Here is a 46871-nt window from a genome sequence, read left to right as displayed (position 1 = left end):
AAAACAACCAAGGGGTCGGCGTCCTGGAAAAATTCTGGAACATGATTGGGAGTCAATACCAAAATGGATCGATCTTTGGGATCAATCAACCAGCCCAACTGACAGCCATGTTTTAGACAATGCACGATGTTCGCCATGACGCGATTGTAGCTTTGCTCTGGCGATAAGATCTCGATCACCCAATCGGGTGCAATCAATACGTCATCAGTTGGTTCGCCATTGGGATCAAATACAATCCTTGCCCACTGCAAAACAGTAATATCTGGAACTAGCGATCGCCCACCAAATGTACATCGGAGTTCAGGAAACGCATAGGCAATTTTCTCGGGTTTGCTGGCAGCGTTGATGGTGGTAAAAAGTTCGCTTTGTAGCAGAGAGTGCTTGTTCTTGGGCATGGGCTTCTGAATGATTTTGCCATCAACAAATTCACTGGCAGGCTTGGTTTCTGACAGTTTCAGGAATTCATCAAGGGTCAGGGGTCGGTTGGGCGTCTGAACCATTACTGTTCCTGCTATCGTGCCAACAACAAATGGAGCATACTCCAATTTTACGAGATGAATCGGATGCGATCGCCCCAGTCATTCACAAATCAACTCGAATATGCTAGGTCAACACAAACTGAGTTAGTGCGATCGCGGATCTTGTAGGGTGCGTTGTGACAAGCAAACGCACCATCACTCCCATCGCCCATCCAGCCTAAACTCAACTGGGCATTCACCCCAATTTGGCAGATAAATTCCTTCAGTAATCAATCGATGCACACTTGAAAACTGCCATTCTGTTGGCACTTGGCACAATTGATGATGCACTGGATTGTAGTGAATATAATCACAATGTTGAGCAAAATCTGTTTCGTCTCGAATCAAATGTTCCCAAAATCGACGCTGCCACAGATTGCGCTCCTTCCGCTTCCTGCGAGAATCTGAAACGTTCACATCAAGTCCTAACTGAGTTCCATAATGCCTCGTGACATACGTTTTAATCAGGCGCAGACGAGTGGATAAATCGCTGTCGTTTTCAGGTAAAGTCCAAAGACAGTGGAAATGATCGGGTAACAGCACAAAAGCATCAATCGCAAAAGGACGAGTCTCTCTAACCTGCTTGATAGCTGTCCGTAGCGCATGACGACCAATCTCACGACACAGCCAAGGCTGGCGCTGATAGGTGACTTGGGTGATGAAGTAGGTGCCGCCTGCAATTCCAGGTCTGCGATAATCGGGCATGAGAGAATACAGGTCAAGGATTAATGTTAGGATGCCCAACAAAAAGGTGCGTTTGCTGTTCAGCAACGCACCCTACAAGATCGGCGATCGCACTGTGATCGCTTACTTCAATCATGAGCATGGTGCGTTCCCAGAAATCTATGAGTGGAGTAGCAAGAGTTGCATTCAGGAACGCACCCTACAAGATGGACGATCGCACTAAACAAATTGATATAAAGTCTTGAAGAATGAAGGAATGTGATACTGAGCAGTGTTAAGTTGCTCAGAGTAAAATCTCCCTATTGCTAATAAAAGTTGATCTCTAAAAGCGGAGGTTGATCGTGTCCAATCACTACTTGGCTCAATCCGATGCCAATGATTCTTTGCCTTTCTTATAGCTAGAAGATTAAAAACTAACTCATTCTTTTTTGCTCTGTCTTGCGTTGTTTGAAAGGCTGTTTTCCAGCTATATTCCAATTTAGCTATTTCTGTTAGATCTAACTCAGAGCAATGACTAATACGAATACATGCTTCGTCAAAGTTATTCTGTAAGTCAGGGTCACTTGTGATTTCACTAGCTATAGCAAGATAAATATCTTCTAAGGAAAGCGCTGTTCCACTATAAGTCACCTGAATGGGAGATTGATCAAAGATAGGTTGCAGTCCAGGTACAAGAAAATAGGCTTCTTTGTGAACTAAACCTGTAACCCATATTCGATGATTTGGTGCATTTGCTTCATTGACTTTCGTTGCACAATACAAGTCATGAAAAATTACTTCTGTATCTGAAAATGGGTAGCTAGTATCAATCTTTTGAGTCTGAAGATCTAAATCTACGAGTGCAAAAAGTTTATTGGGATCAAGATAAGAGTTAGCACCTGTGTTATGTAGCTCAAGTAGAGTAAAGTATGTATTCAAAACATCATTACGATCTCCACAATTGAAGAACTGTGGAAGAAACTGCTTCCACCACGCTGGGATAGATGCACGGTAAAAATTGGAGTCAGGCATACTTTCCATTTGCTTATATGTTTGTGGTGATGGTCTACCTTGCAAGGATAGAATATTACCTTCACATAGCACTACAATCTTATTGAGAATCCTACGAGAATTAAGAATTGCTTCGCAGTGCTGTTGTATTTGTTCAGGATCAAGGCTCATACTACTTACTCTGCCTGCCCTATAAGTCGCGGCTCTAATTCTTTAACATGAACTGGTGTAACTGCTTGGCAAAGCTCATAAGAGTGAGTTGCAAGGATATATTGATTTGTGGGTGCCCATCGTATTAAATCTGACACAATTTTGTATTGCCAGTCTGGGTGTAAGGCAATTTCAATTTCATCCATTAGTACAATTGAATCTTGTATATTCTGATGCATCAACCACATATAAATACTTAACCTCTTCAACTCACCATGACTCAGATCTTCTGGGTAAAGCTCTACTGCCTCATCATCTTCTCCTACCTTGAAGGTAACTCCTGAGAGGTCAGCCCTAAGGTTTAACTGTTTATTAGAAAGCATGGAGTTTAAGCCATTTAACAGAGCTTTGTAGTGATTACCATATTCACCTTTTTCAATAGCTTCTTCAAAATCCTTATCTCGAGCAGCCTTGAAGGAGTCAATTAGTAGATCTACTGCTAAGAAATCGTATGCGAAAAGTCCGGGAAGCTGATCTTTAGCTCGCTGAATATGAGAGTAGTAAGTTTCAGATGTATATGTGCTTTTCTGATTCTTAAATAAAAGTTTTCTAGCCTCTCTGCTAAGAAAAAGGAATACTTGCGTTGAAGGAGCAGCCAGAAAAACTTTATCTGAGAGACTATCTAGCAATAATTTAGCTTCTTTTGTATCTAAATCTTGAACACGACAAATTAAAGCAGCATTCTCATCTTCATCAAGATTTGATGAAGAATTAACTATGTGTATAAGGCTATTTTTTTCTAAAATTTTTAAAATTTCACCTGAGATATTTAACCAATAGCTCCGTTCAGCACGAAGCTCTGAATAGGTTTCTTCTAATACTTTTAGCTTCTTTCCAATTTCTTGTCCTACTTGTGACAGTCGAAGTTGTAGTTCCTCGGATGATTTAACTGATTGCAATATTTCAGATCTTCTAAGCCGTCTCCAGAACTCGTCAACTCTCGCTGTTTTTTCTCGAGGATTTTCAGTAGATGCTATAACTCTTAGTTCATCCAAAGTTTCTTTCAATGAAGAGATCTCTCTTGCTTTTCTTAAAGATTTCTCTTCAATATCTTTAAGCTTTGAAAACGCAGAAAATTTTAGATCACTAGAACTTAAACTATCCACAGTATTACCTGTACCTACACCATTTTGGTCTAAGAGATTATGAATATAGAAATCATTACAAACGAAAAAATTAAATTGTAAAGTTTTATCTTTGTATAAAATATCAATTACTGCTAAGGGTCTTGAATAGGAGTTTTCAGCAATATTAAATCCTTTAATCATGCTTTTTAGAAAAGGTAATCTATCTGCTTTAGTAGAACAATGTAGCAGGATGAAAATTAGTTGTAAAAGAGTGCTTTTCCCACCCCCATTCTGACTACCAAGTGGAAACACTTGGGGCGTAAAGTCTTTTTCAAACTCAATGTCAACATCTTTTAAAACACGAAAGCTAGGAACTTGAACTCTAAGCAACTGCATACAAAGCCCTGTCTTTTTATTAGTAAGGGTAAGGAGTGTTATACTTCTCACCTGACCTTCAACTCATTAATCTTAACTTAGATGCTGATTTGGCACCTATAGACACAGCAAGCTATCAAGCCTGTAGCTCCCATTAAAGGCTACTTATCGAATGAGATACATGGATTACTCCTCCTTGAATTCATTCATTTCGAATTTAAAGCATTGGCATTTCTCACTAAGAAAGCATCTAACTACATCAGGAGTTCCCTCCGGAACCTTAACTGTAATACGTATTGTAACTTGCTGAGCAGGTCAAGTATTTGACAACTTCGTTGGCGAATGCCACTTCAGTGGGCGGTTGCTTCACAGTTCCCAAAGGGGTAAACGCTCTCGATGGCAATATGACCCATTTGCCGGCACGATTGTGGGCGATCGTGTCTATGGGCGAGGGGTGGCTGACTCGAAAGCAGCGATCGCCCCTTCTTCCTCCGCTTCTTCTTCTGTTTCCACCGGGAAGGGTTGTTGATAGAGGATGTATTTCGATTTAATTGCAAAATCAGAATTCACCCAAACCAGAGCCACCTGGAAAACAGCACCATTCCGCAAGGTGACAATCGAGAAGTTTCGCAGACAGTCGTCTTCGGTGTGGACGATGCGAGGGACTCTAGCCGCATTGAGGTAAATGATTCCTTCAGGGCTGACACAGAGGCTTTTGCGTAAGCGGGTTTGGGTGTGGCGCAGGTGGTGGTGCATATGCCCAAAGGTAACCAGGGGAATGGTTTTACCCAGAGTTTGGGCTTGAGCGCAAATACCCTCATGCTGATCGCCAGTGAATTTGGCAGTATGTCTTTCCTGCCAATCGCCTATCTCAAGATCCCCGTAGTGGGGTCACGCGACGACATCACCTGCACGAAACAGGCATTCAACGGGCAGTCCGGGATGCGGTGAAGCTGGCAAGGATTGAGAAACGAGTGACTTGCCACACCTTTCGCCACGCATCTTTTGCAAAATGGCTATGATATTCGCACGGTGCAGGAATTGTTAGGACACAAGGATGTCAAAACAACCATGATCTACGCTCACGTTTTGAATTGAGGGGGACGCGGGGTGCTAAGTCTTTTGGATCGGTAAGGAAACAGATGGAGCAGTTAGCATCACGCTTTTGCCTCCAAAATTCGTTGACTCACTCATTCACGAAGCACGACGCAATCTAGTCTACCTGATTCGGCTCCAATCGATTTTGTGCGCCGGGGTCGGGGCTGAGGGAAAGCAATGGGGCGATCGCCTTAATTTTATGCGAGAGAGTTAGAACAGCGATCGCGTTCTAATCGCGAAGCGCTATGGTTCAGACCAGAGATGCTAAAACTCGCAGATGTCTGGGGGTTGCAACGGACAGATGGGGGCTGTAATCGGGTTCTCCCACGCCTTCAGAGTTGAAAGGTCGGACAGGGTTGCCAGCGATCTCAGATCATGTATTTGGTTGTGGCTGAGATCGAGTGATTGTAAACGACTTAATCGAGCCAGGGGACTGGGGTCGATGATTTGGTTGTTGCTCAGGTTCAGTTCGGTTAAGGCAATCAGAGCACTTAGAGGACTGATATCAACCAGTTGATTGAAGGAGAGATCGAGTTTGAGTAATTGGCTGAGGGGGATGAGCGATCGCAGATCGGTAATTTGATTTTCGTTGAGAAAGAGTTCATTGAGTGCCCTCAGGGATGCTAGGGGGCTAATGTCTTGAATCTGATTGCTGACCAATACGAGTTTGGTCAAGTTTGCGAGGGAGGATAACGGGTTAATATCTTGAATCTGGTTAAATGCCAGAGACAACTGGGACAGTGCAGTTAGCGGCGCTAATGGTTGTACATCCCGAATTTGGTTGTCTACCACACTCAAACTGTTCAGGTTAGTCAGACCTGAGAGGGGATGCAGATCTTGCACCTGATTGGATGACAACGTTAGTTCATTCAGGGTGCTGAGGGTCGCTAAGGGGCGAATGTCCTGAATTTGGTTGTTGCTGAGATCCAGGGTTTTGAGGTGGGTCAGTCTGGATAGTGGGCTGATATCTTGTAACTCATTGCCACTGAGATAGAGATCGGTCACCTGGGTCAGTTGGGGAAGCCGATTCAGATCGCGCAGTTGCGTCAGGCTGAGATGGAGTTGGTGTAATTGACTGAGCGATCCTAAAGGGGCAAAATCAGCGATTTTATTACCGTCTAGCGCTAGGCTCTCCAGTTGGCTCAGGTTGGATAGGGGGCTGAGATCTTCGATCCAGTTTCTTCCCAGATTCAGTTCTACCAGGTTGTTCAGAGCTGATAAGGGCGCTAGGTCCTCAATTTCATTGCCGTCGAGATCGAGTTTTCTTAGCTGGGGCAGCGATCGCAATGGGCTGAGGTCAGATAGTGCCGCATACCCTTGAACATACAACCAATCGGTATAGGCGACATTCCGAATTAATAGATCGGTCAGGTTAGTTAGCGATCGCAGCGGACTGAGATCGGATACGTAGTTTTGGTTGAGTGATAGCACTTGCAACCGCGTCAGAGATGCTAATGGACTCAGGTCAACAATCGCATTTTCATCCAGGTTTAATGCCGTCAGAGCCGTTAAGCTTGATAGCGGCGCTAAGTCGGAGATGCCATTGTGACTCAGATTTAAGGCAAATACTTGCGATAGCGTCGATAGCGGTGTCAGGTCTGCAATATGGTTATTGCTGAGATCCAGTGCCCATAGACTTGTCAGCGATCGCAAGGCTTGCCCATTTTGGATCTGATTATGATCTAAACTTAGCGTTTCTAATTGAGTCGTTGAGAGCGTAGGTAAGGTCTGAATCTGGTTGTCACTTAAAACTAATTCGCGCAGATGAGGTAACGTTGCTAAAGGCGTAATATCGGTGAGTTGATTGTGATCGAGATACAGTACGGCTAACTGTTCCAGCGATGCCAGTGCCCCAATATCAGTGATAGTATTCTCGCTGAGATATAGACTGGTCGTTTGTTTTAGCGTTGCCAGGGGACGTAAATCTGTGACCCCACTATGCCGCAAATCCAGTAACCCCAGATCGTTGAGAAAGACCTCGGCTCGGTTGCAGTCTGTTGTAGGCATCAAGTCTAATAAAACTTGAATCGTCTGTTGGGTTTCAGGCGCAAGTGTCTGTCGATTCGCGCACCATTCGACAAAGGTTGCATACGGTTGAGTCGGAGGTGGCGATGCTGGCATCGCGTATCGGTGGATGCCAACGCTAAACCAAACGGTCAAAATTGCGAGAATAAAATAGCGTACTATACGGCGATCGCTCTGTGGTGTACGGCGATCGCTCAATAATCGATAGTTCAAATGATCGAGACGATCCCTCAGTCTCATTAGACTAATACGAACATACTTCATAAAAAAATCGAACCAGAAAGTTTTAATTTCCCCATTTCTGCCCCTGCATCAATCAGAATAAGAAGTAGCGTACCGAACCCCTCCCTTTCTCCCATGACTGCCACCTCCGACTTGAAGGAGTCTTCTGAGTCTGAGCGAGAATCTCAGACAAAGTCCGCATTACCCATCACTCAAATGTTTAACCGTTTGCAGCCTAAGCCTGAAACGGCAGTGTTGCTTATGGCAGTACTGGTGGGCACTGGGGCAGGAGCGGGTGTCGTTATTCTAAGATTCCTAATTTTATTCGCTCATCAGTTGACCTGGGGGGAAATTTCCAGTTTTCTGTCGATCTGGGGTCACTGGACACTGGCACTGATCCCCGTTTTGGGTGGGATCATCGTGGGGCTGATGCGGTGGCGCATTCAAGATTTTGGTCCGGGGCTTTCGGCATTGATGGAACGGGTAGAAAGTGGGCAAGAACTGATGCCGCTGAAGCCTGTTGCCAAAATGGTCGCAGCTGCAATTTCTTTGGGCAGTGGCGCATCACTGGGACCGGAGGGTCCGAGTGTGGAAATTGGGGCAAATTTTAGTTTGTTGTTAGGGCAGGTGCTCAAGGTTTCGCAGGCAAGGCTGCGATTGTTGCTGGGTGCTGGAGCTGCCGCCGGTTTGGCAGCTGGCTTTAATGCTCCTATTGCCGGGGTGTTCTTTGCCCTCGAAGTGGTTTTGGGTACGACTTTTGCCACCTCTGCGGTGAGTGTGGTGTTGTTGTCGGCAGTGGTCGCTGCCTGGATTTCGCAAATTGGTTTAGGGGCTGCGCCTGCTTTTTCGCTACCAGCTTACGAAGTGCGGAGTTTACTAGAACTTCCTTTGTATGTGGGTTTGGGTTTATTAGCCAGTCTGGTGTCTGTTTTTTATAAAGGGTTGATTGGGTTTTCGCAGCAATGCTTTCAGGGACAAATTGCTGGGTTTCGCTGGCTGAAGACGATTCCTCAAATGTTTCATCCCGTCATTGGAGGAATTTGTGTCGGGTTGATTGCCCTCACCTATCCGCAAATTCTGGGTGTAGGTTATGAAACGGTGGAGTCAATCTTGCAAGATGTGCAATTTCCTTTGCACTTGGTACTGGCGTTACTGTTAGTCAAGTTGGCAATGACGGCAATTAGTTTGGGGAGTGGGTTTGTTGGTGGGGTGTTTGCTCCTGCCCTATTTTTAGGTGCATCGTTGGGGTCTGCCTATGGCAAAGTATTGGCGATCGCCTTTCCTATCTTGCATCCTTATATGGCATCGCCACCGGCTTACGCAATGGTGGGGATGGCAGCGGTTTTAGCAGGCAGTGTCCGGGCACCATTGACCTCGATTTTGTTGTTGTTTGAATTGACCCAAGACTATCGCATCGTTTTGCCGTTAATGGCGGCTGTGGGGTTGAGCATCTGGCTGGTAGAACGGTTGCAGCCTACTCTGAAGCTTGATTCTGATGGTGAACAGCAAGACCCTGTGGTTAAACCGACGTTGGGTCAGGGGATGCCTGCGTTAACGGTGATGGATGCGATCAATGCATCTCCGCTGGTGTTATCGGGAGAGATGCCGTTGATGATGGCGGGTCAGACGTTGATCGAACAGCGCAAACATTGTGCGTTGGTGATGGATGATCAAGAGTTTTTAGGTATTTTGACGTTGCAAGATGTCAATCGCTCGATTATGCGCGTGGAGCCGGGTGAAACGCTGGAAAAGCTGTTACATCAACCGATCCGGCAAGTGTGCACAACGGATGTTTTGTATGCCTATACCGATGAAGGGTTGGCAGAAGCGATCGCCCGCATGGGAACCCGTGGGTTACACCAGCTTCCGGTGGTCAAGCGGGAGGAACCCCATGAAATTATTGGATTATTGAGTCCTGATGAAGCTGAGCTAGCCTACAGCATCATTCGCACTAAAGATTTGCTCAACGAACATCTCAAAACCTATCAATTGCAGCATCTAGATGAGGTTGAATCGGCTAGTACACCCAGTTAAACGGGGACGGCTAGCTAATCTCGGTATCTACGTCATAGCGTCGGCTGATGGCGAGAAGGGCGATCGCTGCCAAAATTTGCAGGTAAAGCGGGGACATGGCAAAGCCGCCAATGGTGCAAGCACTCCCGACAATTAAAGCTACCAGGCTAAAGACTTCATCGACCTTAGTATTTCGTGCCATCCGAAAGGGAAAATATAAGCAGCCAATACCTGCGATCAGCAAGATTAAATATAACGGAATCACTAACGTAATAGCGTGCAAGATAACGTAAACTGGGCCAGCTAATAATGCAGCTATAAAACAATAATAAAGAGGAGGCATGAACAGATCTCCATTGCATTAGGCGATAGATTCTCTTTCAGCTGATCGAAGCTCTAATTAAGCAATACCCTTTTTTTTGCAAGGTTTCATTGTGCGTTAGTAGGATCAGTCCGATTTAAAACAGCTCCATATCGGTGACGGGTGAGGATTGAGCTGGTGAGGATCGCAATGCTTCTGCAATGCCTTTGATCGAACTGGCTAAGGGAACGGCAACAAGGACACCCAGAAAGCCGCCAATTTTTGCACCCATGAGCAAGGACACTAAGATCCAGACGGGATTTAAACCTGTAAATCCGCCAATCAGTTGAGGGGCAACAATACTTTCAATAATTTGATCAATTACGGTTGCTGCCACTAATACTTTGGAACCCAGCCACAAACTCTGAAGTGCCATGAGTAAGCTGATGACGCAGATACTAAAGCCTGCGCCAAAGGGAATAAGCGTCATGACGCCGATCGCTAAACCAAATAACAAGCCGAAGGGTACTTGCAGGAGTAAAAATGCAATCGTCATACTCGAACCCATCAGCAATGCCAGTGTTGCTTGTCCGGCGAAGTAATTGTGAAAATTTTGTCGCAGGGCGCGACGAATTTTTTTCCCAGAGTTAGACGGAAACCAGCGAAAGATACCTGCCCAAAGGCGATCGCCGTGCAACAAAATATAGAACGTCAAAACAAACGTGAGAACGAGTTCGAACACTCGTCCAATTGCCCCAAATAAGAAAGTAAAAATTTCTCCGCTGAGGGCTTGCAGTTGGCTAGAAAATTGCTCTTCTAGCTGCATGATCAGACGACTCAGATCGATGGGAAATTTACGAACCTTTGCCCAATCTTGAATGATCTGTAATTGCTGACTGCTGGAGGTGATCCAGTTCGGCATTTCCTGAGCCAGGTCATTCACCTGAACCAGAAGTGCAGGGATGAGTGTGACTCCAACAATAATCAATGTGGTCAGCGTCATCAACAGCACTAAAAGGATAGCCTGGGTGCGTTTTAACTTGAGACGGCGTAAGCCTTGCACGGGATAATCCAACACAAACGCTAACAACAGGGCTGTAACAAAGACGTTGATCAGTGGCTGGAAGTATTGAAAAACCTGGAGCAAAACCCAGGCGTTTAAAACAATCAATGGTAGCGCAAGTCCCCAGTTGACCCAAGGCGGGAGTCGATTCATTCGTATCATTCGCGACGTGCTGGAAAGGATAGTGAGCAGTAGTGCCTGCTGTGATTGTAGTGTAGGCAAGCTCAGGTCGTTTTTGCCAGACCATCTGTATGAACGATTTTTATGCCTTAAATTAAGACTCACAAGTCTTGCGACGGGTCTTAAAAAAGAACGGCAAGACTCGGTACGATACTTGGTCTTTCGAATTTAGTCTTATATTGAGTCTTTCAATTACACTTTTGAGTCCTAAATAAAATACATGAGTCTCGATTTAAGACATAAATTCAATACTGGCTTAGAATCACAAATTAATTAAAACCCGGAAGTTTATTTTTGAAAGCGCGGCTCCGCTGCGCTTTCAAAAATAAATCTTCGGTTTTATTAAATCTACGATTCTTAGGAGATTTCTGAAAAAGATGTCACCTCCTGTAGGGACAAAGCATTTGTTAAATCGTCTTTGGTAAATAGCGAACATCATGGTTCGAATGCTTCACCCTTTGTGCATGACAAAATGATTGAAAATATTATTCTGCTGTAGGATGGGTTAGCGCTAGCGTAACCCATCGATAGTGTTGACATTGGGTTTGACTTCGTTCAATACAAACCTACATCAGACCTTTTACTCATCAATTAGCTCAGGAATGGGAATTAAATAACTCCGGTGATGTGTTGTACGGGCGAACGGCCGTTCGCCCCTCCAAACGACTCAATATTCGATCTTATTTAATCCACGATCCTCAGAGGCTTGCCAGGGGAATCTAGTCTGCCTTTAACCTTGCGTCATTGAATTAGACGGATGACGTGTCTAAAATAAGACTCATAAATCTCTTTTGAGTCCTAAATAAATCATGCGAGTCTTAATTTGAGACAAAAACCAACGTTTGAAATTTTAGGCTCTCATCTGAGTCTTGAGATTCTCGTTCTGAGTCTCGAATCGAAATTATGAGTCTTAATGCAAGACAAGAATTAGCCAACTTATTTCTACTGGCTTTGAACTATGGGTTTTGAATTGTTGAGAGAGCAGCGCTCCAAGTAGCTCTCACGCACCTCACACTTCACGCCATCGAGAATTGCTATAGATCTTGGAGAGAAGTGGATTAATCTATTTTCGTCTCAAAATGAGTCTTTCAAGTATCGATACTGGTCTTAAAAAACATATCCTAGTCTTATTAAGAGATTTAATTGAGGTGGAATCGACAGCGATCGCTATTCCCTTAATACTGCCAATCGCTGAGGGCTAATTAGGTTAATTCATTAGTATAGATGAACTACATTTTCCATCGGTTTAAAGAGGGAAATAGATGGAAGAATTAAGAGGAATAGCGATCGCACTTCTCGATTTCTTGCTAAATCGGTTCAAATTTGGGGCAGTTAGCAACTCAAAAATCCGCTCAAATTTAGTCCAAATTTAGTCCATAGAATTTTTGATAGGTCTGAAGTGCTTTTTAAGCAAGCTTTTTAGAGGATTGAGTGGTTGTGTTTTAAGCAACTAATCAAGCCCAGATTGTTCCAGTAAATTTAGTTGCGATCGCTGAGTCTCATCAACCACCACTAGCCATGCTGCTACCGACACAGTTCGACTGGAAACTGAATCTCAATGGCAGTCTGACCGTCCTCTAGTAAGTTGCGGCTCGACATCTGGCAATGCTTTTCCAAAAATAAAGGGTTCAAATACACGTCCCGGTTCACTCCCCTCACCTGATAGTGATTGTGTCCGATCCATTTCAATAACGCATTAAACGCCCGCTCAATCGTGTCGTATCCACCAGAGTGAACCACACACGCTATCTGTTCTGCCCCCGCTAAGGTATACGTTTTAACCCTCCCGCTAGGGGTTGATAACGGTTGACTAATCAGTGCGATCGCTTCTGCATCGACATCTTGCACCTTATATTCAGCATCATGCCAAAGCGTTTGGGGAAACCCAACCATCTCCACATTCTGGCGTTTGAGTTCGTCCCACAACTCATAGTGCAGGGACTTAAACTGATGACACGTTGAAATTACATCCCGGATAGCTGCAACCGTTTGCACCTCTACAGGTTTCAAAATCACGTCATAATTTTGCATTGCATTATCCTGCTCAATCTGGTGCAGTCGGGCTTCCACCCGCACTAATCGAGCTTGCTCGACGGCAACCAGTTGCTGTAATTCAGCCTGTTTCAACCGCAACATCCCCCGAATTTGATCCGGTGGAATGTGTTCATCCAGCAACTCGCTAACTTGCTCCAGCGAAAACCCTAAATCTTTGAGAGCAACAATCCGATTGAGCTGCGCTAACTGATCTGCTTCGTAATAGCGATACCCCGTTAACGCATCAACCTGTGCAGGTTTAAGTAACCCCATTTCGTCATAAAGCCGCAGCGTTCGCACAGAAACTCGGCTCAGTCTAGAAAAATCACCAATCTTAAACATCGTCAGCTACTCATGCAGGGGGCGCTGGTCAATCCATGCCAAAATTTCTACCTCAGACTCACGCGTGGCAGAGCGACCTGTAGTCGGATTATAGGCGTGCCACCAGGTATTGCCCAAAGAGTCAGAGGTTTGCCAGATTTTTAGTTCGTCGCGGCATTGAAATAGCAACAGCAACGGTGTCCAGATCCGGTTATAAATCATGGCGATCGCCCTCTCTAAAACGGTGTCGATCTCATTAACCACCCTGACGTAACGAGAGAGTCAAGCCACAGTTCAAATTGCAAAGCTTTAAGTTTTGCAGCCAAATTTACTATTCGTAAGTTAATTTGACTACTGTCGGGAATGCTTATAGCTAAATCCTCATTCCCTGACCCATTTTGGGAGGCAAACGGTGAGATACGAAATTCGATATAAACCCGCATTCGCAACCATTTTTGTAACGCTCAATCCAGGCGATCGCATTACCGCAGAAGCCGGAGCCATGGCAAGTATGGATGCAGCACTGTCCATGCAAGCCGAGCTATCGGGCGGTTTAATCCCGGCGTTGCTCAAACGTTTTTTCGGTGGCGAATCGTTATTTGTCAACGTGTTTAGCAATTCAACCAATCAACCTTTACAAGTCGTCTTAACCCAATCGACTATTGGCGATATCGATGCGATCGAGCTAAATGGCAACGAAATTTGTTTTCAACCGGGTGCTTTTATCGCCTGCACTCCCGGCGTCAACTTAGGAGTGCAATGGGCAGGGTTCTCTAGCTGGTTATCGGGCGAAGGACTATTCAAACTCAAACTGGGCGGCAAAGGCTTAGTGTTCTTTGGGGGGTATGGCGGACTCGTGCAGCGCCGCGTGGATGGAGAATACATCGTCGATTCCGGTCACCTGGTTGCCTACGAACCCAGCATCCAAATGAATCTCAAACTGGCAGGTGGCTTAGTCGGCTCCGTCACATCCGGCGAAGGCATAGTCAATCGCCTCTCTGGGAAAGGTCGCATTTACTTACAATCCCGCAGCATCGATGGCTTAGTTCGCTTCATTCGTCCCAAGCTTTGAACAGCCATTGTGATAACCACGACTCCCTCCTCCCCATTCCTATTCATCACCCCTAACTGACCATGAAAGTCGATATCTTAAACCAACCCGATAGTGCGATCGCCAAGATCGACATGGCACCCCAAGAGGAATTAGTTGCCGAAGCCGGAGCCATGATCGCCATGAGCGGACACATGCAAGCCGACACCACCCTGCGTAAAGGCAAAGGAGGTGGAATTTTAGGTGGCTTAAAACGTGTTCTTGCTGGAGAATCTTTGTTCCTCAGCACCTTCCGATCGGGCAGCAGCCCTGCCGAAATTTATCTAGCTCCGTCCCTGATGGGCGATATTCTTCCCTACCAAATGGCTGGGGTTGAGTTAGTTATCCAATCCACGGGCTATCTTGCCAGCACTCCCGCCGTCAATCTAGATTTGGGATTTCAGGGCTTCAAGTCTATCTTTTCGGGAGAATCAATCTTTTGGCTCACCGCCAGTGGCACCGGCCTTGTCTTACTCAGTGCCTTTGGCGGAATTTACGAGATCCCGGTTGACGGAGAATATGTCGTCGATACCGGAAATATCGTTGCCTTCGAACGCACCCTTGACTTTTCTATTACCAAAGCAAACTCCAGCTGGATAGGTGCGTTGCTGGGCGGTGAAGGCTTAGTCTGTCGATTCCGAGGCAAAGGTCGCTTATTCTGTCAAACCCACAATCCCGGCGCATTTGGACGAATTGTTGGCAGCAAACTCCCACCGAAATAAGCATGGGAATCAGTTTTGAGTGTTTAAGTTTAAGTTTTGAATCAATCAGTTTTGATGGAGAAACCCATGTCCTCCGAGATCGCATTTAATATTGACCATGCACCCGCTTATGCCTCTTTGTACCTCCAACTGCAAGCCAACCAGACGGTATTAGTAGAATCAGGTTCAATGGCTGCCATGGATCCCTGGATTAAGATGAAATCCAAGGTGCAGGGTGGCTTGATGAAAGGGTTGGGACGCATGTTTGGTGGCGAATCATTATTTCTCAGCGAATTCACAGCTGAAGGTAAACCCGGTCAGCTGATGCTGTCGCCCGGTGTTCCGGGTGATATTCAGCACTATTATCTCAACGGCAATAGTCTCATGGTGCAGTCATCTGGGTTTGTGGCGTCTAGCCCCAGTGTGACGATGGACAGCAAATTCCAGGGGTTTAAAGGCTTCTTTAGTGGCGAATCCTTATTTCTGTTGAAAATGACGGGCACTGGCGATCTGTGGTTTAGCTCCTATGGTGCCGTCATAGAAATTCCTGTGTCCGGAGAGTATGTAGTTGATACCGGGTATATTGTTGCCTTTGAAGACACCCTCAACTATAAGGTAGAGATGTTAGGAGGGTTGTCGTTCAAGGGCTTAAGGACAGGCGTATTTGGCGGTGAAGGTCTGGTTTGCCGCTTTAGTGGCACCGGAAAGCTGTGGGTACAGTCACGGCAACTTTATCCATTTATCAGCTTTGTGAATGCCTTCCGCCCTGTTAAAAGTAACTAATGCTGTCACTTCTATAGCAGTCTCAACGATATTGTGAGAGGCGCATCCCGAAGGGATGCGCCTCTCACAGTGTCTGTAATCTATCCATCCGCGAAGCCTATGGCAACAAACGGGTGTGCAGGGGTGAAACCCCTGCACAACTTTTTTTGTGAGTTCAAGAATCGCTACTTTACGTTGCAATACAACTACCGCATTTACGGTCAGGACATTTTATTAAGGTTATTAAACCCGATCGCAATTACGATCAACGGAATGACAAGGGCTAGAGGAGCCCATAATCCTTTTGCTAAAAGAACAATTTGGCTCAGCGTTGCAAGCCCCGTATAAGCATAGACACCCCATTTCTTCATCAACCACATTCCGCTAAAAGATACTAAACCACCCAAACTTGCAAGAGCCAGAAAGGGAGGATACCAGGCACCAATTGAAGCGGCAACCGGCGATAAAATTAGCAGAAATGAGGGAATCAAACCCAGGAAACCAAGAACGCAAATAACAGTAATCGCGACAGGTCTAGAATGTGTTTCAACCATAATTAGGAGTATTCCTGATGATCTATACTTCGATGGCTTAAGCACCTGGCATTGCTAAAGTTTGGTATAAGTTTGCAGGTGCGACTGTAGATTTCACCTGTCAATTTATCCTCAAAACCGTCAACGCCCAGAAAAACAATGATGTCCGATAGTCAACTTGCAACTCGATACCAAGCTCTTCAAGTTATTCGGTTCACCAATGAACGGTGCCGCATCCGTTAGTCTACATATCCAGGCAATACAATGCTGCTGACGCAATTTACGGGCATTGCATCAAAACGATAATATTACTGCTTCGGCTATTACTCACGTCGGTTATTAGTTGCCTTGACAGCGATCGCACATCCCATGCACCGTTACCTCATAGCTTTCCCCTAAAAGACCGGAGCGCAAATTTTTCAGGTCAATACATTGGAACGCTTCCCAGGCAATATCTTCAATCGCACCACAACAGCGACAACGAAAGTGATGATGCAAACCAACGTTAGCGTCATACCGGGAAACCCCTTCTTCTAACAAGACTTCCCGCACCAGTTCGACATCACGGAGTGCTTGCAGGGCTGTATAAACAGTTGCCTGTGAAGATGCAGGAGCTTCGCGGTTCAGATCAAACAAAATTTGTTCGGCGGTTGGATGATCTGTGCGAGACAACAAGTTAGCGTAGACCGCAAATCGCTGGGGCGTTACCCGCAAACCCTTTGCCTTTAAAACTTGAACGATGGCATCTGCTTGTTGTTGCATACGATCAACACAGGTTAGAAGAATCCTTCTTGAATCATAACACTTCCCGTTTAGAAAAAACATAAGGATAAGAATGTATAAATTATTTAAGTATTTATGACTATTGATTTATTCCTAAATCAGAATTATTCTGATTTACATAGCAATGAACACAGTCTACTCATACAGAGGTAAAGATGGCAGTTATCGATCGTGTACCCGATGTTGTTTTCAAGACCCGCGTCCGTGATGAATCTGTCCCTGGTCCTAATCCCTATCGTTGGCAAGATCGGACAACGCAAGAAATTTTTGCTGGCAAGCGAGTGATCTTGTTCTCTTTGCCGGGTGCGTTCACCCCGACCTGTTCATCCAACCACTTACCCCGCTATGAAGAGTTGTATGACGAGTTCAAGTCTTTAGGCATCGATGACATCATCTGCCTGTCCGTGAACGATGCGTTTGTGATGTTCCAGTGGGGCAAACAGCAGGGCGTCAAAAATATTTCCCTGTTACCCGACGGCAATGGCGAGTTCACTCGCAAGATGGGAATGTTAGTCGATAAGTCTAACCTGGGTTTCGGGATGCGTTCTTGGCGCTATTCCATGCTGGTAGATGACGGCAAGATCGAAAAAATCTTCATAGAATCCGATTTTGGCGATAACTGCCCCGTTGATCCCTTTGAAGTATCCGATGCAGATACGATGATGGCTTACCTCAAAGGAACGGCATCTGAAGGTGTGTCTGAACCTCGGTTAGCGTTTGTTGGATAGACACGATGCTTCAGCGCGTTAGCAGAGCTAACGCCTGATCCAATCGTTGTAATTTTAGTAGACTTTATCAAACCCGTTGCGTAGTGCAAATACTCTGCACCACGCAACGGTTTCCTAACCTAAAAATGTTATTGCAGATAAAGTCTACGTCTCTCCCACAATGAATGGAATCGAGGCTGCAACAAAACCAATGTTTTGTTGCAGCCTCGATTCCATCCACGCACCCCACTACGCATGCCACTTCTCCGGAGAAAGTGATGAAATACGAGTTTGATTTATTTGTAATCGGCGCAGGTTCCGGCGGTATTGCAACAGCTCGACGAGCCGCTGCCCATGGAGCCAAAGTTGGTATTGCCGAAAGCGATCGCCTGGGAGGAACGTGCGTTAATCGGGGATGCGTACCCAAAAAACTCATGGTGTATGCCTCTCGTTTTCCATCGTTGTTTGAAGACGCTCAGGGTTACGGATGGAGTGCGGTCAACAGTACACTCGACTGGACGGTAATGATTGGTCATGTCAACGCGGAAGTCACGCGATTGAATGGCATTTATCAACGCATGTTAGATACATCCAATGTGCAAATTTTTCGGGGGCAAGCGCAACTACTAGATGCCCATACGATCGCCATTGGTAACGCAAAAGTAACGGCAGACAAAGTTTTAATTGCAGTCGGTGGTACGCCCGTTCGACCCAATATCCCAGGGATCGAACACGCGTTAGTATCCGACGATTTATTTCAACTGAAAACGCAACCCAAACGAGTTGTCTTACTGGGCGGAGGCTACATCGCTTCAGAATTCGCCTGCTTACTCCATGGTCTGGGCACAGACGTAGTTCAAATCATTCGCCAGGACAAGATTTTGCGCGGATTTGATGAGGATTTAAGGACTGAGATTCAAGCCGCGATGATTCGCCATGGCATTCACATCGTTCCCCATACCAGTGACCTCAAGATCGCCAAAACCGATGCTGGTGTCTCGGTAACAGTGACCCATGATGCGGAAGAAACTTTCTTTGCCGATGTCGTTAGTTTGGCAGCACTCGGACGTAAACCCAATACAGAAAATATTGGGTTAGAAAATACGCGGGTTGACTTGAACCAGGGTGCCGTTCAGGTGGATCGCTATAGTCAAACAGCGGAAGAAAATATCTATGCCGTGGGAGATTGCACCGACACCATTCAACTTACCCCTGTTGCCATCAACGAAGGTCGGGCGTTGGCAGATACCTTGTTTGGCGGACAATCTCGCACCATGAGTTACGACAATATCCCAACCGCCATTTTTACGACGCCCGAAGCTGCAACAGTTGGATTGACAGAAGCAGAAGCGATCGCCCAATATGGCAGCGATCGCATCAAAATTTACCGCAGCCGATTTCGTCCGATGTATTACACCCTGGCAGGTAAAGACGAAAAGACGTTGATGAAGTTAGTGGTCGATCAAGAAACCGATAAAGTGCTAGGCGCACACATGGTCGGCGATACTGCCGCAGAAATTATTCAAGGCGTGGCGATCGCACTGAAAATGGGAGCCACCAAAGCCAACTTTGATGCAACCGTTGGGATTCATCCCAGTGCTGCCGAAGAATTTGTCACCATGCGCTGATATCGCCCTATATCACTTCGTGCCTGGATGGATTGCAGATAATGAGAGAGAGCCGCGAAGGGCGCGGCTCTCTCTCATCAATTTGTAGTACGTTGCGCAGTGAGAATTGCGATAAACCGCTGGCTAAATTTCGGCACGGATCGTAAACGAATAATCTCCCCCCAATTCCAATTGGTAATCAGACCGCTCCAAAAATCGCTCCAATGGATCTTTGATCAGAGCCCGTCCCAAAGACGGCTCGACGGATAACATACCCTGCTGAAATCGCCACTGAAACCGCCATTCATATGAATTTGCCCGAACTTCACCTTCAATTTTGCCTTGTTTCCAAGACTGATGAGTAATCCGCACATGGGCTGTGGTTTCAGGTAAATGCTTAGAACTCACAGTTAATTCCTAAGTCTCTCTGCTGATGGGCAAGCAAAACAAATACCAATTGGGCATTCAACCCAGCGCCTAGTGATTTGCTCTCGATTAAAGTCAGATTATTTTTTTGAAAGCCTAGCTGAGCTAGGCTTTCAAAAAATGATAGTAGTATTCAAGTAATGATTTTTGGTGGCGCGGGCAACGCCCGCGCCACCAAAAATCATTACTTTTTTAATCTGACCTGAATCCAAATACATAACATGACATGGGCAAACACGTACAAAGATAGAACACATCATAGACCTAGAGACTAAAGTCTAAGCGTACCAAACTAAACAGTTTGAGTTAAATTCGCCGAGATTGGTTCGCCAGCGTCGCTTCAGGTTCATATACCCACAACACCAAGCCTTTGGCAACTCTAGTCAAAATCACCTGATTACCTTTCTCCTCAAGGCGTTTTGCCCCTCGTTGAGCGGTTTCTAAAGTTGCGAAAAATTTGACATAGGCGTACAGCTTGCCTTCGTGGAGGATTGCCCCAACAGGTTCGGGCACATCAGGCAAAATAACATGGCATCGTTTGACCAGCTTTTGCAAAAAGATCGGGGTTGGTTCCGTAGAACTTTGGGCTAACGGAGTAGAGTCAGACATATTGGGCACAAGGGATCTCCTGGAAATAGCGTTGGGGTAGACTCAAGCGACAAACCGATAGAAAAACTGACAATTTTAGCTTCAGTAGTGGGTGATGGTTTAAGGAAGTAAGCAATTTTTTCGAGAACTTCCGGTAAGAGTCTTTCAAAAAATTACCAATACCGTTGAAACACAACCCAATAATCTGCAATAAAACCTATTTATAAAAAAACGCGGGTCATTCAATCAAGGCAAAGGGAAGGGGTGCCCTTAATCTCTACTATGTAGCCTAATTTTAAGGAATTAGGTATCAAGGCTCATTTTTAGGAGAAGACGGGGCAATTTTACTGTTGTCTTTAGTGTGAATCTATCTAAACGTCTACTCAGTAGCCAAGGGTTAAAATACAGACGTTCGGTGCAGATCAATTTTTGTCGTCAGGTTTAAGCCGAAAATCTCAGTAATTTCCCTATCTGCCTGCTAAAAGAATATCCCCTTAGGATCACAGATTACTGAACCTGTCCTTCGGTGAGAGAGAGTGGTGGCGGAGCGACCACTCTCTCTCCGCTTTTCAATTGCTTGAGCCATAGTTTTTTGGTATTTTTTGGTGTGCGCCGCACGGCGCACACCAAAAAACCAAACCATATCTGAGCGCGAAGCACTGTAAACAGAATTGGGTTCAATTAAATCCCCGATCCGTAACTACACACTTTGATTGTTATAAAGACTCATCGCTTTTGGCAAACCTTGCTTAAGACTGAGATTAATGGCATCTCCGACCAATTGCAGTACTTTTGCTAATACTTCAGCCTCACTCTTGGCAAATTTACCTAAGACATGGGCAACCGTATCTCTATCAGGATGCTGATCGGTTTTCGGATTGCCAATGCCAATCCGAAGGCGTGGAAAATTTTGCGTCCCTAAGTGGGCGATCGCCGATTTCATGCCATTGTGCCCTCCAGCAGACCCCGAAAGACGCATACGAATTTTTCCAAACGGCAAATCCATATCGTCATAAATGATCAAAACCGATTCAGGCGGTAACTTATACCAATCAATTACCGCTCGTATCGACTGACCGGACAGGTTCATATAGGTCAATGGTTTCAACAATCGGATCTTTTCCCCGTGGGGCGCATTACCTTCACCAAAAACACCCTGGAACTTTCGTTGGTCTGCCAAAGAAATATGCCAAACCCGAGCCAGCTGATCAACGGCAGCAAAGCCAACGTTATGCCGCGTTTGATCATATTTGCTACCTGGATTTCCTAACCCCACAATCAATTGGGGAATCACTAAATCAGACGTATTTTGCACGATCTCAGACTGGTCGTGGGGAACAAGAGCCGCTTATAAAGCTTGCAGGGCAAAAACAATGAACAGGTTAGATCGATAAGACCACTAGCGTCGGAGATGAGAGCAATGCTCTCATCTCCGACATGATTTCATCCCAACACATTAGCTAGCCGCTTTTTCCTCTTCATGGACAATTTCGCCCGTGAGAATCTCTTCGGATGACGCATTGGCTTCAGTCGTTGAACTTTCTGCGGCTGTCCGGGCGATCGCCTCAGACGCATTCAAGGCTCTTGGAGGTGATGTTTCAAGCTTTGCTTCCATCGGAGCCTTAACCACTTTTTCAAGTTGCTCCGCTTCTCGCTTAAATTCATTCTCAAATTCTTTCGAAGCTTGCTGAAAGCCCCGAATTGCCTTACCCAGACTTTTTCCAATTTCTGGAAGTTTCTTCGGACCAAAAATTAGTAAAGCCAGAATCATAATCAAAGCCATTTCAGGCAATCCGATTCCGAAAATATTCACGCAACTCCCTCCTGCAAACGCTTTGGAGACGCAATTCTCAAAGAGTATATTCTCGCAAAATTAACCGTCTCTATCATCATGATGCCTTAACCATGACATTCTATAGCGGTTGCACCACGGAGAACTGACTCAAAGCCATAAAAATCGCCAAGAAAAAACCCCGGACGACCGGGGCAACTTCATTTAAGCTTTCACAGACAAGAGCATTAACCACCAAAACTGCCCCAGTCAAGCTGGAAGCTGTCCAGGATGAGTGAGGAGTTGTAGATTTGCAAAATGATCAACAAAAAGACAAGAAACAATCCCATGAAGACAGCCATCAGGGGCGTAGTGCCCCAACCAGGAGCAACTTTACCGTATTCGGAATTGAGCGGTTTTAAGATATCTCCCAGCCGAGTCCGTTGTGCCATGAGTAACCTACAATCAATCCATATATTTTAACTTTCCGTAATATTATAGAAGAACAGCTCTCATATTTGATCACGCTTATGGATTCCGCAACAGTTCTTATCATTTCGGTCGGGGTATTTCTCGTTGCTCTGACTGGACTTTCCATTTACACAGCATTTGGTCCTCCCTCGAAGGAACTTGCTGACCCCTACGAAGATCATGAAGATTAAGGGTACGGCGGCACTCTAGGTTAAGGGCACCGCACATCCGTTACAATAGCCGGACTTCAGGAATAATACGGCTAACTCAGAGTTCTGTTCTTACATACTAAGAGCAGACGTTTCACGACGAGTAAAAATGCAGAGAATCTTTTTGAGGGTGCAACAGTAGAACTGTTACACCCTCAAAAACAGTAACCTGTTACCCCTGTAGGGAGAAGCATTCGTTCGATAGTCGTTGGTAAATGGCGAAAATCATGGTTCGAATGCTTCGCCCCTACGACGTGCTGGAATGACCTTTTCTAGAAATCGCCTTAGCGCCGGTGTCAGGTTAGTACGATACATAAGTTAACGAGAGCAGCGGTGATGCCGTATCGTCACCCCAAGGTTGCTAAACTAACCTCGTACCTGGGGAGATTTTCACTATGCCTCAGCCCATTTTGTATATTGCTATCACCAATCATGGGTTTGGTCATGCAACCCGAACCGCGTCGATTGTGGCAGACCTGCAACGCGCCTTTCCTGAGTTGCTCGTGATTATGGCAACGACAGCGCCTCGATGGTTGCTAGAGTCTTACATCCAAAAAGATTTTATCCATCGTCCCCGATCGTTTGATGTGGGGGTTTTGCAACGCGATAGTCTGAATATGGACAAGCCTGGAACGCTGGAAAAGCTTCAGCATATTCGTACTCAGGCACATTCAATTATCGCGAGTGAAGTTTCGTTTATCCAACAGAACCGAGTAGGGTTGGTGCTAGCAGACATTCCCCCCCTGACCGCAAAAATAGCGCGTGCCGCTAAGGTTCCCTGCTGGATGATGAGCAATTTTGGCTGGGATTTTATCTATCGCGCCTGGGGCGATGAGTTTATCGGCATCTCAGATTGGATTGCAGACTGTTTTGGAGAGTGCGATCGCCTTTTCCGATTGCCCTTCCATGAACCAATGAGTTCGTTTCCGGTGATTGAAGATATTGGCTTAGTGGGCGGTTCCCCACGCTATCCCAGTGACGAGATCCGATCGCTATTTGGCATTACAACGCCACCCGAAAAGACCATCTTGCTAACTTTCGGCGGATTGGGATTAGCTAAAATTCCCTACGAAAATCTTCAGCGCTTTCCAGACTGGCAATTTATTAGCTTCGACCAGGATGCACCGAAGCTGCCCAATTTGCTAGTGGTGACAGAGCAAAAGTATCGTCCCGTTGACGTCATGCCGCTTTGCAGTCGGGTGGTTTCAAAACCGGGCTATGGCACGTTTGCCGAAGCCTGCCGCCTCAATATTCCGATTTTTTCGATTACCCGCGAAGATTTTGCGGAAGCAGAAATTTTATTAGAAGGATTACAAGACTATGCCCAGCATCAGATTGTCAGCCATACTGACTTTTTTGAGGGAGATTGGGACTTTTTGCGATCGCCCATGAACCCACCCCGTCAGAGCGAACCCCTAGCATTGGATGGCAATCAAACCATTGTCCAGGCGATCATCGACCACTTCCAGTCCTAGTATTACAAACACTAAATTTTGCAACATAGGGGGTTTGGGGGCTGCGCCCCCAAACCCCCTCTAGAACTTTTAAGTTGGTGTACTAGCACGGCTTCATTCTGATCTTCAGCGATTTGTTTAATGTACGGGGTGGGCGTTGCCCACCCCGTACACTAAATGCTTTTAGAGGCGCGACGGCTTCAGAGCTGATTTATAAACAAAGATTTCGATCCCCCTCAATCCCCCTTAAAAAGGGGGACTTGGGTATCTGAACAGATTCCCCCCTTTTGAAGGGGGGTAAGGGGGGATCAAGCGATATTCCTCATTTCAACGCTTAAGCTTTACTTTACAAATTAGCTCTCACCGTCGCCCCCTCTAAAAAATTGCCAAATTAAACTCTGACCCCCGCACGGCTGACGGTATGAAGTGCCTCGACCAGGCTACGCACTGCCGCAATCATGGCAATTTCATCGTTCAGCTTGTTGATCGCAGAACCCACACCGATCCCCGATGCGCCAGCAGCGATCGCCATTGCCGCTGTCACATTCGACAACCCAGATGCACACAATACCGGCACCGGCACGGCACGAGAGATTTCATAGGCAGCTGCCAGAGTCGGTGCTGCTTTTTCAATCAAACCCAATGTCCCTGCATGGACAGGTTCACTGCTGGTGCCACCTTCCGTCTGAATTAAATCTGCCCCGGCTTTAACCAAATCTTCTGCCAGTGCCACCTGTTGATCCAGCGGCAAAATATGCGGCACGGTAACAGAAAGAGTAATAGATGGCAGGAGCGATCGCGTTTGACGGGTCAACTCCAATACTTCTGCCGCCTCAAACCGACGACCCTGGGCATAAAACGCATCGAAATTACCAATCTCAATCAAGTCAGCCCCAGCCTCAACGGCGCTAACAAATCGCTCAGGTTCCACTGCCGAAACACAGATAGGCAAGTGCGTCAGCTGCCGTGCCAACCGAACTAAATCAGGATCAGCAGCAATATCGACAAAGCTTGCACCACCGAGATCCGCCGCTTTTACAGTAGCCGCAACCCGATTAGCGTCAAAATTTGTAATGCCGCTGATAACTTTCAGCGCTGTTCCATGTTTCAAAGCAGCTTGTAGCGTTGCATCGATAGTCATAAGTGTGATCTCATTCAGCACGTTGTAATACACAATTCTGCCACTCTCTGCCGTGGGAGACTAGAGGGAAGGGAGGAATGGAGAGAAGCAAGAGAACATTTGAGCATGACCCCACGACGAATCCCCCCATCGTTGCCACCTAGACAAACCATGATGAAAGTGACAGTCAAATTGTTTGCGGCGTATCAAGAAGCCTATGGGGTATCGGAGTTAAGTCTGGAATTACCCGCTGGCGCGTCGGTTGCAGAAGTCCGCGATCGCCTGATTTCTGAGCATCCTGAGTTAGCGCGTTGGCGTGACCTGACTCGATTTGGAGTCAACCTGCAATTTGTCGAGCCAGATACCGTCCTGAACGAAGGCGATGAAGTCGTACTGATTCCCCCCGTCAGCGGTGGTTAAGGCAAAGCCCAAAGACTTGAGCGCGCGATGGCTCCGCCATCGCGCGCTCAAATTAATGAATTGGTGATCCTAGAATCTACTCGCAACATTACCTCTTCAGATAGGCTTTTGAGCGATCGCATTGCCACAAAAATTAACCTGAACCTCCGCTGACCAGAGAGATCAGCCGAAACCTAATCAAATCAATTACTCGGTCAATCCCGACAAAATTTATCGGGTATATTTGACTGGGTGTTTGATGCCGTGTTACTATCAATTTCCATTGGGTGGGGAACGTTTCACAAGCCTTGCCCTAACTGAATCATCAACGATTGCTGTTTGAGCAGGCTATTAAAACTTGTTAAGTTGGGAGCGAATTCATCCATGACCCAGGCACTACAAACCGCTGGTACTTTATCCACTGCTGCTACCTTTACCGGACTGAAATGTAAGGAATGTGGTGCAGAATACGAAGCTAAAGCAACTCATGTATGCGAATTTTGCTTTGGTCCCCTCGAAGTCGTCTACGACTACAGTGCGCTAGCACGAACCGTTACCCGCGAGAGCATCCAGGCTGGTCCCAACTCCATCTGGCGGTATCGTCCCTTCCTTCCCGTTACAACCGACAACCCGATTGATGTTGGCACGGGCATGACCCCTCTGGTAAAGGCAAATCGCCTCGCCCGTCGTCTGGGGATCAAAAATCTTTACATCAAAAACGATGCCGTGAATATGCCCACCCTCAGCTTCAAGGATCGGGTGGTTTCCGTTGCCCTCACCCGTGCGCGTGAGTTAGGGTTTACCACTGTTTCTTGCGCCAGTACGGGGAACCTGGCAAACTCAACGGCGGCGATCGCTGCCCATGCAGGGTTAGATTGTTGCGTCTTCATCCCAGCCGATCTAGAAGCGGGTAAAGTGTTAGGCACCTTGATCTACGCACCCACCGTCATGGCAGTCCATGGCAACTACGACCAGGTCAACCGTCTGTGCTCAGAAGTCGCCAACAGCCACGGTTGGGGGTTCGTCAACATTAACCTGCGTCCTTACTACTCCGAAGGTTCCAAGACGCTGGGCTATGAAGTGGTTGAGCAACTCGGCTGGCAATTGCCCGATCATGTGGTTGCACCCCTGGCATCGGGTTCGCTGTTCACGAAGATCTACAAAGGCTTCCAGGAATTTATTAAAGTCGGTCTGATCGACGAAAAAGCCGTCCGCTTTAGTGGCGCTCAGGCAGAAGGGTGCTCCCCAATTGCTCAAGCGTTCCGCGAAGGACGTGACTTCATCAATCCGGTGAAACCCAACACAATTGCCAAATCCATTGCGATCGGCAATCCGGCAGATGGCGTCTACGCCGTTGACATTGCCCGTAAGACCAACGGCAATATTGAATCGGTCAACGATGCAGAAATTATCGACGGCATCAAACTGCTGGCAGAAACTGAAGGGATCTTCACGGAAACCGCAGGCGGCACCACGATCGCCACTCTGAAAAAACTGGTTGAAGCTGGCAAAATCAATCCTGACGAAACAACCGTTGCCTACATCACCGGCAATGGCTTGAAGACTCAAGAAGCAGTACAAGGCTATATTGGCGAACCCTTTACCATCGAACCCAAGCTCGATAGCTTTGAGCGGGCTTTGGAACGGGCGCAAACCCTCGATCGCCTGGAATGGCAACAGGTGTTGGTTTAAAAACCACCCCCATCTCCGGGTTAGGTAATATTTTTTGGAAAGGCGCGCGGCGCGCGCCTTTCCAAAAAACCAATCCCAGCACTAGACCATCACCCCTTTGTTTTTACTATTTACTTTCAATTCCTTATGGCTGTTAAAGTTCTGATTCCCACACCTCTGCAAAAGTTCACCAACGAACAAGCCACAATTGAATGCGATGGCAGTTCCATTGCTGAGTTGCTCGATGCCCTCGAAAATAGCTGTCCGGGAATTAAAGCCCGTCTGTGCGATGATCAGGGCGAATTGCGCCGCTTCATCAATTTCTATGTCAACAGTGAAGACATTCGCTTCCTGGAAGGCAAGAACACAACCCTGAATGCGGGTGATGAAGTCAGCATTGTACCTGCGGTTGCAGGGGGTTGATTCTCAGCTTGCGCTTGATCGGCTCTCGTACAACACCTCATACGTCACGCCATTGAGAATTCTCTAAACGCGATCGCCAGTATCTATCCAGAAGATAGGTGCTGGCGATCGCGTTTGAGTGTAACTGTGACTACTGCCTGAATTATTAATACTGGCTAAAGTATTGACCGTCCTTCATTCCGCAGATGCAGATGGGCAAGCGAGTAGTTTTAGGGATGCTGACTCCTTCTTCCAATACAGTATTAGAACCTGTCACCAGTGCGATGTTAGCGGGTTTACCAGAAGCGTCTGCCCATTTTGGTCGGTTTCGAGTCACGGAGATTTCTCTCAGTCAGTCCGCGTTAGCACAATTCGATCTATCTCCCCTGCTGTATGCGGCTGAGTTGTTAGCCGATGCCCAGGTAGATGTAATTGCCTGGAATGGTACATCGGCAGGGTGGCTGGGGTTTGAAGCCGATCTGCAATTATGTGAGGCAATCACTCAAGCCACCGGAATTCCTGCCACGACCTCGGTATTGGCGCTATTGGAAGTATTGCGCGATCGCCAAATTAAGGAACTTGGGTTAGTCACCCCTTATCTGGCGGACGTTCAAGACCGGATTGTGGCAAATTTTGCAGACGCAGGCATTCATTGCATTGCCGAGAAACACCTCAACCTCTCCGTCAATGCTGCCTTCTCTAACGTATCCGCAGACGCGATCGCCTCGATGGTGCATCAAGTCTCAGCCAGCCGACCGGACGCCATCACCACCTTTTGCACCAACCTGCGAGCAGCACCGCTCGTCAATGCATTAGAACAACAGATTGGCATCCCCATCTATGACACCATTGCCGTTGTCCTGTGGAAGTCGTTGATGATGACAGGGGTTAACCCTGCTCGCATCCAGGGTTGGGGTAGCTTATTTGCCACCCCCTATCTGATGGTGACGTAGAGCCGATCCGGGGAATGGATGGTTCGTGCCCTGCGGGCACGAACCATCCATTCCCCGAACCACGTTTTGGATAGGTTCTATAGCACTGTTCGGGTTGCAGAAACGGTGTTGTGGGGCGCAGAGCGCCCCACAACACCGTTTCTATAACTTGCAAATATCAATCCGTCTGTGGCACATACAGCATCTCCATCACACTGGGACGAAAGCCACACCGCTGAAATAGCGCCTGTGCTGCCTCGTTAACCACTACCGTATCCAGCCGAATCTGCTGAATTCCCAATTGCATAAACTGTGCGATCGCCATTTCTACCAATTGCTGGGCAATTCCTTGATGGCGGTAATCCGGTTCTACCCACAGGTCATGAATAAAGCCGTATTGTTTCAGGCGATAGATCGGGATTTCATCCTCTATTGTGGCAACCAAAAATCCGGCTAATTGGGTTTCGGCTGGCAGCAATCTCTCAGGCGATACCTCAGGGGATATCCCAGGCGATGCCTCAGCGACCAGAAAGATGGCTTGTGGCTGTTGCGTTAAGCGGGTCAGCCATCGGCGATAGCGCTCAGCCGGATTGGGCAAAAATCCATATTTGTCAGCGTCCCAGGTTTCATGCAACGCACAGATCTGCGCCACCATGGGCAAGACCTGAGGCACATCATCAGGTTGGGCAGGGCGGATACGCATAGGCGGGTAGGGCGATCGCTATTTTAGAGGAGTCACTGTTTTATCAAGGATCACACGTTAAATAAAACCCAGAAATTCATTTTTGGAAGCGCGGTGTTGCCGCGCTTCCAAAAATAAAATCTTTAGTTTTATTAAATCCACAATCCCAAGCTAGCCCCAGATGCGGCTGCATCTGCCCCAACAAACCTGCTAGATTGACAGAGCACGTGTGTTGAGGGTTGGGTCTAGATCTATGATCCTGAAGCAAAAGTCTATCTTGATTTTGATTTCGGGGGCTGTCGCAGGTCTCACCTTAGGAGGAGTCAGCGCATATTGGTGGCTCAATTCTCAACGCCCCTTACCCCCAGAATTGCCCGTTGGAGCTGATCTGATTCCGCAGGAAACCATTATGACGGTTTCTGTTGCGACGGATGAACGGCAATGGCAACGGCTGAAGCAATTTGGTACACCTGCTAGCCAGGAGATGTGGGAGAAACAGCTGGCAGAATGGCGCGATCGCCTATTGGATAGTGAGAACCTCGACTATCAACAAGACATTCAACCCTGGGTTGGTCAAGAAATTACGATCGCCTTTTTGTCCTCTACCCCTGCAAATGCACAGTCTGACGAGACGGTTCGCCCGCTCAGAGACGATCAGTCTGTCGTCATTTTGCTGCCGATCAGCAATCCCGCCCAGGCTCAGGCTGTTTTAGCTCGACTGAACCCATCAGGAACACCAGCCCCATCTCGGAATTACAAAGGGGTACCCATTAGTCAGTTGCCAGGGGTAACAGATACCCCCCAATTTTCGACGGTATTGAACAACCAAACTGTTGCCGTATCGAAAGATGAACAGGCGATCGAACGGGTGATTGATACCTTTAAGGGAGAATCGTCCGTTGCCGATACCGCAGGCTATCGTCGAGCCTTCGAGCAAATTTCTGTATCACAGCCCTTCATCCGGCTATATGTCAATGCCCCGCAAGCCAGGGAATTAGCAACTGCTAACTCGATTCAATCCGTTCCCCTGCGAGGCTTAACGCCCCTACAACACAATCAGGGCATTGCCATGACCGCAACGTTAGATGGCTCAGGTTTGCGTATTCGTGGGGTGAACTGGTTGCCCAGTAACAGTCCACAACGGTATGCCGTGACCAATAACGCCCGACAGATGCCACAACTGCTACCCGCCAATACGGCATTGATGATGTCTGGGGGCAGCTTAAAACAGGTCTGGCAATCCTATAGCCAAACATCTACGGCTGAACCAGATCAATTAGCCAATCCCAACATTTTACAACAAGCCATTCGCACCACCACCGGGTTAGACCCAGAACAAGACCTGATCCCCTGGATGGACGGAGAGTTTGCCATCGCCGCGATCGCCGCTCTGGAACCTGCAACCGATCCAGAAAAATCCGCTTCGGGGTTAGTGATGATGATTGAAACGAGCGATCGCACTGCTGCCGAAGCTGCCTTCAAAAAACTAGACCAGGTGATGCAATCGCGCTATGGCTTTAAAGTGAGCGAAGCCAACGTCAACGATCAAGCGGTCACCCGTTGGGATTCCCGGTTTGGTTCCGTGCATGTCACCCGAGGTTGGCTAGAGCGAGATGTCGCTTTTCTAGTCCTGGGTTCGACCGTGACCGAGAGCTTTTTACCCAAACCCGAAACCCCTCTGGCGGATGTTGAACTGTATCAATCAACTACGGCTTCCTCGCTGAGTTCTAATAACGGGCACTTTTTTATCGATCTCGATCGCCTGTTTAAGCCAGAAAGCCAGTTGCCCCTGCCCAACATACCGGGTAAAGCCGATGAGTTTTTATCAGCCATTCGAGCGATCGGCGTCACCGCTACGATTCAAGGGGAACGCAGCACTCGTTACGACATTAATGTGTTGCTCCGCAAGCTAGAGCGACCCGATAACACCCCACCCTCACCTCAAGAGATTTTGCCCCCCGAATCATTTCCGACACCGCCCCCCGACAATGCCCCTGCAACCTCTCCCTGAGAATCATTGTGAAAGCGCCCACCCTTCAGGTGGGCGCTTTCACAGCTGATGTACAGCCATTTTCAATTGATTAAGCCACAGATTTTTTGTTGTGTGCCGCGCTCCGCGCGGCACACAACAAAAAAATCTAACCATATTCAAGCGCGAAGCGCTGTAAGGTCGCTACCTACAACAAGCATGGTATTAAACAACAGATCCCTAACTATCCGGTTCAAGACTCGGTAGGATAAGAGTGGCATCGATCATCGTTAGCCTCAAGATTTTAAGTGTGATTGGCTGGACACGTTAACACAGTCAACCTGTTTAGCCAACCACACTCAAACATGACATCCTGCCAATTGCTATATAATTCTGCTCGACTCGCTGTTAGGGGGAACACTGCATGGATCTAGTTACTTTACAGAACTGGTTAGATAACGCTTCATTTGCTGTTCTGTTTCTCACCATGCTGATTTATTGGTCAGGGGCAGCCTTTCCGGGCATTCCCTATCTCCCTGCCTTAGGTAGCGCGGGTATGGCGATCGCCAATCTGGGTATTGCTACCTTACTGGGTGCGCGATGGATCGAAGCCGGATATTTCCCTCTCAGTAATTTGTATGAGTCTCTGTTCTTTATCGCCTGGGGCATCACCACCATGCACCTAGTGGCAGAAAGAATGAGCCGCAGCAACTGGGTCGGGATAGTCACCGCACCTGTCGCCATGGCAATTAGCGCCTTTGCCACCCTGTCATTGCCCGCCCAAATGCAACATGCAGAACCGCTCGTTCCGGCACTCAAGTCCAATTGGTTGATGATGCATGTCAGCGTCATGTTGCTCAGCTACGCCGCCTTGATGGTCGGTGCCTTACTGGCGATCGCCTTTTTAGTTGCCACCTGGGGCAAGCCAGTCGAATTACACGGCAGTTCCGTAGGCACCGGAGCCTATCGCAGCGATCGCTACCAACTGCGTCGGGCAGAAACCTTAGCCGCTAATGAATTAGCCGCCGGTGAGCTGGAAATGGCAGAAGCGGCGATCGCGGCGGCTAAAACCGGCAGTAACACTGCTGTCCTCAATCCCGTGGCGGCTCGTCCTGCCCAGAAAACTACTCCAACCCTATCGCCCCAACGTCTCAACCTAGCAGACACCCTCGATAACATTAGTTACCGCATGATTGGTCTGGGCTTTCCCTTGCTGACGATTGGCATCATTGCCGGAGCCGTCTGGGCAAACGAAGCCTGGGGATCTTACTGGAGCTGGGATCCCAAAGAAACCTGGGCATTGATTACCTGGCTGGTGTTTGCTGCCTACCTGCACGCTCGTATCACCCGTGGCTGGCAAGGTCGCCGTCCCGCAATTCTGGCAGCATCAGGGTTTGTTGTCGTTTGGATTTGCTATCTAGGCGTTAACCTGTTAGGAAAAGGGTTACATAGTTACGGCTGGTTTTTCTAAGCACAATGTCCTCCGGTCGTGCCCCTTCTCAAATGTTTTGCACGAACATCAAACGCTGAGCAATACGCATGGATCAAGAATTTGGGCTGTTGAATGATAACGAAGTTCTCCACATCATCAGAGGTCGGATCTTGATGTCAAATCCGACCTTTCGTGTGAGCGAATTTCTAGATACCCTGGCGCAATTGATCAGCGAACAGGAAGAAGAATGGACTGAAGATAGCGAAGGTTGGTTTAACGAGGGTTTGCCATGCGAAGCGCTGCGTCTGGGCAACCAGGGCTGGCAACGAGGTAAAGTGCGCATCCGCCTGGAATTTTGTCCCGATCCACCCCCCAAACTGCTCAAAGAAAGCCCCCGCAGCCGTGAAGAAATTCGCCCCCGCGAAGACCCTCGATTTCGCGAAGAGATTCGCCCCCGCGAAGATACCCGTCGTCGCCCCAACCGTGAAGATATCTATTCACGGGAAGAACCCTACAGCCGGGGAGGCAGTGACGTTTACCCAGCCGATGAAATGACCGATTACTAGTGTTGCAAACACGAAATTTTGCAACATGGGGGTTTGGGGGCTGCGCCCCCAAGAGGGGGTAGAACCCCCTCCACCCCCTCTAAAACTTTTAAGTTGGTGTACTAGATTTATATTTGGCAGCGCAGCGTCGCTGCGCTGGCAACCATAAATCTTCGACATGAAGTATTAAAAAGCGGCGCAGAGCGCCGCTTTTTAATACTTCATAATCCTGGTTCTAAATGCGCAGCACCCTACAAAACAACTTTGACCCCACGACTGTGACCCCATGAGAAGATTTCATGAGCCAGAGTGTTAGTCCATGAATTCTAAAAGGGCATGAGTTAAGTTAGGAGCGTGGATTTAATAAAATCACGATCCTGAGATTGATCTGCTGCCATCATCGCAATTTTCTTCACTATGGATTTCTTGAAAGAAGCACACAAACTTGCGGAAGCCGCTAAAGCAACATCGGAAACCGTTGCTCATTCCGTCAGCAAAATGGCGGAAGACATGAATCAAGCGGTTGTTGAAATGACTCAAGCCAGCAAGAGTGCCGTTGAAGACTTTAGCGATCGCACTGCCCAATCGACTCAACACACCCTGGAAACAGTAGCCCAGACCCTGGAGATACATCGACTGAGTGCTGCTGAAGCAATGCAGCAAACCTTTGACCAGACATCTGAACAAGTTCTGAGTGCGATCGCACTGGCAATAGGAGCATCGGGACTCAGCATCGCGAATTCCCTGAAAGATGTGCCCAGAACTGTGGAACAACTGGCAAACGACATGCCCAAAATTGCTCAACGGCTGCGACATGGAGCAGGGATTCGGGTGGGTGATCCATCGCGATCCGATGCCGATGTCATGGGGCTGTTTGACAAAATTCCAGGAACATCCAAGTTGGGAGCCAACGAACGCACAATTCGTGAATTTCTGGCAGATAAACAGGGAAGTCATGTGATTCCGCGATCGCAAGGCGGGGGCAATGGTGCCGATAATATCGTCTGGGAAATTGGCGTCGATAATTTCCGGCGGGGCGCGAACGTCATGACGGGGGGCGAACAGCTTTATATCCGGGTTTATAATGCGGTAGATTCCATCGTCAAAAACTCTGGCGCGATCGCTCAATTGGGGTTAGCAGCTACAGGAACAGCCATTTTGACCCAAACCCTGGTCACAGCCGTTGCTTATACCCTGGATCTCTATCGCGGTGACATTACCCTTGATGAATTCAAAACCAAAATTATTGCCGTAGCAGTCACAACCGGCGTGACAGCGCCCATTTTCTTTGTCATCCTCATTGCCGTGTTAGCGCTGTTCCCAGAACTTACCGTGCTTCTGGCGGCTCCGGTCGTTGTGGCAGGCTTTAATGCCCTCTTCGGCGTGAGTATCGCCTTACCAATTATCCAATCTCTTCTACGGCACCTGGAGGCAGGCGGCTTTGGTCAAGAGATATCAACCGAGTACGAAGCAATGCGTCAGCAAGCACAGGATTGGATTAACGCTTCGACGAACGACCTCAGACGGTATTGTGAAACCCTGGTTTCCGGAAACACCCCCGTTTTATCCGCGCCCACTGACTCCTAAAACCGTTGGCGCATGACACATTCCGTTCCCCCCTGGACTGCCCTACACGATCGCCTGCATCGGACTCTGCGTCAGCGACAGCTGTTGTCAAAACATCAGCGGCTGCTGGTTGCTGTGTCAGGCGGACAAGATTCCCTCTGTCTCATACGGCTATTGCTCGATCTGCAACCAAAATGGGGTTGGACAGTGGCGATCGCCCATTGCAATCATCGCTGGCGAGACGATTCCACCGCCAATGCAGAGTATGTGCAACACCTGGCAGCCACCTGGCAGATCCCTTATTTTCAGGCGATCGCCACCGTTCCACCCAACAGCGAAGCTGCCGCCAGAGAATGGCGCTATACCGTCCTGGCAGATATATCCCTGGAGCAGAACTATCCCACCGTGATCACAGGACATACCTTGAGCGATCGCGCCGAAACATTGTTGTATAACCTGATGCGAGGTAGCGGTTCCGATGGCCTGCAAGCCCTGACCTGGCGACGAGAGCTAGTTCCCGGTGTGCAGCTGATCCGCCCGCTGTTAGAGATCAGCCGAGCAGAAACGGCAACCTTTTGCCAGGATGCCAACCTAAACATCTGGCAAGACACGACCAATCAAGACTGGCACTACGCCCGCAACCGCATTCGTCAAGAACTGCTGCCCTACCTGCAAACCCATTTCAATCCCCAGGTCGAACAGGCTCTGGCACAAACCGCAGACCTATTGCAAGCCGAAGTAGACTATCTCCAAAGTGAAGCCCACAGCCTGTATACCCGAGTCGTGGCAAGAGATGAAGCTGCCTTGATCCATGGCTATCGGCTGAATCGTCCCCTACTCAAAGCAGCACCCTTAGCCCTGCAACGGCGAGTCATGCGGCAGTTCCTCACCCAACTTTTGCCGACCGCTCCGGGCTTTGACCATATCGAAAAGCTCACAGCATTGATCACGGCTGCCAACCGCAGCCAAACCGATCCCTTTCCAGGCGGGGCGATCGCCACAGTCGAGGGAGATTGGATTCTGATTCAGATCCGTTGAATCGCTGCCCATTCAGCCGCAGTTAACGGCTGAGGCTCTAATGTCACACCAAAACATTGGCTGGCTGCTTTGACCAGTGCCTCGGTGATGGTGGGAATCGCTTGCACCTGCGACAGCTCCAGTGGCAGATCCAGGGGTTGCAGATCCATGCCAAAGACTTGCCGAAATAAGCCTGGATCAGGATTAAGCCGCATCGAACCATGCTGCAAAACGGCATTGCCTCGCCGCAGTTGGGCACTACCAATAAATTTGCTGCCATTGCTCAAGACTAAATCGGCAGCGGTAGCCGTACCAAAACAATTGGGATTGTGAATATAACCCCGTCCTGCTTGCCCATAGTGAAGGGTGACCTGAAGCGATCGCCAACCTTCAATTAAAAACTGACACAGTGCCTCATAGACTTGCGTACGATTCCCCGGCATCTGGGACGTGATCACCGCATAGGTCAAATCTCCTTGATGCAACACTGCCCGTCCGCCACTGGGACGTCGCACCAAATCGACTGCCTGGTTGTTCCAGGTCAACTGCTGCCAATGGTCGGGATAGTGGCGCTGATGATAGCCCAACGAAATAGCAGCGGGTGCCCAGCCATAAAACCGCAACGTCGGTGGCTGTAGAGCCTGACAATGTTGCTCAAACAACCACCGATCGATCGCCATCTGGAGATGCCCAGGAGCTTCCAATGGAGGAATCAATCGCCAAATCGTGCTATTCAGAATGGCTTAACTCATGCCGTAGTCAGCCTGAAGAATTTCGTCATACTCATCGGCGATCGTGGCAACAACGGTAATATTGCGCGAAACCTCTGCCGGGGAAAGTTCTGCAACAGTTCTCGCTGCCGACACAACAATACAGTCATCAAAAATACTAAACCGAGCCTCAAAGGTACTCGTCCAATTCAACTCCAACAATTTTTTCATCAGAGCAGATTCATGTTGAGCAGGCAATTTTAGGACGGCTGACCACACGGTAAACGTATCTTCATCCGTTAAGCCAGTGAGTTGAACAAATACCTCAACGCTGCCGTATTTAAATTTCCAGAGGAAACTCTCGTCAGTATGACTGACCATTGCACTCTGGTCTTCTTGCAAGCTAGAAATAACAGTCTCAATAACTTCCAGATAGCTCGTCGTTGTTTTGGTGCCATCTTCAAGCCCATCAGACAACGATTCCAGGTTTGATTGGTAAGACATCATAAAATCAAAAATTCTCTCTTGGAACTGAGCTAGATCACTGTAACCACATCTCTTACTAGACCAATCTAGCTTTTGTTGCCGAAGTCGTCCGAGAGTCTCTTAATATTTTTACTTTTTGTGACATGGCTTTCGTCGTCTGGCATTGCTGATGTGAGCGATATTTTGACTTTTATGCATTATTTAATACAGCACCCTACAGAGTATGGTAGGACAGGAAATAGGGAGGCACCGTTCCTCCATCTTCTCCTTTTGCCCTGCTTACAAGGACATAGCGGCAATGAGTCACAGCTTTAAATTGGCACCGATGTCACCCCTATTTAAGGGATTGACCCTCGTCGTTTTAGTGATTCCTCTGTTGTTCGGAATTTTGGCATTGGTTCTACGCGATCGCTTAATGGGCATCGTTTTTGCATCACTCCTGGTGCTGTATGCCGGTGTCTGGCTGGGATGTCGTCCATCTCGCTTTGTCGTTTCGCACCATAGCCTGGAACTGGTTTTTCCGGCTTGGCGACGCAACATTCCACTCCGAAGTATCACGAGGGTTCGGGTGCTCAATCCAACTGAATTTCAGCAAGAATTTGGCTGGGCAATCCGGATTGGCGTCGGTGGTTTGTGGGGTGGGTTTGGCTGGCTATGGACGTCTCGACGGGGCCTATTAGAGTTTTACATCTCCCAAACCGATCGCTTCATCTTACTGGAACGGTCAACCGGAACTAACCTTTTGATCACCCCAGATCAGCCCACACTGTTTATAGAAACTGTTCAAGCTATCCTTTCTATGCCCTGATGTCACAAACTATCGCCAATAAAACTATCGCCAATAATATAGCAATTGTGAAAGTGCCCGCCCGAAGGGCGGGCACTTTCACAACGGATTTAGGATCGCTATATACCTTGCTGCGTGAGAGCCGCGCTCTGCGCGGCTCTCACGCAACCGTAATTAGCAAGGTCATTCCGGTTGATGCTCCATCTTCAGCTGAGAATCAATAAAAGGATGGCGGGGAGCCAGGAAAAACCCTACGATACTGGCAAAAAGAATGGGGGTAAAAGTGCCCAGACCCGTCAATTTAGCCAATAGTAACGTGGTGCTGATGGGTGTTCGAGTGACCGTTGCATTCAGTGCCGCCATGACACTGATCATGGCTAATGTTTCGTTAGAACCAGGATAAGTGATGGCGATCGCCTTGCCTAAACAAGCTCCGATAAAGAACAACGGAATAATAATGCCACCACGCCATCCGCCTGTAACGGTGATGCTAATTGCAACCATTTTGGCGATCGCCAAACCCAACAGAAAAGCGATAGAAAAGTGCCCCTCTGCGATCGTCTCTAGCTGATGTTCACCAAAAAATCGAGTCAGGGGAAAAAGCACCGCCAGTATACCCAACCCTAACCCTGCTAGAGTTGTCCGCACATAAATCACGCTCACAGATTCTAAAACGTGACGACAACGGCGGAAGATCCAAATAAACAGCCAACCGGCGATCGCCCCGATAATGCCATAGGCGATCGCCTCAGCAAAATCAAACAGACTTTCAACGGTATATTGCGGAAACTGCCAAACGGGACCGATACCCAGTTGAGTAATAGCAACAAAAATGCTGTAGCTGGCACAACTTGCCACAATTGCAGGCAAAATGGCCTCCGAATATTGCACCACATGCTGATGATGCAAAATTTCTAACGCAAAGAACGTACCCCCCAACGGCGCACCAAACAATACAGTAAAACCAGACGCCATGCCAGCAATACTCAACGTTCGTAGAGCCTCTCCCCGTAGCCGAAAGTGGTCAGCCAACCAGGTTCCCAGCGACCCTGTAACCTGCACCATAGGGGCTTCGGGGCCCGCACTACCGCCACTGGCAATACTGATCAGCGACGACAAAATCATCGAAGGATTTTCGCGTAGGGCTAATCGCCCACCATTCAGATGAATATTGTCAATCACCAGCCCAATTTCCCCCGGATTGCCTAACCGATGAATCACCAAACCCACCAGAAAACCTGCCAGGGGCATCACAATTAACAAAGACAGCCCATGAAACTGCTCAAAGACCTGCATCAAGTTGGATAAAGCAACCCAATATAATGCCGCAAACAAACCGCAAGCAATCCCCAGACACGCCCACAGTAACGTGGACCGGGTTAAAGTGATCGGGTTTTGTTTCATTATTTATTCCTGCACAAATGAAAAGGCATTAGAAGCGTTGGCGTTTCAAGACTATCGACAGTTAAGATTCAACAAGATTTATAGAGAGATCTTGAAATAAATCTCACTCCCAGTGGCATAAAGCCGATGGTTGAAGAAATTTCACTCTATTTGGGGAATACTAAAGATCATGGATGTAACAATACCGACATTTTATGTTTGGCAGCGTGGCGGCGGCACACTACCAAACATAAACGTTCAAATCTGGTTTAATTCGTAATCCTAAAGGGATTGGCACGAGAATTAAAGTTTTCTCATAAGAAAAATTAGTTCCCCCAATAGGTTAATTGAGACATCGAATTCAAACGATGAAAGGGTGTAGAAGTAGCGTTCCTGGAGTGATTTCCCCAACAGGTGATCAGTCAGTGATCGTCATTAAATATAGACTATTAGAACCCTGTACCGCCTGCACAGTAGGTAGTACAGGGTTTTAGAACTAGATATTTAATAGTGCAGAGTGACTGACCACACACGAAAAGGTAAAGACTTCAATCCAAAACTCTGAGTTGTTGACAGGAATCATTCCAAATCTACTGCACAATTCTCCACAATCAGGTAAAGCCTTCGGATCACAACTTAATTAAAACCCGGACGTTTATTGTTGGAAGCGCGGCTCCGCCGCGCTTCCAACAATAAATCTTCGGTTTTATTAAATCCGCAATCCTTAGGAATGAGAACTGGATAACGTCGATAATTTGTTACACGGGCGAACGATCGCTCGTCCCTGCAAACGATTCAATCGTCGATCTTATTTAATCTACGATCCTTAACGCATTAAGAACACGTTGGATGAGATTCCAGGTATGGGATCAGGGATACTATGTCGAAACTTACTGGACGCAGCAATTCGGGTCACTCCTCACATCGTCAACCACACCAGCGTCTTTTGAGAGGCAGCAGACGGAACGCCTGCCCGATCTCGACTCATCCCCTAGAATTCTTACGTGGCAATCTGTCCCAGCACATTCTCGACATCAGTCCTAACATTATCTATGTGTACAACGTGCATGAGCCAGCCTGTTTGTATGTAAACCAACGGGTGGAACAGGTCTTGGGGTATACGCCAACCAGCATTCAAACCATGACAGCCACCTCGTTGGCTCAATTGATTCATCCAGCAGATTGGGATGAAATGAAACAGCATATAAGGTGCTGGAAGACCTGGCAAAAAGCAGACGTGCTGGCATGGGAATGTCGAGTAAAACAGTCCAACGGTCAGTGGAAATGGTTGCGATCGCACGAAACAGTTCTGCAATTCACTGCCGAAGGATTGCCCCAGCACATTGTCGGGATGGCACACGATATCACGATTCAAAAACAATCAGAACAAGAATTGCGATCGCAACTTCACCAAAAACAACTGACCGAAACGATCACGCGCCACATTCGCCAATCGCTAGATCTCAACACCATCCTTCAAACCACAGTTCAAGAAGTACAGCATTTACTCAAAGCCGATCGGGTTTTGATTTATCGATTTTTACCTGACAAACCAGCCAGTACCGTTGTGGTTGAAGCCTGTCTACCAGAGTTACCTTCTTTGTTAGATTGGACAATTGGTAGCTCTCAACTAGACCAGGAATGGCACATTGAACCCTTCTGCCATGGTGAAATTCGGGCGATCGCCAATATTACAACATCTACCCTTGACCCGGCATATAAACACCTGTTGCAATCGTTTGCCGTCAAAGCACAGCTTGATATTCCCATTATCAGAAATCTGCCAGAGATTGAGCGGACGACAGATCTGCAACAGACAGCCCTCTGTTATTGCGCCTTGCAACCAACCTGTCACTTGAAACAGCCAATCGACCACCAATTGTGGGGGCTACTGGTGGTTCAACAATGCCAAACCGAAAGAGACTGGCAACCCTGGGAAATTCAATTACTAAAACAAGTGGAAAATCAGTTGGCAGTCGCGATTCAGCAATCTGAATTATACAAACAACTTCAGCAGCTTAATGCATCGTTAGAATTACAAGTCAAAGACCGAACCGAGCAACTCCAGGAAGCGTTAGATTTTGAAGCTGTCCTCAAACGCATTACGGATAAAGTGCGGGATTCATTAGATGAAGCCTTGATTTTGCAAACAGCCGTACGAGAATTGGCGATCGCCTTTGATGCCACGACCTGTTATGCCTCGCTTTATGACCTGGAACAGCAGATTGCAACCATTCGCTATGAATACACGACACCTAATACATCGTTACAAGGCATTGCAGTACCGATGAATCAGGCGGCTGTGCTGTATGAATCACTGATTCAACAGCAATCTGTGCAATTTTGCCCCTGGATGCCACCCCCTGGTGAGAGAGCAGCCATCCTTACCTGTCCGATGTTTGACGACCACGGCACTCTGGGCGATATCCGACTGATTCATCAGCCCAAACATATCTTTAGCCAACCTGAAATCCGGCTGATGCAACACGTTGCCAATCAATGTGCGATCGCTCTACGTCAGTCTCGCCTCTATCAAGCCGCCAAAGAACAGGTCAGAGAACTAGAAAAACTAAACAACCTCAAAGATGATTTTCTTAACACGATTTCTCACGAACTGCGAACCCCGTTATCTAGCATCAGGATGGTGGTGCAAGTCCTTGAAATCATTTTTCAAGATTGCTTTGGGCATGAATGGGCTGAAGTCGGTTTAGATTTGAACTCAACTACAGCGCTCAGTCCTATAGCCTCCCCCATTCGTGGCAAGCCACAACAAACAGGCTCTTATCCCGCTTCCACGACACCCGTTGAGGAACAGTGTGAGCCGCTTAATCCTGTCAAACAAAAGGCAATTAAAGCTGCCCATTGCCTCAAAATTTTACAAGAAGAAAGCGATCGCGAAATTAATTTGATTAACGATCTGTTGACCCTCCAACAATTAGAAGCAGGCAATCAACCCTTCATCCCCAGCCTGATTCATCTACAAAACTGGATTCCTCAAGTCACCGAAACCTTCGAAGAACGATTCCACGATCACCAGCAACAACTCTTGCTGAACCTGCCTTCAGACCTGCCTCCGCTGACAACCGATCTGTATATGTTCAACCGGATCTTGGGAGAACTATTGACCAATGCCTACAAATTCACCCCGCCCGGTGCCGTCATTACCGTCACAGCCCAGCCGTCTGCTCATCCGACAACACCCCCCATACCCTGCATTACCCTGACCCTGAGCAATTCTGGCATTGAAATTCCGCAGGCAGAACTGGCGCTAATTTTCGATCGCTTCTATCGCATTCCCAGTGCCGATCCTTGGAAATATGGAGGAACGGGATTAGGACTGGCATTGGTAAAGAAACTGACCACCTATTTAGGCGGTTGGGTGTGGGCAGAAAGCGATAGGAATGAAACCCGTTTCCTGGTGCAATTGCCGATCAACCTTCAGAAGCACAGCTCATAGTCTTCGCACCTGGATAAATCACGGGTGTTATGAGAGAGCCGCGCAGGGCGCGGCTCTCTCATAACACCTTGTGCGCTCCGATCCTTAAGCATCGCGCACAATGGGGAGTGCAACCGTAAAAGTAGTGCCAACGTCTAACTCACTAATAAAGCTAATTTCTCCACCATGAATGTCTACACAATGCTTGGCGATCGCCAACCCTAGACCAGTTCCTGGAAAACCACTGGCATTTTCAGCCCGTCGAAACGACTCAAACAATCGGGGCTGATCCGATTCTGGGATGCCCATCCCCTCATCTTTCACCTGAAGCAATAATTGATGGTTTTCATGACTGAGCGATAACTCAATCAAGCATCCTGGCTCAGAATATTTAATGGCATTAGATAGCAAGTTTTGCAAAATTTGGCGCAGTAACTTTTCATCGAGTTGCATCACACCAATCTCATCGTTACAGGTCAACACCAGTTGATGGTCTCTTCCCAACCCTCGCTGCATCTCATTGAGTAATCCCTGACAAAACGGTTGAATATTGACGGGGGTCGGTCGCAACTCCAACTTCCCTGCCTCCGCCTTGCCAATCAGCAAAATATCTTCCAACAACTGCGTCATATGTTTGACCGTTGCCTGAACTAGACGCAAATGTTCCAACCGATCGCCATCTTCCCAGGTGTGCCCATAGTGCTCTAGCAATTCCGCTGAAGAAAGGATAATACTCAAGGGCGTCCGAAACTCGTGGGAGGTGGACGTAACAAAATGAGATTTCAACTCGCTCAGCTCTTGCTCTTTTTGCAACGTTGTTAAAAGTCGTTCTTCAAGCTGTTTGCGTTGTGTAATATCCCGCTGAATCGCAATCCAATGAGTGTAATGCCCTTTTTCATCGGCAACGGGCACAAGACTTAGCTCAACCCAAAATTCAGATCGGTCTTTGCGATAGTTGATCAACTCAACCATGATAGGGTGCCAAGTCTCAAGCGCCTTCCGGATCTTCTGAAGACTTTCGCGATTAGTTTTACTGCCTTGAAGAATCCGGGGTGTTTTACCAATGACCTCCTCTGCGGTATAGCCAGTCAACCGGCTAAATGCGGCGTTAACGTAAAGAATCCGGGGCCCCGGATGGCTAATGGGGCTACTTTCGGTAATCACGATCGAGTCGTGGGCATTGACCACAACCGACTCTAACAGGCGTAATCGATTTTCTTGCCGTTTACTTTGAGTAATATCTTCTGCAATACCCGCAATTCGGTAGACCTGTCCGGCTTCGTTATAGACGGGGAAAGCGCGATCGCGAATCCAACGCAGCGAACCATCGGGTTGTACGATCCGATATTCCAGCCGATCGGTTTGGCGATTCTTAAACACACTGCGAACGCGATCGCGATCGTCGGGGTGAATCGAATCCAACCAGAGATCTCGCTTTCCATACAGGCTATTACACGGCTGTCCCCAAATAGTCTCAAACGCAGGGCTGACATACAACACTTGAGAATTTTGAATATCAAAAATCCAAAACACTTCCTGAATATTGTCGGTCAATTGACGAAACCGTTCTTCACTTTCTTGCAGCTTCGCCTCTGCTTGCTTCCGCGCCGTGATATCTGAAAAAGAAGTCACCATCGCATAGGGAGCACCTTCTCCATCACGAAACAGCGGTTGCGCGTTGACCAAAAGCCAAACGACCGTTTCATCGGGCTTACATAGCCCAATCACAACATTGGCAGCAGAACTTTCTGGCGAATGGGTAATCGCAAACGTGCTGTTGTTTAGCTCACACGCAGACCCATCAGCATGAATAAAGTGCCAGCCAATTTCATCACTAATTTCATCAATGGTTCGCCCTTTGATCTGATCAGCTGTAATTCCCAGAATCTTTTCAGCGCTGGCATTGCAGGTAAGAAATCGGTGTTCGGCATCTTGCAACACAATCCCTTCATGCAGGGCTGCCACCATCGATCGATACCGTTCTTCACTGGCAAACAATTCTGCTTGAGTTTGTTGACGTTTGGCAATTTCTTGCTGAAGTTGGGCGATCGCCACATTTAACTCAGTATTTTGCTCTTCAACCTTAATGCCAAGTTCTACATTGGCTTGCCGCAACACAGTTTCCAGACGCTTAAGTTCAGTAATATCGCGTCCGACAGATTGATATTCAACAATTTGCCCCTGCCCGTTTAAGATTGCTCGATCCGTCCATTGCTGATGGCGAAGTTCCCCACTGGCAATTAAAGCCCGATGTTCATAGGTGACCACAGGATGACTGGCTGACAACATCAAAAATTGTTCCAGAGGAATATGTCGATCAGCTTCCGGAATCAGTTCTAAAAAACTGTGCCCAATCAACTCGTCAGGACGTTTATCAAAGTACCGACAAAACGCCTGATTAACAAATGTGAGAGTACAATCGGGCAAAAATCGGCAGATTAACTCCGTTTGATCTTCAACAATGGCACGATAACTGGCTTCACTCTTTTGCAACGACTTCTGAACGCGCTTCAAATTCGTAATATCAAGCCCAACCGATTGATATCCTTCTAACTCGCCTTGCTCATTAAAAAAAGCTCGATCCGTCCAATAGAGCCACCGGGCTTCATCCTTTGCATTCAAACAAAGCTCTTCAGACATCCCCACCGGATTGTCTACAGTTAAAGAATTCAAGTAAGGTTTGAATACCTGTTGTTCTTCTGGCGAAAATAAAAGTAACCAGTTTTGCCCCAACAATTCATCGCGCGATTTCCCAAAATATCGGCACAGTGCCTCATTCACAAATGTGAGGGTATAGTCGGGCAAAAACCGACAGATCAATTCCATTTGATCTTCTACGACAGCTCGATAATGCGCCTCACTTTGCTGAAGGGCTATTTCCACCTGTTTGCGATCGGTAATGTCCCGAACAATGACCAAAACCTCGTCTTCACCACAAACCGCGATGCGGGCTTCCTGAAAGCGAAGTCCCGTAGCAGTTTGCAGCTGAAACTCATGGATTTGAATTTGTCCAGTTTTCAACGCCTGATCGACATAAAACAACCGCTTCTGAGTAATGTCTGGCGGCATCACCTCTGCAATATTCTTGCCTCGCATGTCAGGCGCAATGGTGATCGGTTTAAAATCTTTGGCTGGAATAAAGTTGAGATAGGTGCCATCTCGGGTCATTCTGATCATCAGATCCGGAATCGCCTGTACCAGGGCACGGTTGGTGGCTTCACTACGGCGCAGTTCTGCTTCAGCCTGCTGAAACCGTTGGGGTAAAGAGGATTGTGGATCGCAGTGTAAATCTGAGCAAAAGAGTCGTTTTTGAGGTTCCGCTGGGGTAGCAGAAGGGGTGCTGGGGTTGCGATCGCAAACAACCAGTAGCCCCCCTCTGGAGGTCGCTGACAACCGTAGATCCAACACCGTCATATCAGCCAGAACCAGAGCAATAGTCACCTTGCCCGTCTGTAATTTGGTAAGTGCCGTCTCAAACACCCGACGATTTTCCGCTGACCAACAGCCCCGCATCACTAGTTCAGTCAACATGACATCGAGATGGGGACAAGATTGTAGCCATCCCGGCTCTAAATCCCACAACCTGACCCATTGATCGTTAAACTCAACCAACCTCAGATCGGAGGCAAAAAAAGCGATCGCGTGGTCTACTTGTTCAAGTACCAGGGCTAAATCTGCTTTCTGAAATGTATCGATGATCAGATCGCCTCCCACAGAGGTTCCATATTCAAGGAAACTTGACTGTTTCAAGTGTAAATGAGACTGCTCTTGGCGCATAGCATGAAAACACAACAGCCTACCGTCTTAATCTGCCCATAACTCAAACTTCACTTAAAATCTTGCAGTAAACAGTAAATAAGCTTTACTAAAGTTTGCACTTGCTCACATTCCCTAACCATTGCAAAACCCATTTGTTTGTATTCAATCTCTACAAAACATTAACTATTAATGCAATAGGTACCTAAAAGCGGTATTTTTAGGTAAAAATCCTCCTGATATTTTCATTTGCCATTTTATTCAAAGCTAAGGAGAAAATACGTTGATCACTTCAACCCTGCTTGCTATCGTTCCACCAACCCTAGAATGGAGCCCAAAGGTGGCGATCGTGATGATTCTCTGCAACATCCTCGC

At 47.5% G+C, this 46871-nt stretch carries 44 protein-coding genes and 1 pseudogene (1 of these 45 only partly in view); 22 read left to right on the top strand and 23 right to left on the bottom strand.

Features of this window, described 5'->3' with window-relative positions; genetic code table 11:
- Nucleotides 1-500, bottom strand: a 500-nt coding sequence (locus tag ACR6Z4_RS18945) for a Uma2 family endonuclease (RefSeq protein WP_479718870.1), incomplete at its 3' end; no start/stop codon positions are given.
- Nucleotides 501-674: 174 nt separating this feature from the next.
- Nucleotides 675-1223, bottom strand: coding sequence for an REP-associated tyrosine transposase (locus ACR6Z4_RS18940; RefSeq protein WP_479718869.1), 549 nt, complete (start codon nt 1221-1223; stop codon nt 675-677).
- Between the two features lie 31 nt (nt 1224-1254).
- Between ACR6Z4_RS18940 and ACR6Z4_RS18935 the strand changes: the two genes are divergently transcribed.
- The gene (locus ACR6Z4_RS18935) at nt 1255-1425 is read left to right on the top strand and encodes a hypothetical protein (RefSeq protein WP_479718868.1); all 171 of its coding nucleotides are present in this window, start codon (nt 1255-1257) and stop codon (nt 1423-1425) included.
- On the opposite strand, the gene ACR6Z4_RS18930 is transcribed toward ACR6Z4_RS18935, so the two are convergent.
- The 3 genes from ACR6Z4_RS18930 to ACR6Z4_RS18920 form a co-directional block, all read right to left on the bottom strand.
- A complete protein-coding gene (locus ACR6Z4_RS18930) occupies nt 1422-2363 on the bottom strand; it encodes a hypothetical protein (protein ID WP_479718867.1) in 942 nt (313 codons plus the stop codon). The two genes, ACR6Z4_RS18935 and ACR6Z4_RS18930, sit on opposite strands and share 4 nt — an antisense overlap.
- 5 nt (nt 2364-2368) lie before the next feature.
- Nucleotides 2369-3865 (bottom strand): AAA family ATPase, encoded by a 1497-nt coding sequence (locus ACR6Z4_RS18925; RefSeq protein ID WP_479718866.1) that lies wholly within the window; start codon nt 3863-3865, stop codon nt 2369-2371.
- A gap of 420 nt (nt 3866-4285) precedes the next feature.
- Nucleotides 4286-4600: a hypothetical protein gene (locus ACR6Z4_RS18920; RefSeq protein ID WP_479718865.1), complete on the bottom strand. Its 315-nt coding sequence runs from the start codon at nt 4598-4600 to the stop codon at nt 4286-4288.
- 29 nt (nt 4601-4629) lie between these two features.
- Between ACR6Z4_RS18920 and ACR6Z4_RS18915 the strand changes: the two are divergent.
- Nucleotides 4630-4942 (top strand): annotated as a pseudogene (locus ACR6Z4_RS18915) (tyrosine-type recombinase/integrase); the annotation flags it as partial.
- A gap of 264 nt (nt 4943-5206) precedes the next feature.
- On the opposite strand, the gene ACR6Z4_RS18910 reads toward ACR6Z4_RS18915, so the two are convergent.
- The gene (locus tag ACR6Z4_RS18910; protein WP_479718864.1) at nt 5207-7207 is read right to left on the bottom strand and encodes a leucine-rich repeat domain-containing protein; all 2001 of its coding nucleotides are present in this window, start codon (nt 7205-7207) and stop codon (nt 5207-5209) included.
- A 117-nt stretch (nt 7208-7324) separates the two neighbouring features.
- On the opposite strand from ACR6Z4_RS18910, the gene ACR6Z4_RS18905 reads away from it, so the two are divergent.
- Nucleotides 7325-9223: a chloride channel protein gene (locus ACR6Z4_RS18905; protein ID WP_479718863.1), complete on the top strand. Its 1899-nt coding sequence runs from the start codon at nt 7325-7327 to the stop codon at nt 9221-9223.
- A gap of 10 nt (nt 9224-9233) precedes the next feature.
- Here the strand turns inward: ACR6Z4_RS18905 and ACR6Z4_RS18900 are convergent, their stop codons facing one another.
- The 4 genes from ACR6Z4_RS18900 to ACR6Z4_RS18885 all read right to left on the bottom strand — a co-directional run bounded on the left by ACR6Z4_RS18900 (nt 9234) and on the right by ACR6Z4_RS18885 (nt 13365).
- The gene (locus ACR6Z4_RS18900; protein ID WP_479718862.1) at nt 9234-9545 is read right to left on the bottom strand and encodes a hypothetical protein; all 312 of its coding nucleotides are present in this window, start codon (nt 9543-9545) and stop codon (nt 9234-9236) included.
- Nucleotides 9546-9660: 115 nt separating this feature from the next.
- Nucleotides 9661-10719, bottom strand: a complete 1059-nt coding sequence (locus ACR6Z4_RS18895) for an AI-2E family transporter (protein ID WP_479718861.1) — start codon at nt 10717-10719, stop codon at nt 9661-9663.
- Between the two features lie 1551 nt (nt 10720-12270).
- Nucleotides 12271-13122: a MerR family transcriptional regulator gene (locus ACR6Z4_RS18890; protein WP_479718860.1), complete on the bottom strand. Its 852-nt coding sequence runs from the start codon at nt 13120-13122 to the stop codon at nt 12271-12273.
- A gap of 6 nt (nt 13123-13128) precedes the next feature.
- On the bottom strand, nt 13129-13365 hold the full coding sequence (locus ACR6Z4_RS18885) for a hypothetical protein (RefSeq protein WP_479718859.1): 237 nt from the start codon (nt 13363-13365) through the stop codon (nt 13129-13131).
- Between the two features lie 148 nt (nt 13366-13513).
- Here ACR6Z4_RS18885 and ACR6Z4_RS18880 point away from each other — a divergent pair, with 148 nt between their 5' ends.
- The 3 genes from ACR6Z4_RS18880 to ACR6Z4_RS18870 all read left to right on the top strand — a co-directional run bounded on the left by ACR6Z4_RS18880 (nt 13514) and on the right by ACR6Z4_RS18870 (nt 15675).
- Complete coding sequence (locus tag ACR6Z4_RS18880) at nt 13514-14173, top strand: TIGR00266 family protein (RefSeq protein WP_479718858.1); 660 nt, start codon at nt 13514-13516, stop codon at nt 14171-14173.
- Between the two features lie 62 nt (nt 14174-14235).
- Nucleotides 14236-14913, top strand: a complete 678-nt coding sequence (locus ACR6Z4_RS18875; RefSeq protein ID WP_479718857.1) for a TIGR00266 family protein — start codon at nt 14236-14238, stop codon at nt 14911-14913.
- A gap of 66 nt (nt 14914-14979) precedes the next feature.
- The gene (locus ACR6Z4_RS18870) at nt 14980-15675 is read left to right on the top strand and encodes a TIGR00266 family protein (protein WP_479718856.1); all 696 of its coding nucleotides are present in this window, start codon (nt 14980-14982) and stop codon (nt 15673-15675) included.
- A 200-nt stretch (nt 15676-15875) separates the two neighbouring features.
- On the opposite strand, the gene ACR6Z4_RS18865 is transcribed toward ACR6Z4_RS18870, so the two are convergent.
- Both ACR6Z4_RS18865 and ACR6Z4_RS18860 read right to left on the bottom strand, forming a co-directional pair.
- Nucleotides 15876-16208, bottom strand: coding sequence for a hypothetical protein (locus ACR6Z4_RS18865; RefSeq protein ID WP_479718855.1), 333 nt, complete (start codon nt 16206-16208; stop codon nt 15876-15878).
- 318 nt (nt 16209-16526) lie between these two features.
- Complete coding sequence (locus ACR6Z4_RS18860) at nt 16527-16949, bottom strand: Fur family transcriptional regulator (RefSeq protein WP_479718854.1); 423 nt, start codon at nt 16947-16949, stop codon at nt 16527-16529.
- A 176-nt stretch (nt 16950-17125) separates the two neighbouring features.
- On the opposite strand from ACR6Z4_RS18860, the gene ACR6Z4_RS18855 reads away from it, so the two are divergent.
- A complete protein-coding gene (locus ACR6Z4_RS18855; RefSeq protein ID WP_479718853.1) occupies nt 17126-17698 on the top strand; it encodes a redoxin family protein in 573 nt (190 codons plus the stop codon).
- 257 nt (nt 17699-17955) lie between these two features.
- Nucleotides 17956-19305 (top strand): glutathione-disulfide reductase, encoded by a 1350-nt coding sequence (gene gorA / locus ACR6Z4_RS18850; RefSeq protein WP_479718852.1) that lies wholly within the window; start codon nt 17956-17958, stop codon nt 19303-19305.
- Between the two features lie 123 nt (nt 19306-19428).
- Here the strand turns inward: gorA and ACR6Z4_RS18845 are convergent, their stop codons facing one another.
- The 5 genes from ACR6Z4_RS18845 to psbH form a co-directional block, all read right to left on the bottom strand.
- The gene (locus ACR6Z4_RS18845) at nt 19429-19692 is read right to left on the bottom strand and encodes a DUF3146 family protein (protein ID WP_479718851.1); all 264 of its coding nucleotides are present in this window, start codon (nt 19690-19692) and stop codon (nt 19429-19431) included.
- 324 nt (nt 19693-20016) lie between these two features.
- Nucleotides 20017-20328 carry a hypothetical protein gene (locus ACR6Z4_RS18840; protein WP_479718850.1) on the bottom strand — a complete coding sequence of 104 codons (312 nt, stop codon included), beginning with the start codon at nt 20326-20328 and terminating at the stop codon, nt 20017-20019.
- Between the two features lie 670 nt (nt 20329-20998).
- Complete coding sequence (gene pth / locus ACR6Z4_RS18835) at nt 20999-21613, bottom strand: aminoacyl-tRNA hydrolase (protein WP_479718849.1); 615 nt, start codon at nt 21611-21613, stop codon at nt 20999-21001.
- A 141-nt stretch (nt 21614-21754) separates the two neighbouring features.
- Nucleotides 21755-22111 (bottom strand): TatA/E family twin arginine-targeting protein translocase, encoded by a 357-nt coding sequence (locus tag ACR6Z4_RS18830; protein WP_479718848.1) that lies wholly within the window; start codon nt 22109-22111, stop codon nt 21755-21757.
- A gap of 206 nt (nt 22112-22317) precedes the next feature.
- A complete protein-coding gene (psbH, locus tag ACR6Z4_RS18825; protein WP_479718847.1) occupies nt 22318-22521 on the bottom strand; it encodes a photosystem II reaction center phosphoprotein PsbH in 204 nt (67 codons plus the stop codon).
- A 78-nt stretch (nt 22522-22599) separates the two neighbouring features.
- Between psbH and psbN the strand changes: the two genes are divergently transcribed.
- Nucleotides 22600-22731, top strand: a complete 132-nt coding sequence (gene psbN / locus ACR6Z4_RS18820; protein WP_479718846.1) for a photosystem II reaction center protein PsbN — start codon at nt 22600-22602, stop codon at nt 22729-22731.
- Between the two features lie 413 nt (nt 22732-23144).
- A complete protein-coding gene (locus ACR6Z4_RS18815) occupies nt 23145-24224 on the top strand; it encodes a glycosyl transferase (protein ID WP_479718845.1) in 1080 nt (359 codons plus the stop codon).
- 370 nt (nt 24225-24594) lie between these two features.
- Here the strand turns inward: ACR6Z4_RS18815 and ACR6Z4_RS18810 are convergent, their stop codons facing one another.
- Nucleotides 24595-25344 carry a DUF561 domain-containing protein gene (locus ACR6Z4_RS18810; protein ID WP_479718844.1) on the bottom strand — a complete coding sequence of 250 codons (750 nt, stop codon included), beginning with the start codon at nt 25342-25344 and terminating at the stop codon, nt 24595-24597.
- A gap of 105 nt (nt 25345-25449) precedes the next feature.
- Here ACR6Z4_RS18810 and ACR6Z4_RS18805 point away from each other — a divergent pair, with 105 nt between their 5' ends.
- The 4 genes from ACR6Z4_RS18805 (at nt 25450) to ACR6Z4_RS18790 (ending at nt 28748) form a co-directional block, all read left to right on the top strand.
- On the top strand, nt 25450-25743 hold the full coding sequence (locus ACR6Z4_RS18805; RefSeq protein WP_479718843.1) for a MoaD/ThiS family protein: 294 nt from the start codon (nt 25450-25452) through the stop codon (nt 25741-25743).
- A gap of 363 nt (nt 25744-26106) precedes the next feature.
- Entirely contained in the window at nt 26107-27414 is a 1308-nt protein-coding gene (gene thrC, locus ACR6Z4_RS18800; RefSeq protein WP_479718842.1) for a threonine synthase, read from the top strand.
- Between the two features lie 126 nt (nt 27415-27540).
- The gene (locus ACR6Z4_RS18795; RefSeq protein ID WP_479718841.1) at nt 27541-27816 is read left to right on the top strand and encodes a MoaD/ThiS family protein; all 276 of its coding nucleotides are present in this window, start codon (nt 27541-27543) and stop codon (nt 27814-27816) included.
- Nucleotides 27817-28007: 191 nt separating this feature from the next.
- Nucleotides 28008-28748, top strand: a complete 741-nt coding sequence (locus ACR6Z4_RS18790; RefSeq protein WP_479718840.1) for a maleate cis-trans isomerase family protein — start codon at nt 28008-28010, stop codon at nt 28746-28748.
- Between the two features lie 157 nt (nt 28749-28905).
- Here ACR6Z4_RS18790 and ACR6Z4_RS18785 read toward each other — a convergent pair whose 3' ends face one another.
- On the bottom strand, nt 28906-29430 hold the full coding sequence (locus tag ACR6Z4_RS18785; RefSeq protein WP_479718839.1) for an N-acetyltransferase family protein: 525 nt from the start codon (nt 29428-29430) through the stop codon (nt 28906-28908).
- A 232-nt stretch (nt 29431-29662) separates the two neighbouring features.
- Here ACR6Z4_RS18785 and ACR6Z4_RS18780 point away from each other — a divergent pair, with 232 nt between their 5' ends.
- From ACR6Z4_RS18780 to tilS, 5 genes are all read left to right on the top strand, one after another.
- Entirely contained in the window at nt 29663-31420 is a 1758-nt protein-coding gene (locus tag ACR6Z4_RS18780; RefSeq protein WP_479718838.1) for a DUF3352 domain-containing protein, read from the top strand.
- A gap of 382 nt (nt 31421-31802) precedes the next feature.
- On the top strand, nt 31803-32849 hold the full coding sequence (ccsB, locus tag ACR6Z4_RS18775) for a c-type cytochrome biogenesis protein CcsB (RefSeq protein ID WP_479718837.1): 1047 nt from the start codon (nt 31803-31805) through the stop codon (nt 32847-32849).
- A gap of 68 nt (nt 32850-32917) precedes the next feature.
- Nucleotides 32918-33376 (top strand): KGK domain-containing protein, encoded by a 459-nt coding sequence (locus ACR6Z4_RS18770; RefSeq protein ID WP_479718836.1) that lies wholly within the window; start codon nt 32918-32920, stop codon nt 33374-33376.
- A 396-nt stretch (nt 33377-33772) separates the two neighbouring features.
- Nucleotides 33773-34942, top strand: a complete 1170-nt coding sequence (locus ACR6Z4_RS18765; protein ID WP_479718835.1) for an HNH endonuclease — start codon at nt 33773-33775, stop codon at nt 34940-34942.
- Nucleotides 34943-34954: 12 nt separating this feature from the next.
- Nucleotides 34955-35959, top strand: a complete 1005-nt coding sequence (gene tilS / locus ACR6Z4_RS18760) for a tRNA lysidine(34) synthetase TilS (RefSeq protein WP_479718834.1) — start codon at nt 34955-34957, stop codon at nt 35957-35959.
- Here the strand turns inward: tilS and ACR6Z4_RS18755 are convergent.
- Together ACR6Z4_RS18755 and ACR6Z4_RS18750 are read right to left on the bottom strand one after the other, a co-directional pair.
- Nucleotides 35947-36678, bottom strand: a complete 732-nt coding sequence (locus tag ACR6Z4_RS18755; protein ID WP_479718873.1) for a lipoate--protein ligase family protein — start codon at nt 36676-36678, stop codon at nt 35947-35949. The two genes, tilS and ACR6Z4_RS18755, sit on opposite strands and share 13 nt — an antisense overlap.
- 3 nt (nt 36679-36681) lie before the next feature.
- Nucleotides 36682-37155 (bottom strand): YbjN domain-containing protein, encoded by a 474-nt coding sequence (locus ACR6Z4_RS18750; protein ID WP_479718833.1) that lies wholly within the window; start codon nt 37153-37155, stop codon nt 36682-36684.
- 277 nt (nt 37156-37432) lie between these two features.
- On the opposite strand from ACR6Z4_RS18750, the gene ACR6Z4_RS18745 reads away from it, so the two are divergent.
- The gene (locus tag ACR6Z4_RS18745) at nt 37433-37942 is read left to right on the top strand and encodes a PH domain-containing protein (RefSeq protein WP_479718832.1); all 510 of its coding nucleotides are present in this window, start codon (nt 37433-37435) and stop codon (nt 37940-37942) included.
- Between the two features lie 162 nt (nt 37943-38104).
- Here the strand turns inward: ACR6Z4_RS18745 and ACR6Z4_RS18740 are convergent, their stop codons facing one another.
- On the bottom strand, nt 38105-39325 hold the full coding sequence (locus ACR6Z4_RS18740) for a chloride channel protein (RefSeq protein WP_479718831.1): 1221 nt from the start codon (nt 39323-39325) through the stop codon (nt 38105-38107).
- Between the two features lie 859 nt (nt 39326-40184).
- Here ACR6Z4_RS18740 and ACR6Z4_RS18735 point away from each other — a divergent pair.
- Entirely contained in the window at nt 40185-42761 is a 2577-nt protein-coding gene (locus ACR6Z4_RS18735; RefSeq protein ID WP_479718830.1) for a GAF domain-containing protein, read from the top strand.
- Nucleotides 42762-42845: 84 nt separating this feature from the next.
- Here ACR6Z4_RS18735 and ACR6Z4_RS18730 read toward each other — a convergent pair whose 3' ends face one another.
- Nucleotides 42846-46517: a PAS domain S-box protein gene (locus ACR6Z4_RS18730; protein WP_479718829.1), complete on the bottom strand. Its 3672-nt coding sequence runs from the start codon at nt 46515-46517 to the stop codon at nt 42846-42848.
- Between the two features lie 265 nt (nt 46518-46782).
- On the opposite strand from ACR6Z4_RS18730, the gene psaK reads away from it, so the two are divergent.
- Nucleotides 46783-46871, top strand: the 5' end (the start) of a protein-coding gene (gene psaK / locus ACR6Z4_RS18725; RefSeq protein ID WP_479718872.1) for a photosystem I reaction center subunit PsaK. Its footprint extends 169 nt past the window's final position; the window shows 89 of its 258 coding nt (coding positions 1-89); it begins with the start codon at nt 46783-46785; the stop codon falls past the right edge of the window.

Source organism: Calyptranema fuscum S582 (assembly GCF_055793305.1).
This window is presented reverse-complemented; position numbering and strand designations above follow the sequence as displayed.

Excerpts from the sequence above, each read along its gene's own strand:
- ACR6Z4_RS18940 (WP_479718869.1), bottom strand. The coding sequence starts at position 1,223 with ATGCCCGATTATCGCAGACCTGGAATTGCAGGCGGCACCTACTTCATC.
- ACR6Z4_RS18935 (WP_479718868.1), top strand. The coding sequence starts at position 1,255 with ATGCCCAACAAAAAGGTGCGTTTGCTGTTCAGCAACGCACCCTACAAG.
- ACR6Z4_RS18930 (WP_479718867.1), bottom strand. The coding sequence starts at position 2,363 with ATGAGCCTTGATCCTGAACAAATACAACAGCACTGCGAAGCAATTCTT.
- ACR6Z4_RS18925 (WP_479718866.1), bottom strand. The coding sequence starts at position 3,865 with ATGCAGTTGCTTAGAGTTCAAGTTCCTAGCTTTCGTGTTTTAAAAGAT.
- ACR6Z4_RS18920 (WP_479718865.1), bottom strand. The coding sequence starts at position 4,600 with ATGCACCACCACCTGCGCCACACCCAAACCCGCTTACGCAAAAGCCTC.
- ACR6Z4_RS18910 (WP_479718864.1), bottom strand. The coding sequence starts at position 7,207 with ATGAGACTGAGGGATCGTCTCGATCATTTGAACTATCGATTATTGAGC.
- ACR6Z4_RS18905 (WP_479718863.1), top strand. The coding sequence starts at position 7,325 with ATGACTGCCACCTCCGACTTGAAGGAGTCTTCTGAGTCTGAGCGAGAA.
- ACR6Z4_RS18900 (WP_479718862.1), bottom strand. The coding sequence starts at position 9,545 with ATGCCTCCTCTTTATTATTGTTTTATAGCTGCATTATTAGCTGGCCCA.
- ACR6Z4_RS18895 (WP_479718861.1), bottom strand. The coding sequence starts at position 10,719 with ATGAATCGACTCCCGCCTTGGGTCAACTGGGGACTTGCGCTACCATTG.
- ACR6Z4_RS18890 (WP_479718860.1), bottom strand. The coding sequence starts at position 13,122 with ATGTTTAAGATTGGTGATTTTTCTAGACTGAGCCGAGTTTCTGTGCGA.
- ACR6Z4_RS18875 (WP_479718857.1), top strand. The coding sequence starts at position 14,236 with ATGAAAGTCGATATCTTAAACCAACCCGATAGTGCGATCGCCAAGATC.
- ACR6Z4_RS18870 (WP_479718856.1), top strand. The coding sequence starts at position 14,980 with ATGTCCTCCGAGATCGCATTTAATATTGACCATGCACCCGCTTATGCC.
- ACR6Z4_RS18865 (WP_479718855.1), bottom strand. The coding sequence starts at position 16,208 with ATGGTTGAAACACATTCTAGACCTGTCGCGATTACTGTTATTTGCGTT.
- ACR6Z4_RS18860 (WP_479718854.1), bottom strand. The coding sequence starts at position 16,949 with ATGCAACAACAAGCAGATGCCATCGTTCAAGTTTTAAAGGCAAAGGGT.
- ACR6Z4_RS18855 (WP_479718853.1), top strand. The coding sequence starts at position 17,126 with ATGGCAGTTATCGATCGTGTACCCGATGTTGTTTTCAAGACCCGCGTC.
- gorA (WP_479718852.1), top strand. The coding sequence starts at position 17,956 with ATGAAATACGAGTTTGATTTATTTGTAATCGGCGCAGGTTCCGGCGGT.
- psbH (WP_479718847.1), bottom strand. The coding sequence starts at position 22,521 with ATGGCACAACGGACTCGGCTGGGAGATATCTTAAAACCGCTCAATTCC.
- psbN (WP_479718846.1), top strand. The coding sequence starts at position 22,600 with ATGGATTCCGCAACAGTTCTTATCATTTCGGTCGGGGTATTTCTCGTT.
- ACR6Z4_RS18815 (WP_479718845.1), top strand. The coding sequence starts at position 23,145 with ATGCCTCAGCCCATTTTGTATATTGCTATCACCAATCATGGGTTTGGT.
- ACR6Z4_RS18810 (WP_479718844.1), bottom strand. The coding sequence starts at position 25,344 with ATGACTATCGATGCAACGCTACAAGCTGCTTTGAAACATGGAACAGCG.
- ACR6Z4_RS18805 (WP_479718843.1), top strand. The coding sequence starts at position 25,450 with ATGACCCCACGACGAATCCCCCCATCGTTGCCACCTAGACAAACCATG.
- thrC (WP_479718842.1), top strand. The coding sequence starts at position 26,107 with ATGACCCAGGCACTACAAACCGCTGGTACTTTATCCACTGCTGCTACC.
- ACR6Z4_RS18795 (WP_479718841.1), top strand. The coding sequence starts at position 27,541 with ATGGCTGTTAAAGTTCTGATTCCCACACCTCTGCAAAAGTTCACCAAC.
- ACR6Z4_RS18790 (WP_479718840.1), top strand. The coding sequence starts at position 28,008 with ATGGGCAAGCGAGTAGTTTTAGGGATGCTGACTCCTTCTTCCAATACA.
- ACR6Z4_RS18785 (WP_479718839.1), bottom strand. The coding sequence starts at position 29,430 with ATGCGTATCCGCCCTGCCCAACCTGATGATGTGCCTCAGGTCTTGCCC.
- ACR6Z4_RS18780 (WP_479718838.1), top strand. The coding sequence starts at position 29,663 with ATGATCCTGAAGCAAAAGTCTATCTTGATTTTGATTTCGGGGGCTGTC.
- ccsB (WP_479718837.1), top strand. The coding sequence starts at position 31,803 with ATGGATCTAGTTACTTTACAGAACTGGTTAGATAACGCTTCATTTGCT.
- ACR6Z4_RS18770 (WP_479718836.1), top strand. The coding sequence starts at position 32,918 with ATGGATCAAGAATTTGGGCTGTTGAATGATAACGAAGTTCTCCACATC.
- ACR6Z4_RS18765 (WP_479718835.1), top strand. The coding sequence starts at position 33,773 with ATGGATTTCTTGAAAGAAGCACACAAACTTGCGGAAGCCGCTAAAGCA.
- tilS (WP_479718834.1), top strand. The coding sequence starts at position 34,955 with ATGACACATTCCGTTCCCCCCTGGACTGCCCTACACGATCGCCTGCAT.
- ACR6Z4_RS18750 (WP_479718833.1), bottom strand. The coding sequence starts at position 37,155 with ATGATGTCTTACCAATCAAACCTGGAATCGTTGTCTGATGGGCTTGAA.
- ACR6Z4_RS18745 (WP_479718832.1), top strand. The coding sequence starts at position 37,433 with ATGAGTCACAGCTTTAAATTGGCACCGATGTCACCCCTATTTAAGGGA.
- ACR6Z4_RS18740 (WP_479718831.1), bottom strand. The coding sequence starts at position 39,325 with ATGAAACAAAACCCGATCACTTTAACCCGGTCCACGTTACTGTGGGCG.
- ACR6Z4_RS18735 (WP_479718830.1), top strand. The coding sequence starts at position 40,185 with ATGTCGAAACTTACTGGACGCAGCAATTCGGGTCACTCCTCACATCGT.
- ACR6Z4_RS18730 (WP_479718829.1), bottom strand. The coding sequence starts at position 46,517 with ATGCGCCAAGAGCAGTCTCATTTACACTTGAAACAGTCAAGTTTCCTT.